The sequence below is a fragment of the Pseudomonas cerasi genome (assembly GCF_900074915.1).
GTDB lineage: Bacteria > Pseudomonadota > Gammaproteobacteria > Pseudomonadales > Pseudomonadaceae > Aquipseudomonas > Aquipseudomonas cerasi.
Genome location: NZ_LT222319.1, coordinates 2,837,860 through 2,895,530 on the forward strand (window position 1 = coordinate 2,837,860; position 57,671 = coordinate 2,895,530).

The following is a 57,671-nucleotide window of genomic DNA, read 5'->3' on the forward strand; positions in this document are numbered from 1 at the left end:
CCTCAGAAGACTGACTTCTATGCCTCCACTCCGGCCGAAGTTCCTCAACCCGGTACTTATGAGTGCGATGTCATTGCCGATGTTCGTGATGGCCGTCTTGAGTTCACCTGTGATCCTCGCCAAGGTCGTCGTAAGAATATTCCGCCTCTTTCTGCTGCAATGAATAAGGCGGGTTAATAAGTGCCGATCCAGTCTGTTTTAGTATGCAGTCGCTTTTCCACTTCGTCAGAGGGTGTGACTTCGTGCGACTCTCAGACTTGGTCGGAAACTTATGTTGTATCACCTGAACAGCAGGCTCAGTTAGAACTGCTTATTACCGGTGGGTTTGACACCGAGATATATCTCCAGTTTTTTTGGGGAACAATCGGTTTGTTCGTAGTAGGTTTTGCAGCTGGAATCATCATTTCCCAAGTGCGGAAAATCCGCAGGAGTTAACACAATGAAACAAGCAATCCAGAAGTTCCGTTCCGTCCCTTCGTTCCGCCGTTCTGTTGTCGGCATCACTGGTGCTGTTGTAGCACTCGCTGGCACTGCAGCGTTCGCTGACGCTGTTACTGATGCTCAGGCAGCTCTCGCTGTTGCTCAGACTGGCGGTGAGAGCGTTGGTGGCTCTGTTGTCGCCGTTGTATGCGCCCTGGCTGTCGTCGGTGTCATCATTGCCCTTGTCCGCAAGGTCTAACCAGCCTTGATCTGGTCTGCGCTGGTCGGTGTTCTCATGGCCAGCGCACTGGTTTCAGGTATCCGGTGCGCTGAATATCTCTAACTTCAGCCCCCGGTAATTCGGGGGTTTTTCATGTCAAAATACTTTACGGCCACTCCATCTGGCTTCTTTGTTTTTGTTCTTCTTTCTTTGTTTTCACTTTTTTCATCATCTGCTTTTTCTGCTTATAGATGGGGCAATACTAACGATCAGTATGATTCTCCCTCACAGGCTTGCGTTGGTTTTGCCCATTTAGCCTACGGTGCTACTCAGACTGTTACCGTCGTTAGTATTAATATCACCGCTCCTCCTAACGTTACTGCTACTTGTTCTGCTACATTTCTTAATAATGATGGCAGTCAGACTCGTCCATATGAATTTGGTTTTTCTAGATATGGTAACTCCTGTGATTCTGGTGAATACAATGCCACTACTGGTTCCTGTGATTCACCTGTTCAAAAGTGTGTTGATGCCAAAGGTGCTGTTTCAAAGTCTTACTCATGGACTCAATCAGGTGATACTCCACATGCTCCCGACATTGGAGGTTGCGGCACTTCAATAACTGGTTTTGCTATTTGTCGTTCTTCTGTTACTGGTGCAGGATTTACTTGTACTGCTGACGTAATTATTACAGGTGAACTTTATGAAGCTCCGGCTCCTGATCCATCCCCCGATACCGGCAGTGGTTCTGGCGGTGATACTGGCACTACTCCTACGCCTGGCACTGGATCTGGATCAGGTTCGGGCACTGGCACGGGTACTGGTTCCGGCTCTGATACCGGCTCAGGCGGTGGTTCAGGTACTGGTAACGGTTCTGGGTCTGGTTCGGGTTCCGGCTCCGGTACGGGCTCAGGCTCAGGCTCTGGTAGCGGCTCTGGCTCAGGTTCAGGTAGTGGTTCTGGTTCTGGCACTGGTTCTGGCTCTGGTAGTGGTACCGGTTCTGGATCTGGTACAGGCAGTGGTTCTGGTACTGGTAGCGGCTCTGGCACTGGCAGTGGTGGTAATGGAACTTGTACGTCCGACTGTGGTGAAGGTGATGGTCCCTCGACAACCAAGCTCAAAGCCCCCGAGCAAGGTTCTTTAGATGGTGAGGATGAAAAATGGCAGAAAAAAATAGACGACTCTAAAGATGAGATTAAGGACGGTTTAGATAAGCTTAAAAGTGTTTTTTCACCTATTGGTGATCTTTCGCTTGGTGGCGGTGGAAGTCTTTACTGTCCACCTGCTGTTACCGTTCTCGGCAAAAGTATAAGTTTCTGTCTTGATAAATATTCGGGCTCTCTTGACTGGATTGCTCAGGCAGTCCTCTTTATGTGCGCTGTTATCGCCCTATTTATTGTCTTTGCATAGGTGATTTATGGATCTTTCTTGGTTAGCTGCATGGCTTGATAGTGTCAATACTTTCTTCCAGTACATCTGGGATTTCATGGCCAGTGGTATTTATCAATTCTTCAAGGATGCTCTCGTTATCATAACGAAAGCGCTTATCTACTCTTACTTGCAATTCAAAGTCATCATGCTAGACATTGCATACACGGTCGTTAAAGAGATATCAGAAGAGAGCGGGGTGGTTGCGCTTGTGAAGTCCGCTTGGGGAAGTATCCCCGGCGACATCCAGTCAACCCTTGCATTCTTCAAGATACCTCAAGGCTTAACTATGATCTTCTCTGCTATCCCAGCCCGCTGGGCAATGAAGTTTATCCCTGGAGCCAATTAACATGGCCATCAAAATTCATCACGGTCCCAATGGATCATATAAAACGTCCGGTGCTGTCTGGGATGACGCTGTTCCCGCTGCCAAAGCTGGACGATTGATCGTCACAAATATACGGGGTATGTCTAGTGAAAAGTTCCACAGCTTGTTTCCTGATCTTCCTGATACTTTTGATCTTCTATACATCGATCACGAGTCCCAAGAAGGCATGGAACGAATTAGAACTTGGTTCCATTGGGTGCCTCGAAACGCCTTTATGATCTTTGATGAGGCTCAAACCCTGTTTCCTCAAAAGTGGACAGATAAATGGGTTGAGCGTTACGACTATCCTGAAGGTATGGATGCAGCCAAGGCTGCTGATCGTCCCATGAACTTTCTTGATGCTTGGACACGCCACCGTCACTGGAACTGGGACATCATCCTTACTACGCCGAATATTAAGTATGTTCACACCGATATTCGTCAGACTTCTGAGGCCGCTTATCAGCACTCTAACCTGATGCTGCTTGGTAAATGGCTCAAATTCCTTGTTGCCAAAGACTACAAGGAGGCCATGCATTCAGCTCAAGAGAATAGGGCACCTACCGATGGATCAAACATCGTTGCACTCAGAAAAATTGACAAACGAGTCTTCCAGCTCTACGACTCAACAGCAACCGGCCAACATCGCGACACCATGGCGGGCAAAAACGCGCTCGCATCGCCTCGCGTTGTTATTCTCGTCGGAGTACTGGTTGCTATTTTCGGCACTATTTACTGGCGTAACGGGGCTAATGCTTTCAGCAATCCGTTATCTGTGGGATCTCCTAAGCCCGTTGCGCCGGTTTCTCAAGCTCCTGTTCCTCAAGGTCCTGCTAAAGCTCCTAACTTGGCTCCTGATATTTTACCTAATAAGCAAGTTGTGCCACTTCCTAGCGTAACCTCTGATCCTTTTGGAAGTTATGAGATAGTCATTAAGGGAAGTATCACCAGCGAGACTCGCGGCACTATATTCGTTTTTGAGCTATCCAAAGGTGACCGTTCTTTTACTCAAACCACACGCGATATGCTCGCTGCCGGTTACGCCATCTTTCCGCATGGCGGCTGCGTGGCTGAACTGCATTACCATGGCGAGCAACGTACCGTTGCCTGTCTTGGCTCATCGTCCAGCGGCGGTGGCGAGAAGTGGCTCGGTGCAGAGCGACGAGCCGCCGCCGCTGGACCCAATCCTTCATCTTCTCATCCGTCGACATCAACCCCAGGTGTACAAACGCCAGCCTCGAAAGGCGCCAGTTTCACCGTGGTTGCTGACAGCAGTCGCACGCCACGAACCATCAATTGACAGCCAGCCTGTTATAACTCGACTAAACGGTAATTTAGTTGAGTTATGCTTTTTAGTGATTAAAAGGACTGTACCTCGATCCCGAGGTGAATTCCAGAGGTACGCATAATGTATATTATGTTAAATTATGTGTATTTCTATGTCTGTCCATGTGTAGCCGCTTTCACCAACCCTTACTGTGACCCCCACTGTTTAATTGGAAACGTGAGCTAGTTAATCGGAAAACTTTGCACAGCAATCACTTGGGTCATACACCTGTTGTACTATCTCAATTTACCAGCTTCCTACACTCTGGTCATAAATCGGAGAAAGCCCGCCACAAGCCCCTGATTTCTGGTATCGGTGACAGCAAGCAAATTTGTCTCCTTAGCACTGCCCGGCGAAAGTTAATTGGAGAACAGAATCCAGCAATCCCAGAATCAACGGAACGCCTTGTTTTTTGGCAGATTATTTTCGTAAAACAATCGCAGGCCTTCCCTAAACCCCGGGCCGTTGACTAAAGTAAATCGGACGAAAAATCCTACGTGCGATTTGTGCAGCTCAGATGGTTGCTTTCAAAGGATCCATTGTATAAATTTCAGACATTGGGATCTCTAAGGCTCAACACTGTCATCCTATCTCGATAGCTTGGCCGCATTTGGGACGTACTGATGGGTCTGAGGTTTCATCCTTTACTGACGCACCCTGACTCGCCTGCCGCAGGTGCAGGCGCACGATCTTGTGCAGAAAAAGAGCTGGTGACCGTTTACCTCCAGAGTCTTCCGCCGGTTTTGCGGGCTCAAGAAAGCTATACCTTTATGACAGATTGCGGAAAATCCATCAGAGTTTCGCCTAGCGATACTCGTTGGAATTTAGCAGTATTAGAAAGATTTTTGCTTTGGAGTTTCATCGTTGCAATGAAGCCTCTTGCGGAGATAACTAATAACGACGTGCAAAATTTTTTGGATTTCTGCAGCAGTCCTCCTAAATCATGGATATCCAAACTTACAAACAGGTTTGTAAAAATAGATTCCGTTCTAAAACCCAATCCGGAATGGCACCCATTTCACACCCCCTTACGCTCGGATGGTGTTCGGCGCGTGATCAACAGGTTTTTTAAGTTATACTCTGAATCAATTGGTCTAGTGCTTTGCTCTCGTCGCCATCCTAAGACTCTTCGAGAGGATACATGTCGCTGCAATGAAGCCGAGCATTTGTGCGACCAATATCTGGGGAAACTCAAACAAAAAACGAACGGCAAGGCAAGTTTAGAGCTTGGGTTATTCCTGTTCGCTACTTCGTTTTATCTAAAGATCCCTTTAAAGGAATGTGCTGACTGTCTTACCATGGATTGCTTTGATTTTTCAGATAGAAAAAATGCAAGCTTTAAAGTCATCACGCCGCAAGGGTCTATCTCAGGTGAAATGCCTGAGGCTTACATTGAATAGTTTTTTCAGGTGGAGAAATATTTCTAAGTTGCCGCCCTACCCCTCACCTGATGAAATTAATCCGCTGTTCCATCGTCGAGCTACAAAGTACTCCTCAGCGTATATTCCGAATTTTGATACAGATGGTTTATCTCCGACCAGGCTTTTAAAACTCTCCCAAGAAGGGTGCATCCGATGCCGTGACTCGTCAGGGAAGGTTCAGATAGATTGCAAAAGCAGGAGAGAAAAGCATCAGATAAGACTAACAAACAAGCAATCTTCTTTTTCTGCTATCGATCATTTTTATCAGCAATCTATGGAGGTTGATTTTGACGCATCCGCCGTGCCAGTCCCGTTGTACCTTGTTAATAAGAATACCATCAAGCCGCTGCCTAAAAATGTTTTAATATTTTTATTGGCTTCTTATAATAACACTTCTTGCAAAGAACTGTGTTCGGCAGGAGCATCATTGTTTTGCTCTTTGGTTGACACCAGGCCGAACTACCTGAAACTTCGAGCATTCGAGAAACTGACATTGTGGTCTGTTCTAATCGCTGGTAAGAGCCCCGCGGATCTAGATGCATCAGATGCCGAATCGTTCTACCAATATTGCTTGAGTCCACCGGCCCAGTGGGCCAGGACGAGGATATATTCTCGATCATGCAGTCTATGGCGGCCATATCTCATACTTCGCCCCGGCAAAGATAATAATGTTCCACGTGCTGGTATGATTGTGAGTTGGTGTAATTCTTGCTACATTGATTTGGTACAGGCAGGAGTATTGCGCTCAAATCCTTTTGGTCGTTTGAATAATTATATTAACTAATGAGATGCGAGGTATTATTGTGCATGGCTCTCCAGCCGAATGTAGTTGGATTTGTGCCATTAGATTCAGTACAGACAATAGGTTCTAATGCCTTGCCATAAGGCGTGTCCATGGCCTGATGAGATTACAGACCAAGGTCTCGTGCGAATAGCTTGCCACGAAACGAATCCTTTAGTAGCTCGTCTTTGACGAGCTTATCTAGAAGCGCATACGTAAAGTTGACCCACGGCGCTGCTGGGGGATTTAAACAGAAACGGAATTCGGGGAGCCCGGTATCAAGAATCCAGACAGGTGGTTTTGCATCATCTCGCGCTTTTAGATGAGCCAACGTTCTGATCGCTACAGAGCCCGGCCCTTGAAGTACATCGAGTGGAAGCGGCAGAGTACCAACTTAAATTGCTAGCGTTGAAGATGCTTGTCGACTGCAGCTCTTTGATAACACTTTCGAACGCCAATGATATCTCACCGACTAAGTACGCTTGGCTGGCGGTTCGCCAGATGATTTTCACCTGATCGGCGCCAAAACCGCAATCAATCGAAGACTGCAGCACGGAGGAATAAAGGTTACGGACTGAAAGAGAGATGCCTGTGGCAGATGGCTTGTAGGCAGCCATGGCCTGGCTTAGGTTTGACCACCTGCGACTCATGTTCTTAGCGCTCCAGTCCAGTTCGGGTGTGCTTCTGTAGATAACAGCGGGAAGTCAAGCTCGTGAAAGCGTAGCACGCGCCTAAAGCTAGGTTCACAACTGAGCCGATTCCCGTCAACCGAGCATCCTGGCGCGTTGCGGATTGGGTCGGCGTCTTGGCCAAGCTGGCGCACTAAAGGTTTAACGACTGGTGCAGCTTTGTTGTGTTCTGCGAAAGTCTGCATTACATGCCCAGTCGTGGCCAAGGTAATTCCGGGTTTTCGACCAGCACGTTGATTCGCCCTGAGCCAGGCCCTTACCAGGAACGGGATATCGTGTTTCTCTTGCAACGGGTGTTCTCAGCCACCTGTGCTGGTCGCTCGGCAGATGGATACCCTACGCAGAGACCGAAAACCGGATAGACCTGCGGTGGAAGGCCCAGCTCCTTGGCCACGCCTTCAATATCGTTTCGGATGGCGCCGATGTAGACACTCCCGAGACCTAGAGACTCCAGCGCGACCACGGCATTCTGAGCGGCCAATGCGGAGTCGATCGTGCCCAGCAATAGGCTCTCAAGGGGTATCCATCTTTCAGGCGATGGGTATCTCTTATTCGATCCTAGACAGGATGATTGCGCTCGACGCTGGCTGTGCAAATGCCGCAGCAGAATACTTCGTGACCACCCTGATGAAAGACGGTTGGTCATGGGACACCGCGCTGCTGTTGGTGAATGAAGCTGACTGGAAGAGCAGGATGTACCGCGCATGGTACGTTATAAATGCCCAGAACCGCGCAGACGCCGTCGGACTCGACTATGAGGTGTACCAGAACTATTGGCCTAACCTAGACTTCTGCGCGGATGGATTTGACGCTGATACGGCGTCCTGGATCGCCGATCCTTTGAACGCACAGAGGGCTAGATAACTTGCTTGAGTCGTTACTCTTGCCTCCAGCACCCATGGTTGAGTTCAGGCACCCTAATTTCCTGGGTTTCACGATCAGGTCGACCGAGATCAGTTGGTGGGATATGGCCCGTCGATTGGCCGTGAATAGAAACCCGTGAGACAAATCAGGGGTGCCGGCCGGATCCAGAGGTGCCAAGTGTGTTGCCGCTGACCGAAAACTGACCCAGTAGAGGCTGTTCTGCCGACTGAAAACTGACCCAGGTGTTCAACTGCTTCTGCTCACTTTTTGAGCAGGAGAACACAGGGTGATCAGCATGGAAATGTTGGGAAAAATCCGGCGGATGTACTTCCGCGACAAGCTCTCGCTGCATCAGATAGCCAAGCGTACCGGGCTGTCGAGAAACACCATCCGAAAATGGGTCAGAGCGCCCGAAGCCAATCAACCGGCGTACCAACGGTGCGCATCCTTCAATAAGCTCAACCCTTTTCACGAGACCTTAGAGCAGGCGCTCAAGGCTGATTCGTTCCGGCCAAAACACAACCGTAGGAGCGCCAAGGCACTTTTTGAGCAGATCAAGGCCGAGGGTTATGACGGCGGTTACAGCCAGCTCACGGCGTTTGTCCGCTCTTGGCGGTGCGAGCAAGGCAAGTCTGTACGCGCTTTTGTACCGCTGACTTTTGCCCTCGGTGAGGCCTTTCAGTTTGACTGGAGCGAAGAAGGCCTGCTGATCGGTGGCCTGTTTCGACGTATCCAGGTCTCCCATATGAAGCTGTGCGCAAGTCGCGCGTTCTGGTTGGTTGCGTACCCCAGTCAAGGCCACGAGATGCTGTTTGATGCCCATACACGTTCGTTTGGAGCGTTGGGTGGCGTGCCACGTCGCGGCATCTACGACAACATGAAAACGGCTGTCGACAAGGTTAACAAAGGCAAAGGCCGCACGGTCAATGCCCGGTTTTCCGTGATGTGCGCGCACTATCTGTTCGATCCGGACTTCTGCAACGTGGCCTCTGGCTGGGAGAAAGGCATCGTCGAAAAGAACGTGCAAGACAGCCGGAGGCGAATCTGGCTCGATGCTCAAAATTGCATGTTCCATACCTTCGAGGAGCTGAACGTCTGGCTCGGCCAACGCTGTCGTACGCTCTGGGCTGAACTTGTACATCCGCAGTACAACGGTTTGACGGTGGCAGAAGCCCTGGAGCTGGAGCAGGCTGAAATGATGCCGATGCCGACGGCCTTTGATGGCTACGTGGAACGCACCGTCCGTGTCTCTAGCACCTGCCTGATCAGCGTGGCGCGCAATCGTTATTCGGTGCCTTGCGAGCGTGTGGATCAATGGGTCAGCAGCCGTTTGTACCCTTCGCGAATCGTGGTCATTGCCGACGAAACGGTGATCGCCAGTCACGAGCGCCTCTTTGATCGAGATCAGATCGGTTTTGACTGGCAGCACTACATCCCACTCATCGAACGCAAGCCTGGTGCACTGCGCAATGGCGCTCCATTTGCTGATCTGCCAAAACCGTTACAGCTTCTTAAACGCGGACTGAGGCGTCACACCAACGGTGATCGAATCATGATGCAGGTACTGGCTGCTGTGCCCATCGCCGGTCTCGAACCAGTGCTGGTGGCGGTGGAGCTGGTACTTGAATCGGGAAGTCTGAGCGCCGATCACATCCTCAATGTCGTTGCCCGCCTGACCTCCACCGCACCACCTCCCTGTGTAGAAACCAGCCTGCAACTCAAAGTGGCGCCGGTTGCCAATACAGCACGCTACGACCGGCTCCGTACGACCGATGAGGAGAATCGCAATGCGTGACCTAATGACTGAACTCAAAGAACTGCGCCTGCACGGCATGGCCAGTGCTTGGGAAGAACTGGTCTCTCAAGGAACAGCGTCGACGGCTTCATCGAAATGGCTGCTGGAACATCTGCTTCAGCAGGAACATGCGGATCGCGCGGTGCGCTCGGTGAATCATCAGATGAACATGGCAAAACTCCCCATGCACCGTGACTTAGCTGGCTTTGACTTCAGCGCTTCCAGCGCTGATGCCCGGCTGGTCAGCGATCTATCCAGCTTGGCGTTCACTGAAACCGCGCAGAATGTCGTGTTCATCGGCGGCCCTGGCACCGGGAAAACACACCTGGCCAGTGCCTTGGCTGTATCCGGAATCACGGCCTACAACAAACGCGTGCGCTTCTTTTCCACGGTGGATCTGGTGAATCTGCTGGAGCGTGAGAAGTACGATGGCAAGGCAGGGCGAATCGCCCAGGCACTGCTGCGCACAGACCTGGTGATACTGGATGAACTCGGATATTTGCCCTTCAGCCAAAGCGGTGGCGCCCTGTTATTTCACCTGCTGTCCAAACTGTACGAACACACCAGCGTGGTCATCACCACCAACCTGAGCTTCTCGGAATGGTCGAGTGTGTTTGGCGACGCCAAGATGACCACCGCGTTGCTGGATCGGCTGACACACCACTGCCACATCGTCGAAACGGGCAACGAGTCCTACCGCCTACAACACAGCACATTGGCTGCCCAGACAAAGATCAAAACACGCGAACGAAAGCGAAAGGACGGAAATGATATCGAGGACGATGAGCCATTTTGATCCGCACCATAAATGCCCTGCTGCATGCGGTGGGGCTTGATGCGTCTTCAATCGGAACACTGCTGCTAAGCTTATCCACAATTGCTGGGGCAAAAATCAGCAATCCGTCCTGGGTCAATTTTCAATCGGCAGGGTGGGTCAGTTTTCAATCAGCGCCAACAAGATATTGATGGCAGTTGGGCCACATGACCTAAGGCCTGAGCTGTTTCAAATCCCCGCCTTTTTACCCGCTCTTCAGGGTAACCCCATATCGTGATTGAGCCGACAGCAGTGAGCCGTTGGGCAAATTCAACGAGATCCTGCATCGGCCCCCTGCCCGGCTGAGGCCTTCCGAAAGCGCGCAGCCTATTGCTATGTTAAATAATGTTATATAAAAATTAACTTAACATTATCTGATCGTTGGCAGATCATCTCTCCAACACCCATGACGCCATGACAAAAATACAATGCAGGACGGGAACAAAGATCCCCGTATTGAGACCCGGCGACGTTGCGCCATGCTGCCCTCGCTCTGAGGATTAGCCAACTGATCAATCTCCTGCAAGCATTGAAGCGCAGGACCTCCTAAAACAAAAATAATAGGACATACCCATGCATAGACTCATTTCACGTCCCACGATCGGGCTGTTGTTTTCTCTGGCCTTACTCGGCTCTGCCGTCAGTGCCGCGCCGTTACCCGCTGCGACCGAGGGCGATTGGGTTGCACCGCAGTTCACCTTCCATACCGGTGAAAAACTCGCCAACCTCAAACTGCACTACATCACCCTTGGCAATCCCAAAAATCCCGCCATCCTCTTTCTGCACGGCACCTATCGGCCAGGCAGCGATATGCTGAGCAAGGATTTTGGCGGGGAGCTGTTTGGCCCTGGTCAACCGCTGGACGCCAGCAAGTACTACATCATTTCCACCGATGGCATCGGCGTGGGCCAGTCCAGCAAACCATCGGATGGCTTGCGCACTCGGTTTCCGGCGTACAACTACAACGACATGGTTCAAGCCCAGTATCGGTTGGTCACCGAAGGTCTGGGTATCAAGCACCTGAGGCTGATCATCGGTAACTCCATGGGCGGCATGCAAACCTGGATGTGGGGCCAGAACTGGCCGCAGATGATGGACGCACTGGTGCCCATGGCTTCCCAACCCACCGAAATGTCATCCCGCAACTGGATGATGCGCCGATTGCTGGTCGAGTCAATCAAGCAGGATCCGGCCTGGAACAACGGCAACTACAGCGCGCAACCGCCGTCCCTACGCTTGGCCAACGCGATGTTCAGCATCGGTACCAGCGGCGGTACTCTGGCGTATCAGGCGGCTGCCCCGACCCGCGCTCAGGCCGATAAGCTGGTGGATGAACGCCTCAGCGCTGCACAAACCGCCGACGCCAATGACTTCATCTACCAATGGCAATCTTCCGCCGACTTCAACGCAGCCCCCGGTCTGAAAAAAATTCAAGCTCCGGTGCTGGCCATCAACTCAGCGGACGATGAGCGCATCCCGCCGGAAACAGGCCTGATGCAGGCCTCGATGAAAGAACTCAAGCACGCACGGCTATTACTTATCCCCGCCAGTGCCGACACCCGTGGTCACGGCACCACGAGCATGGCAAAGTTTTATAGCAAGGAGCTCGGGCAGTTCATGCTTGAGACTGAAAAGGCGAAATAGACGACCCGCTTACCCCGGCCAAACGTTTTCAACAAAACGGCTTCAGCTCAAAAGTCCGCCACCTTGCCCCAGGCGGACGTTTGAAAGCGGTCAGGGTGATAAGGACGCGGGTCTACAATGGGGCTCACACCACTGACAATATCGGCAATAAGATGACCCGCGCCGGGGCCAATACCAAAGCCATGCCCGCTGAACCCGGCCGCGATCACCAACCCCGGCAGGCTGGACATTTCGCCGATACCGGGAACGCCGTCCGGCGTACTGTCCACGTAACCGGCCCAGGACGCCTTGATCGACGTACCCTGCAGTGCCGGCACCAATTCCACCGCGCGCTTGTAAGTCAGCGCAACTGCGGAGGCGTCAGCGCTTGGATCGAGAATGCGCATTCTCTCCATCGGCGTGGGCTGGTCCAGGCGCCAGCGCTTCAAGCTTTCGTGGCCAGCCTGCCAGCCTTCCAGCCCCCCAGGTGCAAGGTTGCGCCAGCGACGCTGAAACATTGGCAGGAATTGCGTAGAGAACCTCAGCAACTGCGGCGTGATATCGACTCGACCCCGGCCACTGATCGCCAGCGTGTAACTGCCATCAAAGCGGCGGGTCATGGACGCGCCGGTGGTATGCAGCGCACTGGGAATTTCCTGGCTCGGGGCGGTGACCGAAAGCACGGTCTGACGAATCGTCGCTTGCGGGAAGCGAATACCATACTGGCGGCAGAACGAAGATGCCCAAGCGCCTGCGGCAAGCACCGCGAGCCGGGTGCGGATGGTGCCTTTTTCGGTGACGACTGCCGACAAGCGACCGCCTTCGGTCTCGACGCCCCGCACGGCGCAGTCCTGATGCACGCTACTGCCCAGTGCCATGATCGCGCGCGCGACTGCGGGGGCTGCGCGGGAAGGGTCGGCAATGCCATCGGTGGGCGCAAACACCCCACCTTTCCATAGCTTGCCAGTCGCCCTGCCCCGTTCGGCAGCCTGCTCGGCGGTGAGCATCTGGGTCTGCACGTTGACAGTGCGCGCAAACTCGCCCCAGCGCGCCCACCCTTCCAGCTCCTGGTCGTTGTTGCTCAGGTAGAGCAAGCCGCACCGCGTAAAGCCGGTCTGTTCACCGGATTGCTCGGCGAATTGCTCCCACAGTTCCAGGCTTTTGGTGGCCATCGGTAATTCACGCGCATCGCGATTCTGCTGACGGCACCATCCCCAGTTACGGCTTGACTGCTCGGCGCCTATGCGGCCCTTTTCAACCAGCGCGACCTTCATGCCGCGCTTGGCAAGGTAATAGGCGGTAAACGCGCCGATGATACCGCCGCCGATCACAACCACATCGGCCTCCGCCGGCAGATCTGCAGAGGTATGCACGGGAGTTAAAGGTGCTGGCATGTTCTGGTTATCCACGTGAGTTCAGAAGAGTGACCTGTTGCTAAAGCCCGACCCGTCCAGCCAGTCCTCCGATAAAGCGCAGACCACCGTGGTCTGACGGGCATCTGGCCATCAAGGGTTTATTACACCACCATAAGGCCGTCAATAAGCGCTTAAACGCGGGGCTACCTGGTAGAAACCACCGTTTAAACGGCACGCTTCGGCAGACTTTATCGAGGCGCCGAGGTGGGCTTTACAATTCGGCAACAGCGCTTTCCAAGGCGTCAAGCAGAGGGCACGCCTCTCTTCTTCGCTCTGACCCTCACATCAAAAAAACGGACCTTTTCAACACAAAGGCGTCCAACCTGGGTATCGCTACCACCGATCAGCCTCATAAGCCCTCGACTCAGGACAACCCATGACCTTCTTCATTTTCCTTTTAGCCTGCTGCGCCGCCGGAGCAACCGGCATCATCTTCAAGCCAGGAGCATGGTACGAATCTCTTAAGAAACCGAGCTTTACCCCGCCTGACTGGGCGTTTCCGGTGGCGTGGACGACGATTTATCTGCTTCTCGCCTGGGCGGGCTATCGCTTGACGCTGATCCCCGGCAGCGAGATCGTACTGGCCTTGTGGGCCGCTCAAATAGCGCTTAACACGTTGTGGACGCCGGTGTTTTTTGGCGCGAACCGTCTGGTTGCTGCGATGGTGATTCTGGTTCTGCTGTGGGTCGTGGTTGCCGCGATGATCGTGATGGCCTTGCAACTGGACATCATCACCGGGCTGATTTTGTTTCCCTACCTGGTCTGGCTCTCGGTGGCAGCGGCGCTGAACTTCTCCATTCTGCGCCACAACCGATAAGTGCCTGGCGCTGACTTCCTTATGCTTCCCCGGCGAGTTTGAGCAGAATATTGATTAACTGATTCATGTAAGCCAAGGACGGCCAGCATCGGCAGTTAATCTGTTCCGCTCAATTCACAAGGCGCTACAGCGCGTAGCGCCGACAGTGCTCAAGGTAGCCTTGCTCGTGACTGCCGACCAGTTGAACGACGCTTGACCATAGCCAGGAGGGAGCGTCCAGGGTCTCGGAGCGATTGCTTTGCAGATCCCGGATCCACGCCGCACGTGTGGCCAGATCCATCTGTCTGGCGTGGGCGTTACCAACCACTTTTGCGAGATACGCTGCGGCCTGCATGGCCTCTTGCTCGGTGAGCTCATCCAGTTCCAGCTTCATGTCCTGAGGAAGCAGCTCACGTATGAAGAACGAATGATCCAGCATTCGTACGGCAACCATTCGGCTGCCCAGGCCGGGCGACAGGTTCCGGGCGCCCTCCACTACCCGTTTGCCATTGTCTCTGGGCATGCGAGCCCTTGCCGTACGGGGGGCCGCCGCTGCGACGGCTTCCTTGACGTCGAGCAGGCAGAACTCTTCATCCTCTTCATCGCCAACACCCATCAGCACCGCATAGCGAAGCAGCCCCAGAGAGCTGCATCCTTTTACCCAATAGGCGGAGTCGAGTAAGCGCACACGGTCATCCTGCGACCTGCCTTTGAGCGATGTCACCAGCGCATGAATCTCCGGCGTTTCACAAAGCTCCTTGATTGCATCGCGTTCCGCGCGTGACAGTTGCCAGAAATGCTTACCCAACGGAATGGTCGGCTGCGTACCTTCGAAGCGCTCCTTGGCAAGGTGCTTCCACGTACGTTGTACCGCGCTACGCATTCCGGCTTTCACTTGCGCAGGGCGATCAGGCTCTTCATCGTCGTCGCCCAAAAAAGCTTCTTCGTAGCCCTGCATCATCTCTTCCAGCATTCTTGCCGTGGTAACGCCGGGCAAGTCCGAGCCACGAGCAGCCGTCGCCAACGACAACCCCAGCCTCACCAGGTCATGGGCAGGATTACCGATGACGGCCTGATCGAGATCGCGGATATGCATGTCGATGCGCCCTCTCGAATCCCCTGTGGGCCCCAGATTGCCGGCGTGACAATCGCCACAGATCCAGACCGGCGGACCGCTGGGCAGACGCCTACCCGACTGGCTGTGAAGCCACTCATAGAACTGGGCGGTATTGCCTCGAACGAACGCGTGCGCAGACCGCGCCATTTTTAGATTGCGCAGATTGATGAGGGATTTGAGACGTGTGTTCGGGCGAGGCGTTTTCATCGGAAAACCTTGAAGAGGGTTATTCCATTGACTCTTCATGTGACACGAATGTTTCAAGATATTTCAAATTTGATCAGTAGTCTCCATTTGCTGCCCAGCCCGACTCAGGCTACCCCGCTCCATTCCGGAACGCGTGCAATGCGCTAATTTTGCGGTGTCCGTGGGCAGTTCAATCCGCATGAATTGCCACAGACCTTAAAGCAGCGTTTCCGATTGATCACCCGTTGTGGTGAAAATCTCCTGTTTTTTATGAGCTCCTACATTGGCGGAATACTCGGTGGGAACGAGACCTTGGCTGAATGCGACATCCTTTAGCAACTGTCGGTTGGACATGCTATTGCTGTCGTCTGCCAGGTAGGCTTGCAACGCTACCCATTTGGCTTCTTCTATTTCGGCAGTGTCCAGGATGTTTATGCGCTGCGTCAGAGCCGTCATTCGGCAGATGAAGTGGATATTTGATTTGCCAAATTGGTAGGGATGTTTGGTAGTAAGCGCCACAATGGATTAGAACTTCGATTCGATCCCGGTTTCCTCCAGCACCTCGCGTTCGATTGAATCCTGAATTCGTTCAGCGTTGTCTACGTGCCCTCCCGGCAGCTTGAACCCCTGGGTGCCTCGCTCCTTCACGACAAGGAGTTCCCCTGCTTCATTAATCACGATGGCCCCCGCTCCGACAGTATGGGTAGGTATGAACGGGACGAATACCTGATCTAAAGGGCGCCGCACCAGAGTAAGTTGATCGGTCAGACAGCTATGGAAAGAGAACCCGGCAGCGGTGAAGATCGGAATACTCTGGGCATTGCTGATGGGCAGTGTGACCCAGGCCAGCGCCAGGCGCTCATTCTCGATGAGGATAACTAGCGCGTCGACAGCGTCTTGCAACGCTTGCGGATCATTTGGCAATGAAGACGCGTTGACAATGATCCCGTTGAATCTGTCCCGTGTGAATTCCAATGTACACCTTTGGATTGGTCTATCTGCCGGGATTGTAATGAGGCGGGAGCAGCTTTGCGAATGCTCGCGGCTGGTCGACACTCTTAAGCGAGTCGCCTCTGCAAACTGGCAAGGTCGACCGTCAACAAGAAAAGAACAAGAGAAAGCAGTGTGTATTCCCGGTCAAAGCGGTCCAGACGATCAGACCGGAAATACACCTGCACAAGCCTGTTAAAGCTTGAACTGCGCAACCATCGTGTTGAACGAAATCGCCAGCCGTGACAGTTCCTGACTGGATGCACTCGTCTGATTAGCGCCCGCTGCAGACTGTGCGCTCAGCTCCTGAATGTTGACCAGGTTGCGATCCACTTCGCGTGCGACCTGGGCCTGTTCTTCGGACGCCGAGGCAATCACCATGTTGCGCTCGTTGATGGTGCCTACGCCGCTGGTGATTTTTTCCAGGGCGCTGCCGGCACGCTGAGCGAGTTCCTGGGTGTTGGTGGCCGTCGCCAGGCTTTTGCTCATTGCAGCGACCGCACCGTCGGCACCGGACTGCACGGTACCGATCATGCCTTCGATTTCCACCGTTGAAGCCTGGGTGCGGTGCGCCAGAGCGCGCACTTCGTCGGCTACCACAGCAAACCCTCTGCCTTGTTCACCGGCGCGTGCAGCCTCGATGGCGGCGTTCAGCGCAAGCAGGTTGGTCTGTTCCGCAATGCTGCGGATGACCTCAAGCACTTTGCTGATATCCCGGACGTGGCCGGCAAGCGTGGTCACTGACCCCGTCGACTCGGTAATCTCCCTGACCATTGTGCCGATGCCCTTGACGGTGTTATCCACCTGGCCACGACCGTTCGCGGCGTCGGTTGCCAGTGCTTTGGACTCCTCCGAGGTAGACACTGCATTGCGGGCTACCTCTTCAACAGCAGCCGTCATTTCGTTTACCGCCGTTGCAGCCTGTTGAATCTCGTCATTTTGTCGAGTAAGGCCGCGTGTGCTTTCTTCGGTGACCGCGCCAAGCTCTTCGGCTGCGGAGGCAAGTTGATCGGACGCGCTGGAAATCTCCTGAATCGTGCGTTTCAAGTTGCCCTGCATCGTGCCGATCGCATTGAGCAGGTGCCCCGCTTCATCGCCTCGGGTGCTGGAAACGCTCTGGGTCAAGTCACCCGATGCAATACGTTGTGCAACTTCGATAGCGCTTCTCAGTGGTCCTGTAATCATGCGAGTGATCAGAATACCCAACATGATCGCCACCACAAACGCGATGACAATACCCGCCGTCAACATGAATACCGAGTTGCTTTGCAGCCTGTCAGCGGCCTCTGCACCTTCTTTGATCTGGCGCTTGTTGGAGTCGATCATGATCTGCAGGTAGCCGCGAGCCTTGTTGAACTCCCCGTCCGCCATCGCGTTGAGGCGATTGCGCGCGTCTTCCAGTTTGCCTGCCTGCTGCAGGTCAAAGATGTTCTGGGAAGCAGACATGTAGGCCGGCATCAAGGCGTCGTACTGGTCACCCGCTGCGCGTTCATCGTCCTCCAATGGGGTGGCGCGGTAGATGGCATAGACTTTCTGCGCACGCTCCAGCTCGGCATTGATACTTTGGCGCATTTTCTCCGCCTTGGCCTTGTCCTTGGCATCGAGCAAACGGTAAAGCCCGCGGTTATGAGTGGTCAGGGCGGTCATCGTCTCGTTGGTGTTGGCCACTGAAACCAGATTATTCGAGAACGTCAGCTCAAGGGCATCGGAAAGCCGGTTGATACCGAGCATGCCCAAACCACCCACAGCCAACGTGATCATGGCGCAAACGATGAACGCGGCCATGAGTTTTTTAGCGAAACTGGTGCGATTTATCAGGTTCATTGATTATCCATCATCGTTAAGTAAGGGGTCACTTCTGTCCGAGAGCCCTACTGCACTAGAGGCAAGTAGTTACGCGTGGTTTTGTACTTTTGTTGTAAGCGGTTCGTTGGACTACAGAAATGGCCATCCCCTCTCTGTGCCAGGGCAGAACCTGCTTCCTACAACAAACTAACCGTGCCGTAGCCTAGTAGATATCTGGCCCAAGACCGTTAGTTTTACGGGCCGCGAGAGGTAGAAAGTGCTGTTCACGACACTTTGACTTTTCGCGCTCCCTGTCTTTATCGGCATGAAGCGGATTTTATGAATAGCCACGGGGGTGTTACTGGATAAAAAGGGGGGACTGCATGAAAACGGGTACTGATGCGCTGGGTGCGCTCAGTGGAACCCAGGGAGGAAGTATGTCGGAATGCGAAGTATTCTCTGGTGCTTATTCCGGTCAGGGAGCCAGCCCCGAGGCAGCATTACACTGTTTACCCAGGCCTGCGAAACCACTTTATAAGTTTCTCATGGCCATCATCGATATAAGTAAAGATAACGGGCACTACCAACAGGCTTAGTACGGTTGAGGCCAACAGTCCGCCGATAACGACCACCGCCATCGGTTGACGGAAACCGGATTCGCCGCCCCATCCCAGTGCGGTCGGCAGCATGCCCGCGCCCATTGCAATGGTGGTCATGAGAATTGGCCGGGCGCGTTTGTGGCAGGCGTCGATCAACGCTTCGTAGCGGCTTACGGTCGGCGCACGGCGAGCCATGATTGCGTACTCCACCAGCAGGATCGAGTTCTTGGTGACGATCCCCATCAGCATCAGCAGACCGATGACTGACGCCATGGAAAAACTCATCCCGCCGATCAACAGTGCCAACAGTGCGCCACCAAGCGATAGCGGGAGCGCCGACAGGATGGTCAGCGGCTGCATGAAGTCATGGAACAGCAACACCAGCACCGCGTAGATACAGAATACGCCAACGGCCATCGCCAGACTGAAGTTGCCAAACAACTCGCTCATCAACTGCAACTCGCCCTGCTCCACCAGTTTTACTTGCGCTGGCAGGTTCTGCATGACCGGCGTTTGCCTGGCCTGTTCCATCACTTCGCCCAGATTGCTGCCATTGAGTTCGATGGACAGGGTGATATTGCGTAAGCGATCGATACGATCAATCTGCGCGGGGCCGCTGCCCATGCTGAGCTCTCCCAGCGACGCCAGTGCGATCTGGCCATCACGCCCCGTGACCCGTAACTGAGCGAGGCTCTGCAGGTCGGTACGTACTTGCGGCTGCATGCGCACCCGCACATTGACCTGGCGCTGGGACAGATTGATCTTGCCCAGAGACGAACTGTATTCACCATAGGTGGCCATGCGCAGGGTGTCGGCGATGTCCTGACTGCTGACACCCTGCTCTGCCGCGCGGACAACATCCGGGCGCATCTGGATTTCCGGTCGTTGCACCGCAGCACTTGAGGTGACGTTGCCGATGCCCTTTATCTGGCGCAACTGCGGTTCAAGCGCGGCGGCGGTACGCTCCAGTAAATCGCCATCATCGCTGGCGAGGACGATGTCCAGCCGTTCGCCGCTGGCGTAACCACCGACCGTCACCCGCACACCAGGTAAACTGCGCAGACTTTCACGCATGCTCGCTTCCACCTGGGATTGTTTCAGGGCGCGCTGGTCTCGCGGCAGCAGATCGACGGTCAGTATCGCGTTGCGATTACCCGCACTGCCGGCATCGCCGCTGCCCGCTGCGATGAACACGTGGGCCACTTCAGGGATCGCACGTAAACGCTTCTCAGCCTGCAAGGCAATCTCGCCGGTCTGCGCCAGACTGCTGCCGGGCGGCAATTCCAGGTTGACGGTGCTGCTGGCAATATCCTGTGCAGGCAGAAAGCTGGTTGGCAGCAAGGGTATAAGCGCCAGCGAGCCTATAAATAGAGCGCCCACAATGGCCATGGTGGTCTTGCGGTGGCTCAGGCTGGTGTGAATCCAGCCCAGGTAACGCCTCATCAAACCGCCGTCGTGTTCGCCATGCGATCGCGCCTTGAGAAAGTGCGCAGCCATCATCGGCGTCAGAAGACGGGCGACCAGTAACGAAAACATCAACGCAGCGCTGGCGGTCACACCGAACTGGCGAAACAGTTTGCCGGAAATCACGCCCATGAAAGCTGTCGGTAGGAATACCGCGACCAGGGTCACGGTGGTTGCCAATACCGCAAGGCCGATCTCGTCGGACGCTTCGATTGCCGCCTGCCGTGGGGTTTTGCCCATGCGCAGGTGTCGCGCAATGTTTTCGACCTCAACGATGGCATCGTCGACCAAAATGCCGATCACCAACGCCAGCGCCAGCAGCGATACGGTATTGAGGCTAAAACCGGCAAAATACATCACGCCGAAGGTCGGGATGATCGACAAGGGCAGCGCCGTGGCCACGATAACGGTCGCCCGCCAGTCACGCAGGAACCACCAGACCACCAGCACCGCCAGTAACATCCCTTCGTAGAGCAGCGCCATGGAGCCACGATAGTTTTCCATCACCGGCTCGACGGCATTACTCGCCTCTTCAATACGCACATCAGGGTGCAGCCTGGCGAACTCACTGACTGCCTGGCGCAAATCCCTGGTCACGCCGACGTCGGAAAAGCCCAGGGAGCGGATGACCTGAAAGCCAATCACCGGTTTGCCATCGCGATACGCCAGCGTAGTACGCTCGGCATGGGTATCGCGCACGGTGGCCAACTGCTGCACAGCGAGCATCCGTCCATCGCTGACGGGAATGCGGATAGCGCCCAGCGCTGCGGGGTCGTCAATACCGCCGAGGACACGCAGCGCCTGTTGACCGCTGCCCAGATCGCCCTGCCCTCCGGAGTTGTCTTTCTGCATCGCCCGCAAACGATCTGCAATGTCCGTCACACTCAGACCCAGACCGGCCATCAGCGCCGGATCAAGGTCAACCTGGACTTCGCGGTCCACACCGCCCACCCGGCTGATCTTCGCGACCCCACGCACGGTCAGCAGCTGTTTACTCAGCTCGTTGTCGACAAACCATGACAACGCTTCTTCGTCCATGCGTGGCGCATCGACCACATAGGTCAGCAACGCCGTAGTGTTGGTGGTCAGGCGGGTTACCGATGGCGTGTCGAGGTTGGCTGGCAATTCAGCCGCAGCGCTGTCCACCGCATTGCGCACTTCGTTGAGGGCTTCGTTGCCATCCTTGTCGATGTCGAAGATCACATTGATGAGGACACTGCCTTCGGTAATTTGCGTGGTGACATGCTTGAGCAGGCGCAGCGAGGTCAGCTTGTCTTCGAGCTTGCGCGCGACTTCGGTTTCCAGTTGCTCGGGGGCGGCCCCTTCCAGCGAGGCACTGATGACCACAGCAGGCAGATCGGTGTCGGGAAAGTCCTGGATGCCGAGACGCTCGAATCCGAGGAAACCAAACAGGGTCAGCAATAAAAACAGCATGACCGCCGGAACCGGGTAACGAATCGACAACGCGGAGATATTCATTGCGCGCGGGCCTCGGCGTTGACCAGCGTCACGCTGGCCCCGTCATTGAGAAAGGCCCCACCGCTGCGGACGATCTGTGCCTGCTCTGCCAGGCCGCCGAGGATTTCCAGCGCCGACCCACGACGTCGTCCGATCTCTACCACTTGCTGGCTGACGCGCATGTCCTTGCCCAGTACAAACACATAGGAGCGCCCGTCGCGCAGGATCACGCTGGTGTCCGGAACCGTCAGCGCCGGGCTGGACGGCAGTTCGATGCGACCGCTGGCGTACATGCCGGAGCGGGCCATCGACCCTGTCGGCAGGGATACGTAGACCAGCGTCCTGCTGGTCTTGCCGTCAAGCACTGGCGAGACCAGCCGCACGTGCCCTTCGACCTCATTACCGCCGGGCAGCTTCACACGGGCGAGCTGCCCGGCCTTGACGCCTGGCAGTTGCTGGGCATCCAGTTCCGCCTGCCACTCGATGCGGCCCTCCCGGATCATTCTGAACATTTCGCTGCCCGCCGACACCACATCGCCAAGCAAGGCCTTGCGCCCGGAAATGATTCCGTCATCCACTGCGACGATGCGCGTCTGCGTGAGTTTGATCCGGATGCTGCGCAGATCGGCATTCGCCGAGGCCAAGTCAGCTTCGGCGGTCTGCACCTTGACCCGGTACTCTTCCAGTTTCTGCTCGGACAGGGCGCCGCTCTGCCCTACCGAGGCCGCCCGTCTGGCATTGGAGCGGGCTTCCTGCAGTTGCGCAGAGGCCTGGGCGGCCGCCGACTTCTGCTTGTTTTCCTCGGCCAGCACGCTGTCATCGGCCAGGGTCGCCAAAACCTGGCCCTTCTTCACCTGATCGCCGATATCAGCTTTCAGGCTGGCGATACGCAAGCTTCCGGTCTCGGCACTGATCACGGCTTCCTGCCACGGTGCGAGCGCACCGCTGGCCACACGCTCCTGCGGCCAGTCTTCGCGACGCGGTTGCACCGCCTCGACCGTCAGGCTGGTGGCCGGCGCGGCCGCGGCTGCCGGGGGCGGCTCTGCGCGGCCAAACAATAGCCAGCCCGAAACGCCCAGCACTGCCAGCGTCAGCAGCCCATACACGCGTATCTTCCTCATGCGCCGCCCCGCTTCGGTGTTTCACCGGCCAAACCTTCGCGACTGTCCTGCCATCCACCGCCCAGGGCCTTGTACAGGGCAATCCAGTAGCGCACCTGATTTTGTTGCACGTTGATCAGTTCGATTTCAGCCGACAGCGCCGAGCGGCGAGCCTCTTCGCGGTCCAGCAGGCTGGCATTACCGGCCTGCCAGTTGCGGTCTGTGGCCTCGAACGACGCTTGATAACCGTCGCTGGCCCGCTGCGTGCTGGCTTGCGAGCGCCGCGCCGCGTCCAGGCGCACCAGCGCCTGCTCGACCTCCATTACCGCTGTGCGCAGGGTTTGCCGGTAGGTCGCCAGCGCCGTGTCATAATCCGCCCGCGCAGAATCTGCCGCCGCCCGGCGCTTGCCTGCATCGAACAGCGGAACAGTCAGTTGCGGGCCGAGGCTCCAATCGCGGCTGAATACTCCGGTGGTGGTCCCCACTTCGAACGAGCCAACCAGGCTCAGGCTCGGCAGACGATCAGCCTGGGCAGCGCCAATCTTCGCATTCGCTGCGGCCAGTTCGCGTTCGCTGGACGCCAGGTCCGGGCGCTGGCGCACCAGATCGGCGGGTATTTCCCGTACATCCAGCAACGCAGGCTGCGGCAGTCGCGCGGGGTTATGGCTGAGCACTTCTCGTACCTGTTCCTCGTCGCTGCCAGTCAGCTCCACCAGGCTCTTGAGCAGCACGTCGCACTCGCTCTGTTGTTTGATGAGAGTCGCAGTGCTCGCCGCCGCACTGGCGTCGCTCAACGATGAATCGGCGGCGGCGGTAAACCCGGCCTGAAACGATACGCGAGTCAGACGTGCTGTCTGCTCCTGGGATTGCGCCTGATCACGGTAAGCGTTCACCAGCATCTGGCAGCCGCGGTACTGCACGAAGTCATCACCGACCTCGGCGGCCAGTGATACGCGAGCGTCATGCCAATCATTGACACGTGCTTCGAGCAGATTGCGTGAAGCCTCGTCGGTGCGTCGCAGTTTGCCGAACAGGTCCAGTTCCCAGGACGCATCGAGGGTTGCGCCGGAGGTCTTGCCGCTCTGGCGCACCCCGCTCTGCCTGATGCCGGCGCGTGACTTGCTCACACCGCCGCTCACTTGCGGCAGCCGGTCGGCAACGCTGTCGTCCACCGTTGCACGTGCCTGGGCAATGCGCGCAAGAGCCTTGTCGAGTGACGGGCTGTCTGCCTGTGCCAGACGCAACAGGGTTGCCAGCGCAGGGTCATTGAACTGTTGCCACCAATCCTGCAGCCCGACCATCGACGCGTCATGGGGCAGTGGCGCATGCCACTTGCTGGCAACCGCCACCGCAGGCAAGTGGTAGTCCGGTCCTAGCGTGCAGCCGCTCAGCAGCGACACCAGAAACGTCGACAACAGGAAGTGGCCAGCAGGTTTGCCAATCGACATAAAGCTCTCGAAGGTTCCGGAACAGTGGTTGTCTGGAGATAAGGCAACGGCGCAGGGATCCGGGCGATCAGGAGCGTTGTCGCGAGATTTCCTACAGCGCCACAAATCCCTTTCGTAGCATGCATTTAACGCCTGAGGCCGCGAGATGTCTGTCGTGGAATACGGGGACAGTCCGGCGGCGATAAGTTGGCGATCCCCCTGAGGTTCTTACAGAATCGCGCTCTGCTCGAAGCGAGTAGCAATGAATCCGTACCTGTGCCAACAAGGGATCGACTATGGAAGAGTTAAGCAATCTCAAGAAACTGGAGTCGAATGCGCGCACCTATGCAGCGACCTTCCAGCAGCTGTTTGTCAGCGGCAAAGGCATGCGAGTCAAGGACGCCAACGGCCGGGAGTACCTCGACTGCCTGTCGAACGCTGGCACGCTGGCACTGGGTCATAACCCACCGGTGGTCCGCGAGGCGGTGATCGAATTTCTCAACAGTGATCATCTGCAGCAGGCCCTTGACCTGGCCACACCGGCCAAGCACGCCTTCGTCGAAGAACTGTTCGCGACGTTGCCCGCCAGCATGCGTGACAACAGCAAAATCCTGTTCTGCGGCCCCAGTGGCTCAGACGCGGTCGAAGCCGCAATCAAACTGGCCCGCCATTACACCCAGCGCTCGCCGCTGATGTCCTTCCACGGTGGTTACCATGGCATGACCGCTGGCGCATTGTCGGCCATGGGCAACCTCAACCCCAAAGCCGGCCTGCTGGCCCAGGGCACCCACTTCCTGCCCTTCCCCTATCGCTTCCGCTGCCCGTTCGGCACCGATGGCGAACATACCGACCGCCTCTCCATCGAGTACATCCGCACGGTACTCAGTGATCCGGAAAGCGGCGTGCCCAAACCGGCGGCGGTGGTGGTCGAAGTGATTCAGGGCGAAGGCGGCTGTATCGCGGCATCGGCCGAGTGGCTGCGCGCCGTGCGGGAGATCACCCGCGAGCTCGGCATCTTGCTGATTATTGATGAAGTGCAGACCGGACTCGGGCGTACCGGCAACCTGTTTGCCATCGAACATTCCGGGATAACGCCGGATATTCTGGTGCTGTCCAAGGCCATCGGTGGTGGCTACCCAATATCAGTGATCGTCTATGCCGAGCACCTGGATACATGGGGCCCAGGCATGCACGCAGGTACATTCCGTGGCAATCAGGTGGCGATGGTGGCTGGAGCTGCGACCATGCGTCATATCAAGGAGCACGACCTGGCAGGCAATGCCTCGCGCCGGGGGGAGCAGTTGCAAAGCGGGCTGGAAGATATCGCTCGACAGTTCCCGTTTATCGGCGATGTTCGTGGCCGTGGGCTGATGCTTGGCGTGGAGATCGTCAAACCGGCCAGCGGATCGCGTCCTGGGGCTGGCGATGGCGCACGTGCGCGAGCGATCAAGCTGGAGTGCTTCGACAACGGCATGATCATCGAAACGGGTGGACGCAGCAGCGCAGTCCTGCGCTTCCTGCCACCTTTGAACATTACCGAGTCGGAAGTAGGTACAGTTCTCGACCGCTTCGAACAGGCCCTCAGGAGCAGCAGCGCCGCACGGGTTTCCAGCGTCAGTGCGGTAGGCTGATCCCTCGCAAAAGCTTGCTCGGGAGGCTGACGCAGACGACAGACATTCGTTGCCTGCACCAGCCTCTTGCGAGCAGGATCCCTGCCCTTAAGCTTCCTGCGCCGACCTCATACGCCGATCTTTCTGACTCCGCCCGCAGGCACTTTTCAATGCGCGGTCGCACGCCCTTTTCCAATGGGCAGGACATCCTTGTCCTGCAATCCCCCTGTCAATCCCGTGCCAGCGCTTCGATCGGATCGAGCTGTGCCGCGTTACGTGCGGGTACGAAGCCGAACACGATGCCGATCAATGTCGAGCAGATGAACGCAGTGACAATCGAGCTCACGGAGAACACCATCTGCCATTCCTTGACCAGCAGTGAAAACACATAGCCGATCACGAACGACAGGCCGATGCCGATGACCCCGCCAATCAGGCAGACCATCACCGCCTCCACCAGAAACTGCTGACGGATATCCGCCTGGCGTGCCCCGACTGCCATGCGAATGCCGATCTCGCGCGTCCGTTCCGTGACCGACACCAGCATGATGTTCATCACCCCGATACCGCCGACCGCCAGCGAGATCACCGCAATCAACGACAGTAACAGGGCCAGCGACTGGCTGGTCTTCTGCACCGTTTGCATCACGCTGTCGAGGTTGTAGGTGAAGAAGTCCTTGGTCCCGTGACGCTTTTGCAACAGCTTGTTGACGTTGTCCTCGACCACCTTGCTTGGCTGTCCGTCCTTGACCCGCACGGTGATGCCGTCCAGGTAGGTCTGACCCAGAAGGCGTCCGGAGGCGGTTTCGTAGGGCATCCAGATATTCAGGTTCTTGCTGGTGTCGAAGATGTTTTTCTTGTTCTCGGTCACGCCGATCACCGTGCACGGCAGGTTACCCACCAGAATCACCTGGCCCAGCGGATCGACCTTGGGACCGAACAGGCGAATCCGCGTGTTGTGATCGATTACTACCACCTGTGCCTGCCGCCGGGCGTCATCCTTGTTGAACCCCACCCCCAAGCCCATTTTGGTGCCACGCACCTGGAACTAACTCGGGCTGACCCCGCTCACCGTCGCCGAGACGTCGATGTTGCGGTAGCGCACCAGCAGGTTGCGGCCGATATTCGGTGTGGCGCTGTCGATGTAGTACTCACTGCTCAACGCCGTCACATCGGACAGCGCCAGAGTCTGGATATCCATAGACTTGGTGTCGCCAAAGTCACTGCCGGGGAACACCTCTATGGTATTGCTGCCGATGGCCTGGATGTCCTTGAGCACATAGCGCTTGGCCCCTTCGCCGATCGCAACGATCGACACCACCGAGGTGATGCCGATGATGATCCCGAGCATGGTCAGCAGCGTGCGCATGCGGTGCGAGATCAGCGCCACCCACGCCATGACGAAGGCCTCCTGGAACAGGCCGATGTTGGCCATCAGCCGGTTGCCCTGCCTGGGTTTGCTCGGCAGGCGCTCGGTGGTTTTTTCGTTGACGATCGGACGGTCAGTGTTGACCCGGTCGGCGATGATCTCGCCATCACGCATTTCGATGATGCGCTCGGCGTGCGCCGCAACCTTCTCGTCGTGGGTTACCAGGATCACCGTGTGCCCGGCGCTGTTGAGCTCAAGGAGGATATTCATCACCTCCTTGCCGCTCACACTGTCGAGGGCTCCGGTGGGTTCGTCGGCCAGAATGATCTCGCCGCCGTTCATCAAGGCCCGGGCGATACTCACCCGCTGCTGCTGGCCGCCTGACAACTGGCTTGGCCTGTGCTCCAGATGCCCGGACAGTCCCAGGCGCTCAAGCAGCTTCTGCGCGCGTTCCACACGCATGCTTTTACCGGTGCCTGCGTAGATGGCCGGCATTTCGACATTCTGGATCGCCGCAAGGTGCGGCAACAGGTGATAACGCTGAAAAATGAAACCGAAGTGATCGCGGCGCAGCTCTGCCAGCTCATCATCGGTCAGCGTACCGGTTTCACGCCCGTCGACCTTGTAGCTGCCGCTGTTGGCGTGGTCCAGACAACCCAGCACGTTCATCAGCGTTGACTTGCCGGAGCCCGAGGCCCCGGTAATGGCAACCAGTTCGCCGGCATTGATCGTGAGGTTGATGTCATTGAGCGCGATGAAGTCCTTCTCGCCGGCGACGAAACGCCGGGTGACACCTTTGAGTTCAAGAAGAGCTCGACTCATGGTCAGGCCCCCGCTGTCGCTGGTGTGGCCGACGGTTCACCGATCACCACCTGGTCACCCTCGGCAAGGCCGCTCTTGATCTCGACCCGCACGTTGTTGTTGATGCCGGTCTGCACATTGCGGCTCTGGGCCTGGCCCTGCGCGTCCACCACGCGTACCGGGAAGCTGCCGTCGCCGTTCTTGTCGCCCAGGGCCGCAACAGGCACAGTCAATACGTCCTTGGCCTTTTCACGCACGATATGCACTTGGGCGGTCATCGAAATACGCAGACGGTGATCAGGGTTGGGGACGTCGAACAATGCGTTGTAGAACACCGCACTGTTCGGCTTGCTGGCGGTGCTGGATTGTGCATCCAGGAAGTTTTGCGGTGCTGGCTCCGTGCCCTTCAGCTTGGCGTAATAGCGTTTTTCGGCATCGCCGAGAATGGTGAAATACACCTCTTGCCCGGGGGTGATATGAATCACGTCGGCCTCGGATACCTGTGCCTTGACAGTCATGGTGTCCAGATCCGCCAACTTGAGAATCACCGGTGTCAGCTGGCTGGCGATCACAGTCTGACCTTCCTGCGTCACGATACCCACCACATCACCGCTGATCGGCGCGACGATACGGGTATAGCCCAGGTTGATCCTGGCGGTCTCGATCTGAATTCTTGCGTCGCGCACCTGTGCCTCCAGCGACCGCAGGTTGGCACTCCGGACCTCGAAATCCGATTGCGCCGTATCGAAGTCCTTTTGCGAGATTGCGTCATCCGCACGTAATTGCTTGTAGCGTTGGTAAATGGCTTTGGCGTCCTTGAGCTGCGCCACAGCCGCGTCTTTCTGGGCGATCAGGTTCTGTTCGTTGACCTGCGACTGGCGCAGAGTGTTCTGCAGCACCACGGGATCGATTTCCGCCAGCCACTGACCTTGTTTGACCTTGTCGCCCAGATTGACCTTCAGGGACTTGAGCTGGCCCGAGACCTGCGAGCCAACGTCAACCTGCTTGATGCCTTGCAGCACACCGCTGGCCAGCACCGAGTTTTCGATGTCGGTGCGTTCGACCTTGGCGGTCAGGTACTCCGGAGCCTTTTCCGGAGACTGGACGCTGTAGGCAATACCCGCTGCCAGAACCAGCAGCACGACAACGATGAGCACTTTGCGAAACTTCAACTTTTTCATAGAAAGCCACGAATGTGTTGAGAATTGACCCGGCGATGGACCGCCGGGCTTGAAGAAACGGCGTTATTGGCGGGGTAGCCACCAGTTCGCCAGATGCTGTACATGCTGCGCCTTGAGAATGGTGAAATGGTTGCCCGGCCCACGCCAGACAGTGAGATCCGGAGCACACTGGCGCCAGCCGCTGACCATCGCCTGCTGTTCACGCTGATTGCCCGCCGCATCCAGCACTGGGTCATCGGCCAGCACCAGACGCACCGGCCCGGAGTAGATCTGCGACGGTTGATAACGTGTGCGCAACGCCGTACCGAAAGCCCGCGCAGGCCCGCGCATCGCGTCCGGCGAAGAACGCTGCGGCAACATCCCTGCCCGCACCATCCCGGCATGCAACAAGCGCATCTGACCGACATCGTCCTGGGTCCGGAAGGCCGCACGATCGATGCCCAGCGACTTACCCGCAGCCAGTTCCATGGTCTCGATCAAACGTTCCAGTACGCCTATCGCGGTGTAAGGTTTGCCCACCACGCCGTTGCCGCCCGGTGACTCACTGTCGATCAGTGTCAGCGAAGCCACTTCGCGGCCACGTGCCGTCAGGCGCTGGGCCATTTCAAAGGCCACCCAGCCGCCGAACGAATGACCGAGCAGATGCACCGGCCCCTCGGGGTGAGTGCTGTCGAGTGCTTGCAGATACGCTTCGGCGGCGGTTTCCACCAGACTGTAAGGCACCGTGCGGCCATCCAGCCCGCGCGGTTGCAGCCCGTGGATCGGCCAGTGCGGGCCCAGTGCCTCGGCCAGGCCGATGAAACCGGTCACACTGTCCCCTGCCCCCGGGACACAGAACACGGGCGCATGATCGCGGCGTCCGCCCTGAATCGTCAGCAACGGCCGGTGGGCGTTGTCAGCACCCCGTGGCCGATCGGGCAGATCAGTCAACGCCTGGCTGATCGCCTGACCCAGGCCCTCGATATGTGGCGGCTTCATCATGCTCAAGTGATCGCCCGCGACCTTGATACTGCGCAACTGACTGACGGGCAGTACGCTATCCCAACCCAGGTAACCGCTGTGCTTCTGCGAGTTGGGTTCCCACTCACTGGCAGTGAACAGGTGCAGCGGCACGCTGTTGGGGTAAACCGTGTAATTGGCCTGCGCATGACCGTGAGCCACCTCTCGGTCGAGGTACTGGCAAAGACCCTCGTTCGTGTAGATGTCCAGCTCCGGCGGCAGCGCACCCTGCTCACGGCAGTGCTGCAGGAGCCCGGCGAAATCAAAGGCCTGCCGGTTTGCACGCACTCGCTCCAGGGCTTCCAGAGCCTGCGCGCATTCGCCTCGGGCTTTCCAGAACTGCTCGCAGTGTTCCAGCAGGTGCTGACGGTGGGCGGTCTGCAGGTCCCAACGCTCGCGACCCTGATCCACCAGGCGCGGCATGTAGGTGTCGAGCATGCCGATAAACTCCACCTCCTCGTCCATGCCCTCCAGCTGGATGGCGATTTCGTAGGCCAGAAGCCCTCCGAACGACCAGCCCGCCAGGCGATAAGGTCCGTGCGGCTGCACGCTGCGCATCGCACCCAACAAGCGCGTTGCCAGGCATTCCATGGTCAGCAACTGTTCCTGACCGAGCGGGATGCCGCTCAACCCGTAGACCGGAATGTCGCTGTCGATGTGTACCGCCAGCGCCGCGAAGTGCACATCCTGGCCGGTGAACTCGTGGACCAGGAACAGCGGACGCTGGTTGCCGGTGGTGCGCACCGGCACCAGTTGCTCATGAAGCTGCGTTGCAACCTCTTCGCTGCGGCTGCCCAGCAGGCTGGCCAGGGCCGCCACGCTGGCGTGCTGGAAAACGTCGGCCAGAGACACCGGCAAGCCACTCTGTACCAGTTGGTTGACCAGTCGTACCGCCATCAGCGAGTGACCGCCGAGATTGAAGAAGCTGTCATGACGTCCCACCTGTTGCAATTCAAGTACTTCCGCCCAGGCTTTCGCCAGACGAATCTCCAACTCCCCTGCCGGGGCTTCAAACGTTCGGCTCACGAACTGATCCGCTGTCGGCGTTGGCAGTGCCTGGACATCCACCTTGCCATTGAGCGTCAGCGGCAAGTCTGGCAGGCAGATGAATACGCTCGGGACCATGTATTCCGGCAAGCTGGCGCTCAGTTGTGCACGCAGAGCCTCTGGCTCGGGTGCTTCAACGTCAGCGTGCACGGTGTAGTAAGCCACCAGACGCGTGTCGCCCGGGCTGTCTTCGCGGGCCACTACCACGGAGTTACGCACGCCATCGCACCCATGCAGGCTGCTTTCGACTTCCCCGAGCTCCACACGGAAGCCGCGGACCTTCACCTGGCCATCATTGCGCGCCAGGTATTCGAGGTTGCCGTCCGGCAACCAGCGCGCCAGGTCGCCGGTGCGATAGAGACGCGCGCCCGCCTGCTGACTGAACGGATCGTCGCTGAAGCGTTCGGCGGTCAGTTCCGGGCGATTCAGGTAGCCAAGCGCGACCCCGACCCCGCCGATGTAGATCTCGCCGACGCTGCCCATCGGCACCGGCTCGCCGCACGCGTCGAGCAGATAGATGCGCACGTTGGCGTTGGGTTTGCCGATCGGCAGGCTCAGGGTTCCCGGCTGCACATCAAACACTTCGTAACGAGTGGCGCACGTGGTGCCCTCGGTCGGGCCGTAGCCGTTGAACAAGCGCACTTGAGACGAGTGCTCCCGTACCCGGCGGAACGACGCCGGATCCGCCCGTTCGCCACCGCACTCCAGCATGCGCAAGCCTGCCAAAGCTTCGGGAATCAACCCGGCATACAGATTGAACAACGCGGTCGAACTGAACATCACCGTCACCGCATGGCGTTTGAGCAAGGCCGCAAAGGCCGCCGGCTCAAGCAACACGGAAGGCTCGACGATTATCGACTGGCCGCCGTTGAGCAAGGCACCCCAGATCTCCGGGCTACTGGCGTCGAACGCTGGATTGGAAGAAAACGCCACGCGGTCATCGGCACGGAAGTCGTAGTTGTCCCGCACCAGCCGCACAATGCCGTTGTGGGTCACGATCACGCCCTTGGGCAGGCCGGTGGAGCCGGAGGTGTAGATGATGCACGCCGGGGTCTCGCCTGCAGCTTCATCTGCAAGCACGACTGGCCCTTGGCTCAACGCTGATAGATCCAGGGTGTCCAGATCGAGTCTCTGTGTCAGGTCAGGTGCCGTCAGTTCGCTGCGGGTCAGCAACAGGGTTGCTTCGCTGTCCTCGAGCATGAAGCGCAGACGCTCTTCGGGAGCCAGGCGATCCAGCGCCAGGTAAGCCGCGCCGCACTTGAGTGTGGCCAGCATACTGGTCAGCAGTTCCACCGAACGATCCAGCAGGATCGCCACTCGGGTTCCCGCGTGCACGCCGTGTTGGCGCAAGTGCTGAGCCAGGGCGTTGGCGCGGCTGTCGAGTTCGGCGTAGGTCAGCGTCTGCTCACCCTGACGGGCCGCAAGCACCTGAGGTCGAGACGCTGCATGCGCCTCGAAAAGGCGATGCATCAACTGGCCCTCAGGGTAAGCGCGGTCGGTTGCATTAAGACCGGTCAACAGATGCTGACGCTCGACTGCATCCACCAATGGAACGTGTTCCAGTATGTGTTGTTCATTGGCGACCATAGCTTCCAGCAAGCGCTGGAAATAGCCCAGGTAACGGTCCATGGTGCTTTCGTCGAACAGCGCCGTGGCGTATTCCAGCGTGCCGATCAACTGATCGCCGACCTCGGTCATGTCCAGCACCAGATCGAACTTCGCCGTGTGGTCGTTTACCGCTACGCCTTGCAGGTTCATGCTGCCGAGCGACAGGTCGGACGTTTCGTTGTTCTGCCAGGACAGCATGGCCTGGAAGATCGGGCTGTGGGACAGGCTGCGTTGCGGACGAACCACCTCGACCACCTGTTCGAACGGCAGGTCCTGGTGGGTCTGCGCTGCCAGCGTCTGACGCTTGACCTGCTGCATCAACGCTTCGACGCTGGGTGCGCCGGACAGATCGACGCGTATCGCCAGGGTGTTGACGAAGAACCCGATCAGGTCCTCCACTTCGGCACGCACGCGGTTGGCCACCGGTGTACCGATCACCACATCGTCCTGGCCGGCCAGACGCCCCAGCAGCGAGGCCCATGCGACCATTACGGTCATGAACAGGGTGCTGCCATGTCGCTGGCTCAGGGCCTTGAGGCCGCTGGTCAGCTCTGCATCAAGCACCAGGCTGCGAACGTTGCCGCTGTAGTCCTGTTGTGCCGGGCGTGGCCGGTCGGTTGGCAAGGTCAGCAAGGCTGGCGCGCCACCCAGGGCCTGCTGCCAGTACTGACGCTGTTGCTGCAGCACTTCGCCGCTCAGCCAGTTGCGCTGCCACACGGCATAGTCGGCGTATTGCACCGGCAAAGCGGGCAGCGGATCCTCGGCACCGGCACTGAACGCCGCATAGAGCGCACTCAGCTCGCGGGTCAGCACATCCGCGGACCAGCCGTCGGAGACGATATGGTGCATCGTCACCAGCAACACATGATCGTCCTCGGCCATGCGCACCAGGCGTCCCCGTACCAGCGGACCGTTGAGCAGATCGAAGCCCTCGTTGGCCTCTGCAGCGGTGATGGCGAGCAGTTGCTGTTCAGCATCCGCCTGCTCGGTCAACACCTGCAGTTGCAGGCTGAAACCGATATCGGCAGGAGCGATGCGCTGCACCGGATCCTGGTCCTGCTCTTGCACAAAGGTCGTACGCAGCACTTCGTGGCGGGCGACGATACGGTCCAGCGCTCGCTCCAGCGCAGGGTTATCCAGAGTGCCACGCAGACGCAGCCCTGCCGGAATATGGTAAGCCGCGCTGCCGCCTTCCAGCTGCGCGAGGAACCACAGACGCTGCTGAGCAAACGACAGCGGCAAGGCCTGATCACGGGACACCGGCACGATAGGCGGCTGGCTGCTGCCTTTGGCGTCGGCGAGTATGCGTGCCATGGCTGCCAGTTCCGGCTGGGCAAAGATATCCGCCAGGCCCAGCTCGACGCTCAACTGCTGGCGCACTTGGGAAATCAAACGCATCGCCAGCAGCGAGTGCCCGCCCAGTTCAAAGAACTGGTCGTGACGGCCCACCTGTTCCAGATCGAGCAGGTTCTGCCAGATCTGCGCCAGCGCCAGCTCTGTGGCCCCTTGCGGCGCCACGTGTTCGCGGCTGGCAAAGGCATCGGCTTGCGGAGCCGGCAACGCCTTGCGGTCGAGCTTGCGGTTCGGCGTCAACGGCAGTGCATCAAGCAGCACAAACGCGCTCGGCAGCATGTACTCGGCCAGTTGCGGTGCCAGTTCGGCGCGCAGACTGGCGGCATCCAGGTTCGCTTGTGGCTGTGCAATCACGTAGGCCACAAGACGTTTTTCACCAGGAGTGTCTTCCCGAGCGATCACCACCGCTTCCTTGACCCCGGCGCAATTGCCCAGGCGGGCTTCGATTTCGCCCAGTTCGATCCGGAAACCGCGCACCTTGACCTGGAAATCGTTACGCCCCAGATATTCAATGCGGCCGTCAGCCATGTAGCGTGCCAAATCGCCGGTTTTGTACATCCTGGCATCAGGGCTGCTGCTGAACGGATCCGCGAGGAAACGCTTGGCGTTGACCTCGGCAAGGTTCAGGTAGCCGCGTGCCACGCCATCGCCACCGATGAAGATCTCACCAGCCACGCCATAGGGCACGGGCTGCTGATGGGCATCAAGCAGGTAGATGCGGGTGTTGGCCATCGGTTTGCCGATGGTCGCGTTGCCACTGCCTTCGCTGCCGGCCACAGCATCATGGCTGACATAAGCCGCGGTGCAAGAAACGGTTGCCTCGGTCGGACCATAGGTGTTGATCAGGCGAGTATGCGCCGGGCGCACCTCATCCCAGAGCTTGAGCTTCTGCGCCGACAGCGCATCACCCGTGACGTTGATCAGGCGCACCTCGGCCAAGCGTTGTTCGGCAGCCTGAGGCTGGTTGTGCCACTCGGCCACCAGCGTGTGCCAGTGCGCGGCGGTCAAGTGCAGGACCGTCGGATGAATGCCGTGAGTTTCAAGACCTTCGTTGCCGAAGATCTCGCGGCTCGGAGCCAGGGTGGCACCCGCCAGCAAGGCCGGGAAGATTTCCTCTACCGACAGGTCGAAGTTCAGGGTGTTCTGTTGCAGCACGGTGTCGGTTGGCGCCAGGCCAAAAAGCCGCGCCGCATCGACGCTGTAGTTGACCAGGCCGCGATGTTCGATCATCACGCCCTTCGGATTGCCCGTGGAGCCCGAGGTGTAGATCACATACGCCAGGTTGCGCACGCTGAGGGCTTCCACCACCGGGTTGTCGTCACGCTCGGTAAAGGTGGCGCGCTGATCGCCGTCGAGCAACACCAGTGGCAAGGTCAGGGTCGGCAAGCGCTTGCGCAGATCACGCTGGGTCAGCAACGCCGCTGGCTGGCTGTCGGTGATCATGTAAGCCAGTCGCTCGGCCGGATAGGCAGGGTCCAGCGGTACATAAGCCGCCCCTGCCTTGAGCACACCGAGCAGGCCGACCATCATTTCCACACCGCGCTCGACGCAGATCGCCACCCGGTCGTCCGGGCCGATGCCCAGGCCGATCAGGTGATGAGCCAGACGGTTGGCCTGACGGTTCAATTCGGCATAGCTCAGGCGCTGCGCCTCGTGGACCACGGCGATAGCGTCGGGCTGTACCTGGACCTTTTCTTCGAACAGCTGGTGAATCGTGCAGTCTTGCGGGTAAGGCACATCGGTAGCATTAAGGTCGACCAGCAGATGCTGGCGCTCCGCCTTATCGAGCAGCGGCACCTGCTCCAGCAACTGGCGGTCGTCGGCGACCATGGCTTCCAGCAAGTGCTGGAAGTAGCCCATGTAACGCTGCAGGGTGCTTTCGTCGAACAGTGCCGTGGCATATTCCAGCGTGCCGATCAGCTGATCGCCGACCTCGGTCATGTCCAGCGTCAGGTCGAACTTGGCCGTATGGCCAGCCACTGCGACGCCCTGCAGGCTCATGTCGCCAAGCGCCAGATCGGATGCTTCGTTGTTCTGCCACGACAACATGGCCTGGAAAATCGGGCTGTGGGACAGGCTGCGTTGTGGGCGAACCACCTCAACCACCTGTTCGAACGGCAGGTCCTGATTCGCCTGGGCGGCCAGGGTCTGCTGTTTGACCTGCTGCAACAGGCTTTGGACGCTCGGTGTCCCCGAGAGGTCGACGCGCACGGCCAGGGTGTTGACGAAGAACCCGATCAGGTCCTCCACCTCGGTACGCAGGCGGTTGGCCACCGGCGTACCGATGACCACGTCGTCCTGACCGGCCAGACGTCCCAGCAACGCAGCCCATGCGGCCATGACCGTCATGAACAGGCTGCTGCCATGACGCTGGCTCAGCGCCTTGAGGCCACGCGTCAGGTCGGCGTCGAGGACCAGGCCGAGCAACTGGCCGCTGTAGTCCTGTTGCGCCGGGCGTGGCCGGTCGCTCGGCAAGGTCAGCAAGGCCGGCGCGCCGGCCAGAGTCTGCTGCCAGTACTGGCGCTGTTGCTGCAGCACGTCGCCGCTCAGCCAGTTGCGCTGCCACAGCGCGTAATCGGCGTATTGCACGGGCAATGCTGGCAACGGATCCTCGGCGCCTTGGCTGAACGCTGCATAGAGCACGCCCAGTTCACGGGTCAACACGCCAGCGGACCAGCCGTCAGAGACGATGTGGTGCATGGTCACCAGCAAGACATGGTCATCATCGGCCAGGCATACCAGACGTCCACGCACCAGTGGGCCGTTGAGCAGATCAAAGCCCTCTTCGGCCTCTTCTGCGGCGATGGCGAGCAGTTGTTGTTCCGCGTCGCCCTGCCCGGTCAGCACCTGCAGTTGCAAGTTGAAGCCGATATCGGCTGGAGCGATGCGCTGCAGCGGATCCTGGTCCTGTTCCTGTACAAAGGTTGTGCGCAATGCCTCATGGCGCGCAACGATACGGTCCAGCGCGCGCTTCAGTGCGTCCTGATCGAGCCTGCCGCGCAGACGCAGACCGGCTGGAATGTGATAAGCCGCACTGCCGCCGTCCAGCTGTGCGAGGAACCACAGGCGTTGCTGGGCAAACGACAGCGGCAAGGACTGATCGCGGGACACCGGCACGATGGGCTGCTGGCTGCTGCCGGCAGCGTGTGCCACTACCTGAGCCAGCGCCGCGAGTTCCGGCTGGGCGAAGATGTCCGCCAGGCTCAGCTCGACGCCCATGCGCTGACGCACCTGGGAAATCAGGCGCATTGCCAGCAGCGAGTGCCCGCCCAGTTCGAAGAAGTGGTCATGACGCCCTACTGCTTCCAGGTTGAGCAGGTTCTGCCAGATCTGCGCCAGGGCTTTTTCGCTGGTGCCTTGCGGGGCGACATGTTCGCGACTGGCAAAGGCGTTGTCCGCTGGAGCTGGCAAGGCCTTGCGATCGAGTTTGCGATTCGGTGTCAGCGGCAGTGCATCAAGCAGCACGAACGCACTTGGCAGCATGTACTCGGCCAGTTGCGGCGCCAGTTCGGCGCGCAGTCTGGCGCGCAGTCTGGCGGCATCCAGGTTTGTTTGTGGCTGGGCGATCATGTAGGCCACGAGGCGTTTTTCGCCGGGATTGTCTTCCCGAGCGATCACCACCGCTTCCTTGACCCCTTTGCAGCTACCGAGACGCGCTTCGATTTCGCCCAGTTCGATACGGAAACCGCGCACTTTGACCTGGAAGTCATTACGGCCCAGGTATTCGATACGGCCGTCGGCCATGTAGCGTGCCAGGTCACCGGTCTTGTACATCCGGGCATCAGGGCTGTTGCTGAACGGATCAGCGAGAAAGCGCTCGGCGTTGACCTCTGCAAGGTTCAGGTAACCGCGTGCCACGCCGTCGCCACCGATGAAAATCTCACCGGCCACGCCGTATGGCACCGGCTGCTGATGGGCATCGAGCAGGTAGATGCGGGTGTTGGCCATCGGCTTGCCGATGGTCGCGTTGCCGCTGCCTTCGCTGCCGACCGCAGCGTCGTGACTGACGTAGGCCGCGGTGCAGGACACCGTCGCTTCGGTCGGCCCGTAAGTGTTGATCAGGCGAGTGTGTGCCGGGCGCACCTCATCCCAGAGTTTGAGTTTCTGTGCTGACAATGCGTCACCTGTGACGTTGATCAGGCGCACCTCGGCCAGGCGTTGTTCAGCAGCCTGCGGCTGGTTGTGCCATTCGGCGACCAGGGTGTGCCAGTGCGCGGCGGTCAAGTGCAGGACGGTCGGGTAAATGCCGTGATTTTCAGTGCCCTCACTGCCGAATATCTCGCGGCTTGGCGCCAGAGTGGCACCGGCCAGGAGTGCCGGGAAGATCTCCTCCACCGACAGGTCGAAGTTAAGGGTGTTTTGTTGCAGCACCGTGTCGCTCTGGGACAGGCCAAACAGCCGCGCCGCATCGACGCTGTAGTTGACCAGGCCTCGGTGTTCGATCATCACGCCCTTCGGATTGCCCGTGGAACCCGAGGTGTAGATCACATACGCCAGGTTGCGCACGCCGAGTGTCGGTACGACCGGGTTGTCATCACACTCGACGAAGCCCTGGCAGTGCTCGTCGTCGAGCAATACCAGCGGCATCGACAGTGCGGGCAAACGCTCCTGCAAGCCGCGCTGGGTGAGCAACGCCGCCGGCTGGCTGTCGTTGATCATGTAGGCCAGGCGCTCGGCCGGGTAAGCCGGGTCCAGCGGTACATAGGCGGCACCGGCTTTGAGTGTACCGAGCAGCCCGACGATCATTTTCACTCCGCGTTCGACGCAGATCGCCACTCGATCATCCGGACCGATGCCCAGGCTGATCAGGTGGTGAGCGAGACGATTGGCCTGGCGGTTCAGTTCGGCATAGCTCAAGCGCTGCGCCTGGAAGGCCACGGCGATGGCGTCGGGCTGTGCCTGGACCTTTTCCTCGAACAGCTGATGAATCGTGCGATCTTGCGGGTAAGGCACGTCGGTAGCGTTAAGGTCGACCAGCAGATGCTTGCGCTCCGCCGTATCGAGCAGTGGTACGTGTTCCAGCACCTGGCGGTCATCGGCGACCATGGCGTGCAGCAAACGCTGCAGGTAGCCCAGATAGCGTGCGATGGTGCCTTCATCGAACAACGCAGTGGCGTATTCCAGCGAACCGAACAACTGACCCTGGGCTTCGCCGATGTCCAGCGAGAGATCGAACTTGGACAGCGTATGGCCCGCGCTCAGGCTTTCCAGTTGCAGATCGCCAAGGGCGAAATCCCCACCGCCCATGTCCTGCCAGCTGAGCATGGCCTGGAACACCGGGCTGTGCGACAGGCTGCGCACCGGCTTGATCACTTCCACCACCTGCTCGAACGGCAGGTCCTGATGGTCCTGGGCGCCTAACGTGTTGGTCTTGACCTGCGCCAGCAGCGTTTCTGCCGTGGGCTTGTCGCTGAGGTCGACGCGGATCGCCAGGGTATTCACGAACAGGCCCACCAATCCTTCGGCTTCGCTGCGTGTGCGGTTGGCCACTGGCGTGCCGATGACCACGTCGTCCTGGCCGGACAGCCGCCCCAGCAGTGCAGCCCAGGCGGCCATGAGGGTCATGAACAGGGTGCTGCCGTGACGTTGGCTCAATGCCTTGAGGCCGCGAGTCAGGTCTTCGTCGAGCACGATGGGCAGCACCGCGCCGGTATAGTCCTGCTGTGCCGGACGCACCCGGTCGGTGGGCAACATCAGCAGCGCCGGAGCGTCTGCCAGGGTTTGCTGCCAGTAGTCGCTTTGTTGCTGCAGCAGATCGCCGCTCAGCCAGCGACGCTGCCACACCGCGTAGTCCAGGTATTGCAGCGCCAGTGGCGCCAGCGGGTCGTCCTGGCCCTGACTGAATGCCGCGTAGAGCGCCGCCAATTCACGGGTCAGCACGCCAATTGACCAGCCATCGGAAACGATGTGGTGCATGGTCAGCAACAGGGCGTGATGGTCCTCGGCCATACGGATCAGGCGGCCGCGGATCAATGGGCCCTGTTCCAGATCGAAGCTTTGCAGCGACTCCTCACTGGCCAGTGCCTGAAGCTTCTCTTTGGCATCCACCAGCCCTTGCAGATCGTGCAGTTGCAGGTTGAAGCCGGCATCCGCCGGGCTGATCCGTTGCAATGGTTGTTCGTCATCGCCCTGAATGAAGGTGGTGCGCAGACCCTCGTGGCGCGCCACGATACGCTCCAGCGCTCGTTGCATCGCCGCGCGATCCAGTTCGCCCCGCAGGCTCAGGCCGACAGGCATGTGGTAGGCCGCACTGGCACCTTCCATCTGGGCGAGGAACCACAGGCGTTGCTGGCCGAACGACAATGGCCAGGCCTGATCGCGTGCCACCGGTACGATATCCGGCAGGATGCTGCGTCCGGCCTGGGCGATGGCCAGTGCCAGTGTGCTCAGTTCGGGGTGGGCAAACAGCGCGGCCAGGCTCAGTTCGACGCCCAGTTGTTGGCGAATCTGCGAAATCAGGCGCATCGCCAGCAAGGAGTGACCGCCCAGCTCGAAGAACTGGTCGTGACGGCTGACGTGTTCAACCTGGAGCAGGTCGCTCCAGATTTGCGCCAGCAGGGTTTCGGTTTCGCCTTGGGGGGCTTCGTAACCACGACGGATCAGTGCATCGGCTTCCGGTGCTGGCAGTGCCTTGCGGTCCAGCTTGCCGTTCGGCGTCAGCGGCAGTGCGTCGAGCAGCACATAGGCTACCGGGATCATGTAGGCCGGCAGTTGCTCCTGCAGCCAACCGCGCAGGCTGTCGATGTCTGTCGAAGCTTGCTCTGCGCTCAGGGTGTAATAAGCCACCAGACGCTTGTCACCCGGAACATCTTCGCGAGCAGCCACCACTGCTTCATGGACGGCCGGGTGTTTGGCCAGTCGTGCATCGATCTCGCCCAGTTCGATACGGAAGCCACGGATCTTTACCTGATCGTCGTTACGACCCAGGTATTCGATATTGCCGTCTGGTAGGTAGCGCCCCAGGTCTCCGGTGCGGTACATGCGAGCCGCTGGCTGTTCGCTGAACGGGTCCTTGAGGAAACGTTCGGCGGTCAGGTCGTCACGGTTCAGATAACCCCGTGCCACACCGGCACCGCCAATGTAGATTTCACCCGCAACACCCAGTGGCGCAGGCTGCTGTTGCTCGTCCAGCAGGTAAAACTGTGTATTGCCCACTGGTTTGCCGATGTGAGCTGCGAAGCCGTCTTCGCGGTTCATCGCCACCCAGCTTGAGTAGGTGGTCGTTTCGGACGGGCCATAAAGGTTGCACAGACGCTGCACACCAGTCTTCTCGAACAGCGATTCGACCAAGCTGCGCTTGAGCGCTTCACCTGCGACGTTGACGGTATGGACCGATTTCGGCAGTCCATCGACTTCCAGCAAGGCCTTGAGCGCCGACGGTACGGTGTTGATCAGGCCGATATCGTGGTCGCCGTGTTGCACTTCCAGAACATCTTTCACCAGATTGATGCTGCCACCCGACGTCAGTGGCGCGAAGCACTCGTAAACCGCGAGGTCGAAGTTCAACGAGGTGGAGAACAGTGTTTTTTCCAGCGCAGAGCCGTCGAAAGCCGTGTGCGCCCAGGTCAGGAAGTTAACGGTGTTGCGGTGTTCGATCATCACGCCTTTCGGCAGGCCGGTGGAACCCGAGGTGTAGATCAGGTAGGCCAAATGCGCCGAAGTCAGCCCCGGCACCTGCGGATTCTGGACGGATTGGTCCTGTCAGTTGCTCAGATCAAGATTGATGACAGGTACTGAAACGTCCGCCAGCAAGCCCTGAGTAGCGTTTTGCGCCAGTACTGCGGCCGGAGCGCTGTCCTGCAACATGTAGGCAATTCGTTCTACCGGATACGCCGGGTCGAGCGGCACATAACCGCCGCCCGCCTTGAGGATCGCCAGCAAGCCGACGACCATATCCGCACCGCGTTCAACACAGATACCGACGCGGGAATCCGGCTGTACACCCTGCTTGCGCAGGGCGTGGGCCAGGCGGTTGGCCTGCTCATTAAGCTCGCGATACGTCAGACGCTGCTCGCCGTGGACCACAGCGAGCGCCTGAGGCGTGCGTTCGACCTGTGCCTCGAACATCCCATGGATGGTCTGCTGTTGCGAGTATTCCAGCGCGGTAGCGTTCAAGCCATACACCAGATGCTCACGCTCCGCGGCCGACAGAACCGACAAGCCTGCCAGCGACATCTCGCCGGAATGCTCCAGTGCGCTGACCACATTCTCCAGAGTGGTCTGCACATACGCGCAGACGCGTTGCGCGTCGATGCTGGCACTGGCTTGAATCGTTAAACTGAAGCCCGTTCCCTCATCGTTTACTGAAAGGGTCAGCGGATAGTTGGTGCGTTCTTCGCCACGCAGGCTTTCGATACCTTGCCAGGCGTCCAGTGTCTGCTGGTTGACCTCAGCGGCGAGATGTCGGTAGTTGAGCAAAGCGCTGAACAGCGGCGTCGAAGCGGACACGCCACTGCAACGCTGGGCCAGTACCAGCGAGGCGTGTTCATGGGCAAGCAGCCCACTGAGCCTGGCGTGGGTAGCCTTCAGACTGTTGCGCACGCCCTGCTCGCCCAGCGTGACACGCAACGGCAAGGTATTGATGAACATCCCCAGCGCCCGGTCAGACCCGGCACCGCCTTGCAGGCGGCCAAGCAATACAGTGCCGAAGACCACATCATCTTTGCCTGACAAGGCGCCCAGAACACGAGCCCATGCCAGGTGATACAGGCTGGCGGAGCTGACCCCGAACTGACGGGCCTGCAAGCGCAGGCGGCGGCTCAGGTCCATGTCGACCTGTAGGCGTGCTTCCTCGATACCGCGCCCGTCGCCCTGCACGTCCTGCAGGCCAAACGGCAGCGTCGGTTCATCGATATCACCGAGCATGTCGCGGAAAAACGCTTCGTGCTCTTCTCGGCTCACGCCGAGCATGGCCTGCGCTACGTAATTGCGATAAGGCACGGACGGTGGCAGAGAGGCTTGCTGTCCGAGCATGTATGACTCGATTTCGCTGGTGAGAATGCGCAGCGACGTGGCGTCGTCCACCAGGTGATGGAACAGCAGCATGCCCAGCCAGCGGTCGTTCTCCGCGTCATGTGCATAACCGATGCGTAGCATCGGTGCCTGACGAATGTCCAGACGCGTGTGGCGAGGGTCCAGACGTTCCAGCAGTTGTTCGGCGATATCGCCATCGGCAGGGTCAAGTATCAGCTCATCCAGGCCCAGAGGTGCTTCACGCCAGACCACCTGCACCGGGGCGTCGAGACGCTCCCAAAGCACGGCGGTGCGCAGGATATCGTGCCGTGCGATCACGCCTTGCAGTGCCTGGGCGAAACCCTGCAGACGCTCGAGGCTGTCAAAGGCAAACAACGCGTATTGCAAATACGGGTCACCTTCGACCGCAGCAAGGTGGTGATACAAAATCCCTTCCTGCAGGGGCGCGAGGGGGTAGATATCCTGCACGTTGGCCAGACCGCCAGGCACGCTTGCCACCACGCGGTCGATATCATCCTGGCTCAGCGCTGCCAGAGGCAGCATGTCCGGGGTGATGCGCTCGCAGTTGGCGGGAATGAGGTTGGCGGGTACTTCCAGTGCCCCCTTGCCGCCTACCGCTGCTGCCAGGGCAGACAAGGTCGGCTGACTGAACAACACGCGCACGTCGGCAACCAGATCGATCTGGCGCATCCGCTCGATCAGTTTGACGGCCAGCAGTGAGTGGCCGCCCAGCTCAAAGAAGTTGTCATGACGACCGACCTGCTCCAGTTGCAGCAGGTCTTGCCAGATCCGCGCAATGGCCATCTCAGTGTCGTTTTCAGGCGCTGCATAGCCACGACTGGCCACCGCCGAACGGTCGGGCACCGGCAAAGCCCTGCGGTCGAGCTTGCCGTTGGCCGTCAGTGGCAACTCATCGAGTTGCACGTAGGCCGCGGGCACCATGTGCTCCGGCAATGCACCGTGCAGATGCTCGCGCAGGCTTTCGATGTCCAGCAGGCTTTCCGGTTGCTGCGTCGTGACATAGGCCACCAGACGCTTGTCGCCGGGCACATCCTCACGGCACAGCACCACGGCATCGCGGACGTCCGGATATTCAGCCAGACGCGCTTCGATCTCGCCCAGTTCGATACGGAAGCCACGAATCTTGACCTGTTCGTCGTTGCGGCCCAGGTATTCAAGGCTGCCATCGGCCAGCCAGCGTGCCAGGTCGCCGGTACGGTACAGGCGCGCACCCGGTGCAGTGCTGAACGGGTTATCGAGGAAACGCTCTGCCGTCAGTGCTTCACGGTTCAGGTAGCCACGAGTAACACCGGCACCGCCCACGTACAACTCGCCGATCACGCCTGTCGGCACGGGTTCGCCATGGGCGTCGAGCAGATAAAGCTGCAGGTCCGGGATGCGCTTGCCGATCGGGCTGGCACCGACGCGCTGGGCGTCTTCGGGCTGCAACGGGTAATAGGTCACATGCACTGTGGTTTCAGTGATGCCGTACATGTTCACCAGTTGCGTGCCAGCGTTCACGCTGCAGGCGTACCACGGCTTGAGCATCGCCGTTTCCAGCGCTTCACCGCCGAAAATCACCTGACGCAGCGAATGTGCCTGAGTGTTTTCAGCCTGGGCAGCAATCAGTTGACGGAACGCACTTGGCGTCTGGTTGAGCACCGTCACCCCGGCACTGCACAGCAGCGTGTAGAAGTCTTCCGGCGAGCGGCTGACCAGTTGCGGGACGATCAACAGACGGCCGCCGTGCAGCAAGGCGCCCCAGATTTCCCAGACCGAGAAGTCGAAGGCGAACGAATGGAACAGCGCCCAGACATCCTGTTCATTGAAACCGAACCAGTCTTCGGTAGCCGAGAACAGTCGTGCAACGTTGCGATGCTCGACCATCACGCCCTTGGGCAGACCGGTGGAGCCCGAGGTATAGATGACGTAGGCAAGGTCAGCGGGCTTGACCGGTACTTGCGGATTGCAGACGGATTCGTCCTGCAGGTCGGCATCGTCGAGATAGATCAGCGGCACTTCGCAGACAGGCAACGTCTGCTGCACCGACTGCTGGCTCAACAACGCGACCGGCGCACTGTCACCGAGGGTATAGACCAGGCGCTCCAGCGGATAAGCCGGATCCAGTGGCACGTAACCGGCGCCGGATTTGAGAATACCCAGCAAGCCAATGATCATCGCCGGGCCGCGTTCGACGCAGATCGCTACCCGATCATCCGGGCGAACGCCGAGGGCCAGCAGGCGATGTGCAACCTGGTTGGCACGGGCGTTGAGTTCGCCGTAGCTCAGGGTCTGCTCTTCGAACACCAGCGCCACGGCATTCGGCCGCTCTGCTGCGCGGGCTTCAAATTGCAGATGAATCGGTGTCTCGCTTGTATAGGTATTGCCAGGTTCGTTCCACTGTTCGAGCAACTGCTGCCGCTCGCTGTCCGGCAGGATCGAAATAGCGTGCAACGGTGTCTGCGGCGCCTGCTCAAGCGCGTTGACCAGATTGCTCAATGTTTGCAGCATGTAGGCGCAAATCCGGGCGCCGTCGATCAGCGGTATGGTCTGTACGGTCAACAGGAAGTCTTCGCCGCGGTCATCGACGTTGAGGGTCAGTGGATAGTTGGTGCGTTCTTCATCGCCCAGTGCTATTGCCTGCATGCCATTCCAGGCCGTCAGCGTTTCATCGGTCACGGCAACGCTGGTGTGGCGATAGTTGAGCAAGGCGCTGAACAACGGCGCCGGTGCGACCACGCCACTGCAACGTTGGGCCAGCGCCAGAGACGCGTGTTCATGCCCGAGTAATGCGGTCAAGCGCCGGTGCGTGGCCTTGACCCCGTCACGCACGCCCTGTTCGCCCAAGCCCACACGTAGCGGCAAGGTGTTGATAAATACGCCCAGCGCTCGCTCCGAGCCTTCGCCACCTTGCATCCGGCCCAGCAGCACGGTGCCGAACACTACGTCGTCACGCCCCGAGGCCTTACTCAACAGCTGCGCCCAGGCCAGGTGGACCAGGCTGGCGGCACTGACTCCCAGTTGACGGGCCTGGGCCCGCAAACGACGGCTGAGCTCCAGATCCACCGGCAGAAAGTCTTCTTCGATGTCATGACCGTCACCTTGCACCTCCTGCAAACCAAACGGCAGCGTCGCCTCGTCAACATCGCTCAACATGTCGCGGAAGAACACCTCATGTTCCTCCTGACTCATGCCCAGGCGGACCTGAGCAATATAATTGCGATATGGTGCCGCCAGGCCCAGTTGAGCCCCCTGCCCCAGCAGGTAGGCCTGCATCTCATGGCGCACTACTTCCAGCGTTGTATGGTCCATGACCAGGTGATGGAACTGTAACCAGCCCAGCCAGCGCTGGTTTGACTCATCCCAGGCATGTACAAGACGCATCATCGGCGCCCGACGAATGTCCAGACGGTGGCGGCGGGAGTCGAAACGCTGGTGCAACTGTGTCGCGACATCGCCGCCTTGCGGATCTGGGTCGAAGCTTTCGCGCATCAGCAACGCCTGACGCCAGACCACTTGCATCGGTTCGTCCAGTCCCTCCCAGACCAGTGCAGTGCGCAGAATGTCATGGCGCTGGATCACGAACTGCAAGGCGCGGGCAAAGTCGTCGACATGCTCCTGGCTGTCGAAGGCGAACAGCGATTGCAGCAAATACGGATCTCCGCGCTCAGCGCTGAGGTGGTGATAGAGGATGCCTTCCTGCAACGGCGCCAATGGGTAGATGTCCTGCACATTTGTCACGCCGCCCGGCACGCTGTCGACTACCTTATCGATCTGTGCCTGGGTCAGGTCGGCCAGTGGCAGCAATTCAGGCGTAATGCGTTGGCAATCCTCGGTAATCAGATTGGCTGGCACCACGATGTCCGTGTTACCGCCGACTGCGGCCGCCAAGGCGGACAACGTCGGCTGGCCGAACAGCACGCGCACGTCAGCGCTCAAACCCAACTGGCGCATACGGCCAATAAGGCTCACCGCCAGCAGCGAATGACCGCCCAGCTCGAAGAAGTTGTCGTGACGGCCGACCTGAGCAACGCCCAGCAGGTCTTGCCAGATGGCTGCGATCTGCGCTTCGGTTTCACCTAGTGGGGCTTCATAACCCCGGCTGATCAGTGCATCGGCTTCAGGTGCTGGCAAGGCCTTGCGGTCCAGCTTGCCGTTCGGGGTGAGTGGCAGTGCATCGAGACGTACGTAGGCCACCGGGATCATGTAGGCCGGCAATTGCTCCTGCAGCCAGCCGCGCAGGCTGTCGATGTCTACCGAAGCCTGCCCTGCGCTCAGGGTGTAATAAGCCACCAGACGCTTATCACCCGGAACATCTTCGCGGGCGTTGACCACCGCTTCGTGTACGGCCGGGTGTTTGGCCAGGCGTGCATCGATCTCGCCCAGCTCGATACGGAAGCCGCGGATTTTCACCTGATCGTCGTTACGGCCGAGGTATTCGATATTGCCGTCTGGCAGATACCGGCCAAGGTCGCCGGTACGGTACATGCGTGCCGCAGGCTGTTGGCTGAAAGGGTCCTTGAGGAAGCGTTCGGCAGTCAGGTCGTCACGGTTCAGGTAGCCACGGGCCACGCCAGCACCGCCGATGTAGATCTCACCGGCAACGCCGAGTGGCACAGGCTGTTGCTGTTCGTCCAGCAGGTAAAACTGTGTATTGCCGACTGGCTTGCCGATGTGAGCTGCGAAGCCGTCTTCACGATCCATAGCCACCCAGCTTGAATAGGTGGTCGTTTCGGATGGGCCGTAGAGGTTGCACAGGCGCTGCACGCCGGTTTTTTCGAACAGGTTTTCCACCAGGCTGCGTTTCAGCGCTTCACCGGCGACGTTGACCGTGTGGACCGATTTCGGCAGTCCATCGACCTCCAGCAAGGCCTTGAGCACCGACGGTACGGTGTTGATCAGGCCGATATCGTGCTCGCCGTGTTGCAGTTCCAGCACGTTTTTGACCACTTCGATGCTGCCGCCCGAGGTCAGCGGTGCAAAGCACTCGTAAACCGCGAGGTCGAAGTTCAGCGAGGTGGAGAACAGCGTTTTTTCCAGCGCAGAGCCGTCGAAAGCCGTGTGCGCCCAGCTCAGGAAGTTAACGGTGTTGCGGTGTTCGATCATCACGCCTTTCGGCAGGCCGGTCGAGCCCGAGGTGTAGATCAGGTAGGCCAAGTGCGCCGAAGTCAGCCCCTGTACCTGCGGATTCTGGACGGATTGGTCCTGCCAATCGCTCAGATCAAGATTGATCACAGGTACTGAAACGTCGGCCAGCAAGCCCTGAGTCGCGGTTTGCGCCAGCACTGCGGCCGGAGCGCTGTTCTGCAACATGTAGGCAATTCGTTCTACCGGATACGCCGGGTCGAGCGGTACATACCCGCCGCCCGCCTTGAGGATCGCCAGCAACCCGACGACCATCTCCACGCCGCGCTCTACACAGATCCCGACCCGCGAATCCGGCTGAACGCCCTGCTTGCGCAAGGCATGGGCCAGGCGGTTGGCCTGCTCGTTAAGCTCGCGATACGTCAGGCGCTGTTCGCCGTGGACGACCGCAAGAGCCTGCGGCGTAAGCTCGACTTGTGCTTCGAACAGCCCGTGAATGGTCTGTTCGTGCGGGTAATCCAGCGCGGTGTCGTTGAAATCCACGAGCAACTGATCACGTTCGACAGCTGGTAGAATCGACAAACCCTGCAACGGCGTTTCTGGCGTCTGCTCCAGTGCCGTCAACAGGTTTTCCAGTGCCGTGTGCATATAGCCGCACACACGTTGCGCACCGATTGACGAATCCACCAACGCCGTCAGGCTGAACCCATCGGCCAGATCATCGACGTTCAACGTCAATGGGTAGTTGGTGCGTTCTTCGCCGCTGAGGACCGCAATGCCCTGCCATGCCTGCATGGCCTGGTCAGACACACTGCCGATCCCGCTGTGGCGATAGTTGAGCAGCGCGCTGAACAGCGGCGCTGGCGCGGCAACACCGCTGCAACGCTGGGCCAACGCCAGCGAGGCATGTTCGTGACCGAGCAAGGCAGTCAAGCGCTTATGAGTGGCCTTTACGCCGTCGCGTACGCCCTGCTCGCCTTTGCTACCTGCACCTGGCGAGCAAGGAACCGCAGCAGCAAGTCGACTTCTATCGTCGCATGCTGGACATGGATGGTCTCGCGCAGCCCGATGGCAGTTGGCGATTGACCGGTCCGCAACGTGCGATGCTGGTATCGCCTGCTGACCACAGCGGGCTGCTTGCCGCAGCCTTTGCACTGGATAACCAGGAGCATCTGCAAACACTGCGCGCTCGCCTGAATGGCAATGGCTGTGTTGTCGAAGATATCGATTCGCCGCTACTTGAATCAGGAGCGTTCATGATCCGTGACCCTCAGGGCCGACAGACGCTGTTCGGTATATCTCGTGACACCTCCCAGGTTGATCGCGATGGCATGCCTGGCCGCCTGCAACACGTCGTGTTCCAGACCACCGAGCTGGAGGCCATGATCGACTTTTACGTCAACACGGTCGGGTTCACCGTGTCGGATAACGTAGTGGACGAGCAGACAGGCCAACTGACGACCTGCTTTCTGCGTTCCGACGATGAACACCACACATTGGCGTTTTTTCGCGGGTCAAAAAATGAATGGGATCACCATTGCTACGAAACCAACGAATGGAACGATATTCGTGACTGGGGCGATCGCTTCGCCAGGGAACGTATAACGATCTTCTTCGGTCCAGGACGACATGGGCCGGGCAACAACCTGTTCTTCATGGTGGTCGATGCCGATCGCAACCGGCTGGAGTTTTCGGCCGAGCTTGAGGTGACCGATGCCTCCCGCGAACCCGGCGTCTGGCCGCAGGAAGAGTACACCCTTAATTCCTGGGGACGCGCCTGGATCAGAAGTTGAGCGCTGCCCCCGGAGCCTCGAATTGCCTGATTGACGTGCCCCTCTTTTTCGAAAGGAAAAATCATGAACGCTGCACAGCCCGCCCCATATGCCATAGCCGGCGACCAGTACATCAAGGGTGCCTGGCGCACCGGCCGTTCGACCCGGCGGCTTGAGGATCGTAACCCTTTCAACGGTGAGCTACTGCTGGAAATGCCTTTGGCATCAGTCGCGGACCTGGATGATGCGTACCTCGCTGCGCACAACGCACAGACTGCCTGGGCACAGTTACAGCCGACAGAGCGCAGTACCTTCATCGAAGGGCTGGCGAACGTTATCCAGAGCCGTAGCGAAGAAATCATCGACTGGCTGATCCGCGAGTCCGGCAGTACGCGCATCAAAGCCAGCATAGAGTGGCAATCGACGCTGCGCATGGTCCATGAGTGCGCGACATTGCCCACGCAGGTTGAAGGCCGGATCCTGACCAGCTACAAACCCGGCCAGCAGAGTTTTGTCTTTCGTGAACCGCTGGGAGTGGTCGGGGTGATCAGTCCCTGGAACTTTCCGCTGTTTCTGAGTTTGCGCTCGGTAGTGCCGGCACTTGCGCTGGGTAATACCGTAGTGCTCAAGCCTGCCAGCGATACCGCAGTGACCGGCGGCCTGCTGATAGCGCACCTGTTCGAAGAGGCCGGCTTCCCTGACGGCACGCTCAATGTGGTGGTGGGTGCAGGCTCGGAAATTGGCGATGCTTTCGTCGAGCATCCTGTTCCGAGCCTGATTTCCTTTACCGGGTCCACAGACGTGGGTCGCAATGTCGGCCGCATCGCAACCGGCGGCAAGCACATCAAGCGCGTTGCCCTGGAACTGGGAGGCAACGCGCCGTTGGTGGTCCTGGATGACGCGGATATCGAGATCGCAGCGCACGCCGCAGTGGTCGGCCGCTTCCTGCATCAAGGGCAGATCTGTATGAGCGTCAACCGGGTCATCATTGATCGCTCTCTTTATGCGGACTTCGCGGCCTGCGTGGTAGAACGTGTGCGCAACCTGAAAACAGGTGATCCGGCCGAGGCAGATACCGTGATCGGGCCGGTCATCAACCAGAGCCAGCTTGAAGGTCTGCTAAGCAAGATCGATCTTGCCAAGCGTGCTGGTCTCAAATGCCTTCAAGGTGGCCAGGCATCCGGACTGCTTCTGCCACCGCACGTTTTCGGTGAAGTAGGCGCCGATCAGGCGCTGGCGCGCGACGAGACGTTCGGCCCCCTGCTACCGCTGCTGATCGCCGAAAACGAAGCTCATGCGCTGCAGCTTTCCAATGCCAGCGAATACGGTCTGGCCAGCGCCGTGTTTACCCGTGATATGGCGAGAGGCTTGAGCTTCGCGCGCGGTATTGTTGCTGGCATGACACATATCAACGACATCACGATCGATGACCAGCCCAATGCACCCTTCGGAGGGGAAAAGAACTCCGGCCTCGGCAGATTCAATGGTCAATACGCAGTGGATGAGTTCACGCGGACCCATTGGGTCACCTGGAAAGCAGGCAGCCATCACTATCCGTTCTGAACCGGGCCCATTGATGAGTGAGCGGGCAACGACCATTGCTCGTTCAACTGAAAACCACAACAAGAAGAGAGGCAGCCTATGAACAATCTGGCCTGTGCATCCACCGAACAGCTGGTGTGCTCCGAACGCCTGATGAAGTGGAAGGAGTTCATGAGTGAACACCTTGGGCGTACGCCGGATTATATAAGGCGCCTGGAGTCGACCTTCATCGAACCCCTCAATGACCGCGATTTTCAGGGGGCGACTGGAGTACGGCGACCTCGGCCCGCTGCGTTTCTGCCGGATGACTGCCAGCGCCCACCGCTATTCGCGTCACCTGAGCAACGCGGTCAGCGCGCTCGACACTCCGCGGATGCTGATATTGCAGACTGCGGGCGTCAGCCATGTAGAGCAAGGTCTGCAGCACAGCGTGCTGGCGCCTGACGACATGCTCCTGGTCGATTGTGGCAAACCCTTCAGCGTCACCAGCATGCAAGGCTGCGAGCATTTCATTCTGCTGCTTGAAGGTAAAGATGATCGGCTTGCGGACAACGTGGACGTGCACCTTAACGGACGCACTGGCCTGGGGAGAATCCTGAGCCACTTGATCAATGATGCTTATGGCCAGTATCCCTTGCTTAACCGCCATTCGGCACGCCTGATCGGCGATAGCATTGTCGGAGTACTTGATAATGCGTTCAAAAACAAAGACGAAGAAAAGCAACTCACCCATGACTTCCGTCTGTTCAAGCAGAATCGCCTCAAAGCCTATATTGAACGCCACCTTGCCGACCGGGACCTGACTGTGGAGCGCATCGCCAGCGTCGAGCAATGTTCGGTGCGCAGCCTGCACAGGACATTCCAGGTGGAACAGGGTTGTACAGTCAGTGAATATATCTGGCAACGACGCCTGTCGCGTTGCGCCGAAGAGTTGCGCAGCAATGAGCATGCCCATCGTTCACTGACCGATATCGCCTATGCCTGGGGCTATGGCAGCAGTTCGCATTTCAGCAGGCAGTTCAAATCGACATTCGGTATGTCGCCCCGGCTGTTTCGAGAGATGGCTCGCGGCAGGGATAAGCCGTCGAGTGCGGCCTGACAGCTGCAATCAAGCGACGGTTTCAGACCGGTTTCGAGCCGTGCAGTGCCGGCAAAAGCACGTCAGCTCGACAATCGGCGCGCGTTGCAAGAAACTTGGCAGCACGGTCTGCTCGTATCGGCATTCCGCCTCGGCACCATGACCTCCAGCATCCCTGCTCACCAATACGCTGCAACGGGCGGCGTTCGGCAGGACCAGATCGACCTCATTACTGCCCGTGCCGTTGACGCAGTTATCCACTTCATCGATATCGCCAACGGAGCACGTTAATGTTTCATGTCATGTTCAGCATGCCCTGCCTGTACGTCATCGCCCGATTCCTATGGCCGATGCCCTGGGCGTTATCGGCGAAAATCGCCGTTGCGGTGCTGCTTGTCCTTGCCTCGCAATATCATCTGTATTGCCGGTTTTCCTCCGGCAGCGTGTTCTCGCCGGAATTTCCACGCTACATCGTGATGCTGTTCAACTGGGCGTTCGGCGCGATCCTGTTGCTTGCGGTACTGCAAATCATCGTCGACATCGGCACATTGCTGACGATGCTGGTGCGCCGGCAGACGCTGAGCATTCCGGCCAATCTGCGTTATTTCATCGGTATGGCTGCCCTGGTGCTGGCGGCCATCGGCGTCCAGCAGGCCGTGCGCGTGCCGCCAGTGAAAGACATCCAGATCGCGATTAAAAACCTGCCTCCGCAATTCGAGGGCTACAAGGTATTGCAACTGACGGACATGCACATCAGCCGCCTGTTCGATGCGCCCTGGACCCGGGCTGTGGTGCAGCAGTCCAATGCGCTGGGGGTTGACCTGATCGTCATCACCGGCGATCTCATCGACGGCTCGCTCAACGACCGGAAGCAGGATATCGAGGCGCTGCGCGATTTGCGTGCGCCGGATGGCGTGTACGTCATCCCCGGCAACCATGAGTACTTTTTCGATAACCAGGCGTGGATGCAGCACTTCGTCTCGCTGGGCATGATCCCTCTCGCCAACAGCCACACGCTGATCGAGCACGACGGTGCACGCATCGCTCTGGCCGGCGTCACCGATGTCACGGCGCCGAAAACCGGCTTCCCTGCGCCAGACCTGCAGAAAGCCATAGCAGGCATCGCGAAAGACACACCGATCATCCTGCTCGACCACCAACCCAGAAACGCCGAGGAAACAGCGACCCACGGCATAGCGCTGCAACTCTCCGGGCATACCCATGGCGGCATGATTTTCGGTCTACACCGGCTGCTGGCCCTGGCCAACGGCGGATTCGTATCCGGGCTTTATGATGTGGGCGGGATGCAACTGTACGTCAACAACGGCACCGCACTCTGGCCCGGGTTTGCCATTCGTCTTGGCAAACCTTCGGAATTGACCCGGATTACGCTTCGGCGGGCGCTTTAGCGTTCCATCAGTGGGGCGTTGGCTGTTCGTTTAGTGGGTCTGCTGTCTCCTCCCGGGATTGAGCCAAAAGATCGTTCAACGCTGCATTCAGCCTCTGCAATGCTCCCTCTTTGTCTACCCACCATTCCGTGGACCATAGCCGCACCAGATTCCAGCCGAGACCGCTGAGAATTGCTCCGCGGACCTTGTCCCGATCCCGAGCAGTGGCAGCGCTGTGATAGGTAGCGCCATCGCATTCGACGCCAGCCAGATAGTCACCCGGACGATCGGGATGAACAATTCCCAGATCAATGCGGAAACGAGAGACTCCGATCTGCGGAATCACTTGCCACCCAAGACGCCTCAGGCCCTGAGCGACTGCCTCCTCGAACGGCGAGTCGTAACCACCGACCGAGCCTTGTACCGCCTCGGCCAAAGCTTTTGGTCCGCGCTGGGCAAACTCTATGAAATGCTTCAAGTCACGGACTGCGCGGGCATTGGTGCGGTTCAGGTCGATCATTGAAGGATCAAAGGATGAGAACACCAACATTTCTCGGCGAGACCGGGTGATCGCCACGTTAAGCCTGCGCCAGCCGCCGTCCTTGTTGAGGGGACCGAAGTTCATGGACATGACCTGCGCGCCGGGCTCGGTAGGACCGTAGCCTATCCCGAGCATAATCAGGTCGCGCTCATCGCCCTGGACTGTCTCCAGATTCTTGACGACAACCGGCTCGGTCTGTGTGTCCTGAAAAAACGGCTCGATCTGCGGGTACTGCTTGCGGGCGTTGTCCAACAGATCATTGATCAGTTTTTGCTGATCGGAGTTGAGCGTGATAATACCGATCGAATGGCCGGCAGCCACGAACGCGGGATCGGTAAGGCGCTTGACTGTCTCGCTGACAATGGCTTCGGCTTCAGCCTGGTTGTAGCGCCCTTTGCCTTTTGCATAAACACCGTCAACCCTGCGCCACTCGACGGCACTCGCGCGAGTCTCTGCTGCCGGAAAGGTAATGAGATTACTGTCGTAGTAACGATGATTGGAGAAGGCAATCAGGCTTTCATGGCGACTCCGGTAGTGCCAGCTCAGACTGTGGCTCGGCACCCCTGCTCCCAGGCATTCGTCCAGAATGCTTTCCATGTCTTCCGCGGTATCGTCGTCGCTGGCATTCGGGCCACGGTTGAAAAAGTTCGTCGGCGGCATTTGACGCGGGTCACCCGCGATAACCACTTGCCTGCCGCGAGCTATCGAACCGATTGCGTCCCATGGAGCAATCTGCGAAGCCTCGTCGAAAATGACCAGATCGAAAGGCGGTTGATCGGCGGGCAGGAATTGCGCAATCGACAGCGGGCTCATCAGCATGCAAGGCGCCAGGCGATTCAGCGCGTCGCCCATTTCGACAGCCAGTTGCCTGACAGGTTTGTGCCGGCGAGACTTCTGCAATTCATGTTTGAGAATGGCAAAGCCGCTGCTCTTGGGTATGTCATTTTTGGAGGGGATCAAGCCACACAGTTTGGCCCGGATGTAACGCACCGTCAGTTTCGCCATTTCGTCGTTCAGACGAACGAAAGCCGCAATATCACTCATGTGCTCGGCAGCCACAAAATTCCGCAACAGAGGTTCGCCGTCTATACCCTGCGTAGCGAACCAATGGGCATAGGCGGTGATGAAGGTTTCCTCGCTTGCTGCAGGTGACAGACTCCCTGCCTCGAGCGCACGCGCCAGACTGGCTAACCCAGCCTCAGCAGCCTGCTCGCGAACCCGGCACCAATCGCACCATGCCTTGAGCTGCTCTTCTTGTTGCTGGATTGAGAGCGAAGTAGCCCTCAACACGCCAACGCTCGGTTGTGTATCTGTACCAGCTGCAGATAATTCGGCAAACAGTCGAGCGGCGTCTTCATAGCGAGACAACGCCTGTTGCAAGGCTGATAACGCTACGCCGATTTGCCCGCCCGGCGCCAACATTTCGTTCGCGTCAACGACCAGTCGCGCGACGGCACCGCGTAGCGAAACGAGGTGGTCCGGTGATTGGGCCAGACCGCTTATCAGCCCGCGCAGACGTTCAGCCATTGAGGCTGCACGAAATATCTGTGACACGTCACTGGTCAGGCCCTGCCAGCCCGGGATCGATTGCAGGCTGCCGGCCAATGTATCCAGTTCGTTCAGTTGCGCGTGCAGGCGCTCGAAGATCGCCAGGTCGCCAAGCGTGTCCGGCAGGCCTGCTGCGCCACCTGAAGAGGCCAGTTTCTTCGCGACCTTTTTCTTGGCGAAAGTCGCCAGGAACCAGAACTTTCCTTCGGCATCTCGCCATTCGCTGCGCATCGCCTCAACGGGAATGCGACGGCAGGCTTCGTCCGCATAATCCAGCGACAGACCTTCTTCAAGCTCTCGATAGCTTTCGATTAACTGGCACGCGCGCCGGGCGGCTTCAATACGCGCGACGGCGTCGGGTGCGAAAGCGAATGAGAGGTTCAGTCCATAGGACTCCACGACCAGAGTCGCCAATTCGCCAAAGTGCTGAACCTGCGCCACTTCGGCTACAGGCAAGTCAAGGTGCGTCAGGCCAAGAAGCCTCTCACTCGCCGCATTCAGCGCGTCAAGGGCCTGCGGCAGCTCACGTGCGGCATTTGCAATGTGTGCCTGCCAGGCGTTCGACCACTGAGTCTGCGCCAGAGCGCCGAATTTGCCTGACAAATTACGTGCGGCATCACCGTTCAGGCCTAACCGGCGCGACAGATCCAGCAACTGGCTGTACTCGGCAGCATCATGCTGCGTGTCTGATGGCCAGGTCAGCCTGGGTGTTTGAGGGCCATGATCACGAACCACACGACCAATCGCCTGATGCAGGGAGAGCCCGTTGCTCCAGCGTCGGTGCAGTACCGCGACCAGATCGTTGAGTCGCGAACGCAGTGCCTGCAAACGAGTGGCTTCACGCTCCCATTCGTCGGCGCTCAATGCGTCGCTGACGTCCCAGGCGCGGTCCAGTTGTTTGAGTACTTCAACTTTAGAGGTCTTGCTTGAATGCAGTTCCAGGCAAAACTCGCCCAGCCCCTGTTCTGCCAGGCGACGGTAAACCACGTCCAGTGCCGCGCGCTTCTCTGCCACGAACAGCACGCGGCGGCCCAAGGCCAGATTGTGGGCAATCATATTGGCAATGGTTTGCGACTTGCCGGTTCCCGGAGGCCCATCCATGACGAAACTATGAGTACCGGCAGATGCCACCACGGCAGATAACTGTGAAGAGTCGGCCGGCAACGGGGCGAAAAGCGTGGCGGGCGTTACTGACGAGTCCAGATGCTCTGGTCTGGGAAACTCGTCTGAGCCGGAGAAGCCCTCATCTCCCTCAGCGGGGTCCAGCAAATGCTTGACCAAAGGGCTTTGCAGCAGCTGTGCTGCGTTGGCATTCAGGTCTTTCCACATCAGGTATTTGGCAAATGAGAAGGTTCCCAACACAAGTTCGGTACTCACCTCGAAACCCGGCACGTCACGCACTGCTCGCCGCACCATGTTCCAGATACCCGTCACATCAATGCCACTTTCATCGCTGGGCAGTTCGCCGTCCAGTCCGGGAATTACCAACTCGAAGTCATGGCGCAGCAGTTCAAGCAGCGTCAGATTGAAACGTGGTTCCTCATCAAGAAGGCTTAGCGTTACCCCGGACAAGGCACTTTTACGTTCAAGTTTTACTGGCAGCAAGATCAGGGGCGCGGAGTAAGTTTTCGGGTCGTCGGCACTCTTCTTCCATTTGAGAAAGCCGATGGCCAGAAACAGTGTGTTTGCA

Annotated in this window: 24 protein-coding genes and 5 pseudogenes (2 of these 29 only partly in view); 16 read left to right on the top strand and 13 right to left on the bottom strand. The window is 58.6% G+C overall.

Features of this window, described 5'->3' with window-relative positions; genetic code table 11:
* The 6 genes from PCPL58_RS29625 to PCPL58_RS30935 all read left to right on the top strand — a co-directional run.
* Positions 1–177: the 3' portion of a propanediol utilization protein gene (locus PCPL58_RS29625; protein ID WP_080164647.1), read on the top strand. Its footprint begins 117 nt before the window's first position; the window shows 177 of its 294 coding nt (coding positions 118–294); the start codon falls outside the window, past its left edge; its stop codon occupies positions 175–177.
* A 262-nt stretch (positions 178–439) separates the two neighbouring features.
* Positions 440–679: a major capsid protein gene (locus PCPL58_RS15370; protein ID WP_041924561.1), complete on the top strand. Its 240-nt coding sequence runs from the start codon at positions 440–442 to the stop codon at positions 677–679.
* Positions 680–793: 114 nt separating this feature from the next.
* Entirely contained in the window at positions 794–2,050 is a 1,257-nt protein-coding gene (locus PCPL58_RS31745) for a hypothetical protein (RefSeq protein WP_157893907.1), read from the top strand.
* A 7-nt stretch (positions 2,051–2,057) separates the two neighbouring features.
* On the top strand, positions 2,058–2,417 hold the full coding sequence (locus PCPL58_RS15385) for a DUF2523 family protein (RefSeq protein ID WP_065349820.1): 360 nt from the start codon (positions 2,058–2,060) through the stop codon (positions 2,415–2,417).
* Position 2,418: 1 nt separating this feature from the next.
* Positions 2,419–3,735 (top strand): zonular occludens toxin domain-containing protein, encoded by a 1,317-nt coding sequence (locus PCPL58_RS15390; protein ID WP_065349821.1) that lies wholly within the window; start codon positions 2,419–2,421, stop codon positions 3,733–3,735.
* Positions 3,736–4,385: 650 nt separating this feature from the next.
* Complete coding sequence (locus PCPL58_RS30935) at positions 4,386–5,162, top strand: hypothetical protein (RefSeq protein ID WP_157893908.1); 777 nt, start codon at positions 4,386–4,388, stop codon at positions 5,160–5,162.
* A gap of 1,747 nt (positions 5,163–6,909) precedes the next feature.
* On the opposite strand, the gene PCPL58_RS32665 is transcribed toward PCPL58_RS30935, so the two are convergent.
* A complete protein-coding gene (locus PCPL58_RS32665) occupies positions 6,910–7,359 on the bottom strand; it encodes a nitroreductase family protein (RefSeq protein WP_414860608.1) in 450 nt (149 codons plus the stop codon).
* 453 nt (positions 7,360–7,812) lie between these two features.
* Between PCPL58_RS32665 and istA the strand changes: the two genes are divergently transcribed.
* The 3 genes from istA (at position 7,813) to PCPL58_RS15420 (ending at position 11,770) form a co-directional block, all read left to right on the top strand.
* Entirely contained in the window at positions 7,813–9,312 is a 1,500-nt protein-coding gene (gene istA, locus PCPL58_RS15410) for an IS21-like element ISPsy20 family transposase (protein ID WP_104685638.1), read from the top strand.
* Positions 9,305–10,108: an IS21-like element ISPsy20 family helper ATPase IstB gene (istB, locus tag PCPL58_RS15415; protein WP_031598096.1), complete on the top strand. Its 804-nt coding sequence runs from the start codon at positions 9,305–9,307 to the stop codon at positions 10,106–10,108. Before istA ends, istB begins: the two co-directional genes overlap by 8 nt.
* A 591-nt stretch (positions 10,109–10,699) precedes the next feature.
* Positions 10,700–11,770, top strand: a complete 1,071-nt coding sequence (locus PCPL58_RS15420) for an alpha/beta fold hydrolase (RefSeq protein ID WP_065349825.1) — start codon at positions 10,700–10,702, stop codon at positions 11,768–11,770.
* 47 nt (positions 11,771–11,817) lie between these two features.
* Here PCPL58_RS15420 and PCPL58_RS15425 read toward each other — a convergent pair whose 3' ends face one another.
* A complete protein-coding gene (locus PCPL58_RS15425; protein WP_054080912.1) occupies positions 11,818–13,143 on the bottom strand; it encodes an NAD(P)/FAD-dependent oxidoreductase in 1,326 nt (441 codons plus the stop codon).
* Between the two features lie 397 nt (positions 13,144–13,540).
* On the opposite strand from PCPL58_RS15425, the gene tspO reads away from it, so the two are divergent.
* Positions 13,541–13,981, top strand: coding sequence for a tryptophan-rich sensory protein TspO (gene tspO / locus PCPL58_RS15430; protein WP_003371008.1), 441 nt, complete (start codon positions 13,541–13,543; stop codon positions 13,979–13,981).
* Positions 13,982–14,105: 124 nt separating this feature from the next.
* Here the strand turns inward: tspO and PCPL58_RS15435 are convergent, their stop codons facing one another.
* The 7 genes and pseudogenes from PCPL58_RS15435 to PCPL58_RS15460 all read right to left on the bottom strand — a co-directional run bounded on the left by PCPL58_RS15435 (position 14,106) and on the right by PCPL58_RS15460 (position 24,107).
* The gene (locus PCPL58_RS15435) at positions 14,106–15,284 is read right to left on the bottom strand and encodes a DUF2252 domain-containing protein (protein WP_032609567.1); all 1,179 of its coding nucleotides are present in this window, start codon (positions 15,282–15,284) and stop codon (positions 14,106–14,108) included.
* 195 nt (positions 15,285–15,479) lie between these two features.
* Positions 15,480–16,238 (bottom strand): annotated as a pseudogene (locus PCPL58_RS32440) (NUDIX hydrolase).
* A 210-nt stretch (positions 16,239–16,448) separates the two neighbouring features.
* A complete protein-coding gene (locus PCPL58_RS32670; protein WP_374271030.1) occupies positions 16,449–17,312 on the bottom strand; it encodes a methyl-accepting chemotaxis protein in 864 nt (287 codons plus the stop codon).
* Positions 17,307–18,077 (bottom strand): annotated as a pseudogene (locus PCPL58_RS32675) (MCP four helix bundle domain-containing protein); the annotation flags it as partial. The gene PCPL58_RS32670 and the pseudogene PCPL58_RS32675, both read right to left, overlap by 6 nt.
* A 470-nt stretch (positions 18,078–18,547) precedes the next feature.
* Complete coding sequence (locus PCPL58_RS15450; protein ID WP_065349827.1) at positions 18,548–21,580, bottom strand: efflux RND transporter permease subunit; 3,033 nt, start codon at positions 21,578–21,580, stop codon at positions 18,548–18,550.
* On the bottom strand, positions 21,577–22,680 hold the full coding sequence (locus PCPL58_RS15455; RefSeq protein WP_065349828.1) for an efflux RND transporter periplasmic adaptor subunit: 1,104 nt from the start codon (positions 22,678–22,680) through the stop codon (positions 21,577–21,579). The genes PCPL58_RS15450 and PCPL58_RS15455 overlap by 4 nt, the downstream gene beginning before the upstream one ends.
* Positions 22,677–24,107 (bottom strand): efflux transporter outer membrane subunit, encoded by a 1,431-nt coding sequence (locus tag PCPL58_RS15460; protein WP_003371023.1) that lies wholly within the window; start codon positions 24,105–24,107, stop codon positions 22,677–22,679. The genes PCPL58_RS15455 and PCPL58_RS15460 overlap by 4 nt, the downstream gene beginning before the upstream one ends.
* Before the next feature lie 275 nt (positions 24,108–24,382).
* On the opposite strand from PCPL58_RS15460, the gene PCPL58_RS15465 reads away from it, so the two are divergent.
* Complete coding sequence (locus tag PCPL58_RS15465) at positions 24,383–25,717, top strand: diaminobutyrate--2-oxoglutarate transaminase family protein (RefSeq protein WP_065349829.1); 1,335 nt, start codon at positions 24,383–24,385, stop codon at positions 25,715–25,717.
* A 208-nt stretch (positions 25,718–25,925) separates the two neighbouring features.
* Here PCPL58_RS15465 and PCPL58_RS15470 read toward each other — a convergent pair.
* From PCPL58_RS15470 to sypC, 3 genes and pseudogenes are all read right to left on the bottom strand, one after another.
* A pseudogene (locus PCPL58_RS15470) lies at positions 25,926–27,887 on the bottom strand (MacB family efflux pump subunit).
* 2 nt (positions 27,888–27,889) lie between these two features.
* Positions 27,890–29,047, bottom strand: coding sequence for a macrolide transporter subunit MacA (gene macA, locus PCPL58_RS15475; protein ID WP_060707782.1), 1,158 nt, complete (start codon positions 29,045–29,047; stop codon positions 27,890–27,892).
* Between the two features lie 63 nt (positions 29,048–29,110).
* Positions 29,111–49,078 (bottom strand): annotated as a pseudogene (gene sypC, locus PCPL58_RS15480) (syringopeptin non-ribosomal peptide synthetase SypC); the annotation flags it as partial.
* Positions 49,079–49,098: 20 nt separating this feature from the next.
* On the opposite strand from sypC, the gene PCPL58_RS15485 reads away from it, so the two are divergent.
* From PCPL58_RS15485 to PCPL58_RS15505, 5 genes and pseudogenes are all read left to right on the top strand, one after another.
* Positions 49,099–49,905 carry a VOC family protein gene (locus PCPL58_RS15485; RefSeq protein ID WP_065351063.1) on the top strand — a complete coding sequence of 269 codons (807 nt, stop codon included), beginning with the start codon at positions 49,099–49,101 and terminating at the stop codon, positions 49,903–49,905.
* A 63-nt stretch (positions 49,906–49,968) separates the two neighbouring features.
* Positions 49,969–51,447 carry an aldehyde dehydrogenase family protein gene (locus PCPL58_RS15490; protein ID WP_065349830.1) on the top strand — a complete coding sequence of 493 codons (1,479 nt, stop codon included), beginning with the start codon at positions 49,969–49,971 and terminating at the stop codon, positions 51,445–51,447.
* Between the two features lie 78 nt (positions 51,448–51,525).
* A pseudogene (locus PCPL58_RS15495) lies at positions 51,526–52,525 on the top strand (helix-turn-helix domain-containing protein).
* Positions 52,526–52,570: 45 nt separating this feature from the next.
* Entirely contained in the window at positions 52,571–52,795 is a 225-nt protein-coding gene (locus tag PCPL58_RS15500; protein ID WP_054081409.1) for a hypothetical protein, read from the top strand.
* A complete protein-coding gene (locus PCPL58_RS15505) occupies positions 52,795–53,913 on the top strand; it encodes a metallophosphoesterase (protein WP_003372883.1) in 1,119 nt (372 codons plus the stop codon). Before PCPL58_RS15500 ends, PCPL58_RS15505 begins: the two co-directional genes overlap by 1 nt.
* A gap of 7 nt (positions 53,914–53,920) precedes the next feature.
* Here PCPL58_RS15505 and PCPL58_RS15510 read toward each other — a convergent pair whose 3' ends face one another.
* Positions 53,921–57,671, bottom strand: partial view of a DUF4011 domain-containing protein gene (locus PCPL58_RS15510; RefSeq protein WP_065349831.1) — the 3' portion only. 1,451 nt of this gene lie beyond the right edge of the window; 3,751 of the gene's 5,202 nt are visible here — the last part of the coding sequence; the start codon falls outside the window, past its right edge; its stop codon occupies positions 53,921–53,923.

Bases quoted from the DNA above. Each gene is read 5' to 3' on its own strand.
- PCPL58_RS32670 (WP_374271030.1), bottom strand. From the start codon at position 17,312: ATGCAGGGCAACTTGAAACGCACGATTCAGGAGATTTCCAGCGCGTCC.
- PCPL58_RS15385 (WP_065349820.1), top strand. From the start codon at position 2,058: ATGGATCTTTCTTGGTTAGCTGCATGGCTTGATAGTGTCAATACTTTC.
- PCPL58_RS15370 (WP_041924561.1), top strand. From the start codon at position 440: ATGAAACAAGCAATCCAGAAGTTCCGTTCCGTCCCTTCGTTCCGCCGT.
- istA (WP_104685638.1), top strand. From the start codon at position 7,813: ATGGAAATGTTGGGAAAAATCCGGCGGATGTACTTCCGCGACAAGCTC.
- tspO (WP_003371008.1), top strand. From the start codon at position 13,541: ATGACCTTCTTCATTTTCCTTTTAGCCTGCTGCGCCGCCGGAGCAACC.
- PCPL58_RS15435 (WP_032609567.1), bottom strand. From the start codon at position 15,284: ATGAAAACGCCTCGCCCGAACACACGTCTCAAATCCCTCATCAATCTG.
- PCPL58_RS15420 (WP_065349825.1), top strand. From the start codon at position 10,700: ATGCATAGACTCATTTCACGTCCCACGATCGGGCTGTTGTTTTCTCTG.
- PCPL58_RS32665 (WP_414860608.1), bottom strand. From the start codon at position 7,359: ATGCGCGGTACATCCTGCTCTTCCAGTCAGCTTCATTCACCAACAGCA.
- PCPL58_RS15505 (WP_003372883.1), top strand. From the start codon at position 52,795: ATGTTTCATGTCATGTTCAGCATGCCCTGCCTGTACGTCATCGCCCGA.
- PCPL58_RS15455 (WP_065349828.1), bottom strand. From the start codon at position 22,680: ATGAGGAAGATACGCGTGTATGGGCTGCTGACGCTGGCAGTGCTGGGC.
- PCPL58_RS15490 (WP_065349830.1), top strand. From the start codon at position 49,969: ATGAACGCTGCACAGCCCGCCCCATATGCCATAGCCGGCGACCAGTAC.
- PCPL58_RS15460 (WP_003371023.1), bottom strand. From the start codon at position 24,107: ATGTCGATTGGCAAACCTGCTGGCCACTTCCTGTTGTCGACGTTTCTG.
- macA (WP_060707782.1), bottom strand. From the start codon at position 29,047: ATGAAAAAGTTGAAGTTTCGCAAAGTGCTCATCGTTGTCGTGCTGCTG.
- PCPL58_RS15425 (WP_054080912.1), bottom strand. From the start codon at position 13,143: ATGCCAGCACCTTTAACTCCCGTGCATACCTCTGCAGATCTGCCGGCG.
- PCPL58_RS15465 (WP_065349829.1), top strand. From the start codon at position 24,383: ATGGAAGAGTTAAGCAATCTCAAGAAACTGGAGTCGAATGCGCGCACC.
- PCPL58_RS31745 (WP_157893907.1), top strand. From the start codon at position 794: ATGTCAAAATACTTTACGGCCACTCCATCTGGCTTCTTTGTTTTTGTT.
- istB (WP_031598096.1), top strand. From the start codon at position 9,305: ATGCGTGACCTAATGACTGAACTCAAAGAACTGCGCCTGCACGGCATG.
- PCPL58_RS30935 (WP_157893908.1), top strand. From the start codon at position 4,386: ATGGGTCTGAGGTTTCATCCTTTACTGACGCACCCTGACTCGCCTGCC.
- PCPL58_RS15450 (WP_065349827.1), bottom strand. From the start codon at position 21,580: ATGAATATCTCCGCGTTGTCGATTCGTTACCCGGTTCCGGCGGTCATG.
- PCPL58_RS15390 (WP_065349821.1), top strand. From the start codon at position 2,419: ATGGCCATCAAAATTCATCACGGTCCCAATGGATCATATAAAACGTCC.